Here is a 56,243-nt window from a genome sequence, read left to right on the forward strand (position 1 = left end):
TTCGCGGAGAAAAGGGGGAAAAAGGTGCGGACTCCGGGGTGGGCTTGGCCACCGCGGCGAAGGGGGAAGAAAGGGGGGGGGACCCCCCCCCTCGGGGGGGGACCCCCCCGCCTTCGTGACGAACGGTCTAGCTGAAGGAGTCGCCGCAGGCGCACGAACCCGTGGCGTTCGGGTTGTCGATCGTGAAGCCCTGCTTCTCGATGGTGTCGACGAAGTCGATGGAGGCACCGCCCAGGTACGGGGCGCTCATGCGGTCGGTGACGACCTTCACGCTGCCGAACTCCTTGACGACGTCCCCGTCGAGCGAGCGCTCGTCGAAGAAGAGCTGGTAACGCAGGCCCGAGCAGCCACCGGGCTGAACGGCGACGCGCAGCGCCAGGTCCTCACGGCCTTCCTGGTCGAGCAGGGCCTTGACCTTGGCCGCGGCGGCGTCGGTCAGGATGATGCCGTCGGTGACGGTGGTGGTCTCGTCCGATACGGACATCTACATCGCTCCCGGGTAGTACGGAGACTGCTTGCCGACCGGTTCCAACCGGTGTGGCCGCGAATTCATTCCCATGCTCGCACACGGGGGCCCACAGGGGATGCGTCACATCGACACTATGGCCATCGTCAAACTGACGTGAAGCGGTTATGATAGATAACGTCAATTAGACGAAAAGGCATCGTCTGCAGAACAGAAAGGGTGCGTGACGTGACCACCGCCCAATCCCCCGCGGCCCCCGTAGCCCCCGGTGACCTCGGCGTAGAGCCGACCCCGCTCGCTCTTCTGCTGCTCGGCCGCGAGGCCGACCCGAGGAGCGAGCGCGGCGTGGAGTGCCCGGGCGACCTGCCCTCGCCGTCGGACCCCGGCCTGGTGGAGCGCGCCCGCGCCGCCAAGGAGAAGCTCGGCGACAAGGTCTTCGTGCTCGGCCACCACTACCAGCGCGACGAGGTCATCCAGTTCGCGGACGTCACCGGCGACTCGTTCAAGCTGGCCAAGGACGCCGCCGCCCGGCCGGACGCCGAGTACATCGTCTTCTGCGGCGTGCACTTCATGGCCGAGTCCGCGGACATCCTGACCACCGACGACCAGAAGGTCGTGCTCCCGGACCTGGCCGCGGGCTGCTCGATGGCCGACATGGCCACGGCCGAGCAGGTCGCGGAGTGCTGGGACGTGCTGACCGAGGCCGGGATCGCCGAGCGGGTCGTGCCCGTCTCGTACATGAACTCCTCCGCCGACATCAAGGCGTTCACCGGCAAGCACGGCGGCACGATCTGTACGTCGTCGAACGCCCGGCGGGCCCTGGAGTGGGCCTTCGAGCAGGGGGAGCAGGTCCTCTTCCTGCCCGACCAGCACCTCGGCCGGAACACCGCCGTGCGGGACATGGGGATGTCCCTGGACGACTGCGTCGTCTACAACCCGCACAAGCCGAACGGCGGCCTGACCGCCGAGCAGCTGCGCGCCGCGAAGATGATCCTGTGGCGCGGCCACTGCTCCGTGCACGGCCGCTTCTCGCTGGAGTCGGTCGAGGACGTCCGGGCCCGCATACCCGGCGTGAACGTCCTGGTCCACCCCGAGTGCAAGCACGAGGTCGTGGCGGCGGCGGACCACGTCGGCTCCACCGAGCACATCATCAGGACCCTGGAAGCCGCCCCCGCGGGCTCCAAGTGGGCCATCGGCACCGAGCTGAACCTGGTGCGCCGCCTGGCCGACCGCTTCGCGCCCGAGGGCAAGGAGATCGTCTTCCTCGACAAGACGGTGTGCTTCTGCTCCACCATGAACCGCATCGACCTGCCGCACCTGGTCTGGGCCCTGGAGTCCCTGGCCGACGGCAAGCTCGTCAACCGCATCGAGGTCGACCGCGAGACCGAGCAGTTCGCGAAGCTGGCGCTTGAGCGGATGCTGGCGCTGCCGTAGGCGGTGTGCCGGTCGGTCACGGGGCGGCCGACCGGCGGTCAGTCGCCCCGCGGCCGCACGAGGCCCGACTCGTAGGCGATCACGACGAGTTGGGCCCGGTCGCGGGCGCCCAGCTTCGCCATGGCCCGGTTCACATGGGTCTTGACGGTCAGCGGGCTGACCTCCAGGCGCTCGGCGATCTCGTCGTTCGAGAGGCCCCCCGCGACCTGGACGAGGACCTCGCGCTCGCGCCCGGTCAGCGCGTCGAGGCGCTCGCCGCGGCCGGGCGCGTCACTGTCCGAACCGTCGCTCTGCGCGAGGAACTTGGCGATGAGCCCCTTCGTCGCCGTGGGCGACAGGAGCGCCTCGCCCGCGGCCGCGATCCGGATGGCGCCGAGCAGCTCATCGGGCTCCGCGCCCTTGCCGAGGAACCCGGACGCCCCCGCGCGCAAGGACTGCACCACGTACTCGTCGACCTCGAAGGTCGTCAGCATGACCACACGTACGTGGGAAAGCGCCGGGTCCTCGCTGATCATCCGGGTCGCGGCGAGGCCGTCCGTGCCCGGCATGCGGATGTCCATCAGGACCACGTCCGCCGCCTCGGCCTTCGCGAGGCGCACGGCCTGGGCGCCGTCGGACGCCTCGCCCACGACCTCCATGTCCGGCTCGGAGTCGACGAGGACCTTGAACGCGCTGCGCAGCAACGCCTGGTCGTCCGCGAGCAGCACCCGGATCGTCACGCGGTCCCTCCCCTGGCCGGGCTGTGCTCCCGGCCGCCCTGTTTCACGGTCGTGACCGGCAGGATCGCATGTACCCGGAAACCACCTCCGTAGCGGGGCCCGACGCTGCACCGCCCGCCGAGCGCGCTGACGCGCTCCCGCATGCCGATGAGGCCGTGGCCGCCACCGCGGTCGGGGTCGTCGGCGGGCCGCGCGTTGTCCCCCGCGCCGTCGTCGAGCACCGTGATCTCCAGGTTCGGCCCGACCCGCACCACGCTGACCTCCGCCTTGGCCTGCTCGCCCGCGTGCTTCTGCACGTTCGTCAGCGCTTCCTGGATGATGCGGTACGCCGCCAGGTCCACGGCGGCGGGAGGCGCCTGGCCGCTGTCGCCGCGGGCCACCTCCACGGGCAGGCCCGCGTGCCGGAACGTGTCCACGAGGTCGTCGAGCCGGGCCAGGCCCGGCGCGGGCTCCGTGGGCGCCTCCGGGTCGCCGTTCTGGCGCAGCAGGCCGACGGTCGCGCGCAGCTCGCCGAGCGCGGACCTGCTGGCCTCCCGGACGTGGGCGAGGGCCTCCTTGGCCTGGTCGGGCCGCTTGTCCATGACGTGGGCCGCGACCCCGGCCTGGACGTTGACCAGGGCGATGTGGTGGGCCACGACGTCGTGCAGGTCGCGGGCGATGCGCAGGCGCTCCTCGGCGACCCGGCGCCGCGCCTCCTCCTCACGGGTGCGCTCGGCCCGCTCGGCGCGCTCCCTTATGGCGTCGACGAAGGCGCGGCGGCTGCGCACCGCGTCACCCGCGGCGGCGGCCATGCCGGTCCAGGCGAAGATGCCGAGGTTTTCCTGCCCGTACCAGGGCAGGGGCCCCGCGACCATGGCGACGCCCGTGAGGCCGGCCATGGTGATCAGGCCGATGCGCCAGGTGGTGGGGCGGTTGGTGCGGGCGGCCACGGTGTACAAGGCGATGACGGCGCACATCACGACCGGCGCGCGGGGCCCGGTCGACACCAGCTCCACGATGGAGAACGCGGAGGTGACGGCGAGCACCGTCCACGGGGTGCGGCGCCGGAAGACGAGCGTGACCGCGCCCGCGGCCATGAGCGTGATGCTCAGGGCGCCCGGGGCGTGCACGTTCCAGGTGGAGCCCTGCTCCCCGTAAGGCTCGGCGAAGGAGCCGATGACCATGAAGACGAGGGCGGCGGCCGCGAGGACCGCGTCCACGGCCAACGGGTGCGTCCTGGCCCAGCCGCGGCACCGTTCAAAGTTGGTCACGGCTAAACGGTACGGGGCGCCGTCCGGCGGGGGGAACGGAAAGCGGGTTCAGGGGGGCGGGGGTTGACGTCACCCCCGGGCCCCGGCTTCGTCAACCAGGGATCAGGCCGTCGTCCGAGAGCATGTCCTTGACTTCCGTCAGGGTCGCGTCCGGGGCGGGGAGGATGAGTTCCGAGGGTTCCAGGGCGTCGTCGGGGAGGGGGTCCCCCAGCTCGCGGACCTTGTCCAGGAGGGCGTGCAGCGTGCGGCGGAAGCCCGCCTCGTCGCCGCCCTCCATCTCTTCGAGCAGTTCGTCGTCCAGTTTGTTCAGTTCGGCGAAGTGGCTGTCGGCCAGCTTCACCTGCCCCTCCCCCATGATCCTCACGATCATGACGCCCTCCTCGGACGTGAGCGGTGGCTACTGCTTGTCGAAGCGCGTGACGTCCTTCGACTGCGCCTGGGACTGGCCCTGGCCGCCCTCGATGGCCGGATTCGACGCGCTGGAGCCGCCGGCCAGCTCGGCCTTCATGCGCTGCAGCTCCAGCTCTACATCTGTACCACCGGAGAGCCGGTCCAGCTCGGACTGGATGTCGTCCTTGGCGAGGCCGGAGGGGTCGTCGAGGGCGCCCGACGCGAGCAGCTCGTCGATCGCGCCGGCGCGGGCCTGGAGCTGGGCCGTCTTGTCCTCGGCGCGCTGGATCGCCATGCCGACGTCGCCCATCTCCTCGGAGATGCCGGAGAAGGCCTCGCCGATGCGGGTCTGGGCCTCGGCCGCGGTGTACGTGGCCTTGATGGTCTCCTTGCGCGTGCGGAACGCGTCGACCTTGGCCTGGAGGCGCTGGGCCGCGAGGGTGAGCTTCTCCTCCTCGCCCTGCAAGGTCTGGTGCTGCGTCTCCAGGTCGCTGACCTGCTGCTGGAGCGCGGCGCGGCGCGAGAGCGCCTCGCGGGCCAGGTCCTCGCGGCCGAGCGCGAGCGCCTTGCGGCCCTGGTCCTCCAGGGTGGAGGACTGCTTCTGGAGCTGGTTGAGCTGTAGTTCGAGGCGCTTGCGGGAGGTCGCCACGTCGGCGACGCCGCGGCGCACCTTCTGCAGCAGCTCCAGCTGCTTCTGGTACGAGTAATCGAGGGTTTCGCGCGGGTCCTCGGCCCGGTCAAGGGCCTTGTTCGCCTTCGCGCGGAAGATCATCCCCATACGCTTCATGACACCGCTCATGGGCTTCGCGCGCCCCCTTCTGACGGACTCCAGCTCCAGCTGCTGCAACAGAACCCACGGTACGGGGTCTGTATCCATTACCGCACTGTTCGCGGACGGATGCGCTCATCCCCAAGGACGACTGCCCCGCCCGTCCCTCCGGCGCAAGGAGTAGGTGCGCCCCCGGGGACGGCCCGGGTCGAACCACTCCGTCGCTCCGCCACATCAGCAAGACGCCCGGTGTCGCGGGATCGTTCCCCGGCGGGCGCGGGTCCATGCGCTCACCGGTCTCCCGCTGCTCCCCCGCCGGTCTCCCCCGGTCTCCCGCCGGTGCGCCCCCGGGAAAGCCCGGGCAAAGCCCCGGCAAAGGGGTCCTCCGGCCCCACGCCTCCCGCTTACCCCGTACCCTTGGCTTTTGTGTTCCGTAGCCGATCCAAGGACGAGAAGGCCCCGGCCGCCAAGGCGCCGGTAGCCGAGAGCGCGTCTTCCCAGTCCTCGCCCCGTGACCCCGAGGCCCCCAAGGGCCGCCCCACCCCCAAGCGTGCCGTGGCCCAGTCGCAGCGCCGCAGCGTGATGAACACGCCGACGACGCGCAAGGAGGCCGCCAAGCGGTCGCGCGAAGAGCGCCGCGCGAACATGGAGAAGCAGCGCCAGGCGCTGGCCAGCGGCGACGAGCGGTATCTGCCGCCCAGGGACAAGGGTCCTGTGCGCAAGTACGCCCGCGACTTCGTGGACTCGCGGTTCTGCGTGGCGGAGTTCTTCCTGCCGATGGCCGTGCTCATCCTCGTCCTGAGCCTGGTCCGCGTCGCGCAGTTGCAGAACATCGCGCTGCTGCTGTGGCTCGTCGTGATCGTCCTGATCGTGCTCGACTCGATCGTCACGGGCTTCCGGCTGAAGAAGCGCCTCCGGGAGCGCTTCCCCGACGAGCACAAGAAGGGCGCCGTCGCGTACGCCCTGATGCGTTCGCTCCAGATGCGCCGGCTGCGCCTGCCGAAGCCGCAGGTCAAGCGCGGGGAGCGACCCTGAGCCAGGCCCAGGGCGCAGGCCCTGGAGAGCGTACGGCCGTGTGCCAGGAACTGGTGGCGCGGCAGCTGGACGAGCAGATCGTGGCACGGTTCCCGGTGGGACGGCGGCTGCGGGTGCTCGACGTCGGCATGGGGCACGGGGCGCAGGCGCTCCGCCTTGCCCGTGCCGGACACGAGGTGACCGGCGTCGAGCGGGATGCCGACGGGCTCGCCGCCGCGCGGTCCGCGGCCGCCGCCGAGCCGGAGGGCATCCGCTCGCGGATGCGGATCGTCGAGGGCGACGGGCGCGACACCGGGGTGCACTTCCTGCCCGGGAGCTTCGACGTGGTCCTGTGCCACGGCCGGCTCATGGCCGCCGGGGGCGAGGACGCGGCGGAGCCCGACGCGCTGCTCGCCGGGCTCGGCCGGGTCCTCGCCCCCGGCGGCCTGCTCTCCCTCGTCGTACGGAACGCGGACGCGCTGGCCATGGCGCCGGCGCTGCGGGGCGACTGGGGCGGGGCCCTCGCCGCCTTCGGTGCCGACACCTACGAGGACCCCTCCGGGAAGCGGGCCCGGGCGCACCGGCTCGACTGGGTCTCCGGGGCGCTCGCGGGGATCGCCGCGCCGCTGCGGGCCTGGTACGGGGTGCGGGTCTTCTCCGAAGCCGTGCCCGCCGACGGGGCGGCCCTCGACGCTCTCCTCGCCGCCGAGGAGCGGGCCGGGCGCACCGACCCCTATCGCGCGGTGGCGGCCCTCCTCCACGTCTGCGGCGCCCGCGACTGACCTGCCCCCTGTTCGGCCCCGTACCGCAGGACGGCCACGGAGGCGGGGCCGAGACTCGGGGAGTATGAGAGTTTCGCGCGGGTTCGTAGTGGTGGGGGCGCTCGTCCCGGTCGCCCTGCTGGGCGGGTGTGCCGGGGACGGCGGGGCCTCCCGGGAGAAGGGGGCGACCACGCAGGCCGCCGCTCCCGCCGCGGCCGGTGACCTCCAGGACGACTATCTGAAGGTCATCAAGGACGCGCTCCCCTCCGTCGTGCAGATCGACGCCTCCCGCGGTCTGGGTTCCGGCGTGGTCTACGACGACAAGGGGCACATCGTCACCAACGCCCATGTGGTGGGCCGGGAGAGGACGTTCAAGGTCACCACGGCCACCGGTGAACAGCCCCTCGCGGCCACGCTGGTGTCGGCCTATCCGGAGCAGGACCTCGCCGTCATCAAGCTCGACGAGGTGCCGCGCGGCCTGAAGGCCGCGGACTTCGGCGACTCCGGGAAGGTGGAGGTCGGCCAGATCGTGCTGGCGATGGGCTCACCGCTCGGCCTGTCCTCCAGCGTCACGCAGGGCATCGTCTCGGCGACCGGGCGCACGGTCAGCGAGGGCCGGGCGGGCGGCGGCACCGGCGCCACCATCGGGAACATGGTGCAGACCTCCGCCGCGATCAATCCGGGCAACAGCGGCGGCGCCCTGGTGAACCTCGACGGCGACGTCATCGGCATCCCGACGCTCGCCGCCGCCGACCCGGACATGGGCGGCGGCGCGGCGCCCGGCATCGGCTTCGCGATCCCCGCCTCGATGGTGCGTACGGTGGCCGACCAGATCGTGAGGACCGGCAAGGTCACCGACTCGGGCCGGGCCGCGCTCGGCATCAGCGGGCGCACGGTCCTCGGGGACGACTACCGGCCCGCGGGCGTCGCGGTGGCCGAGGTGAAGAGCGGCGGCGGCGCCGACAAGGCGGGCATCAGGCCCGGCGACATCATCACCGGGCTCGGGGGCGCCGAGATCACCACGGTCACCTCGCTCTCGGAGGCGCTCGCCGGGGACGAGCCGGGTGACAAGAAGCGGGTGACGTACGTACGGGACGGCGCGGAGCGGACCGCCGAGGTCACGCTCGGGGAGATGTGAGCGGACCTCGGGAAAGCGGAGGAGGGAGGCGGGGCCCTTTCGGCCCCGCCTCCCTCCCGCGTTCCTGAGGTCCGCGCGCGTCAGCCCTGCGCGGCGTCCTGCGCGTGCAGGCTCATCGGGCCGTAGATCTCCGACGTGTCCTCGAAGAGCGTCACCTGGTCCGCGCCGCCCTCGGCCAGCTCCTTCCAGTGCTCACCGATCCAGGTCTCCGCGTCTCCCTGAGTGGTGAACTCCTCCGGCTGCACGGCGGGCTGGACCTCCGTCCCGTCCGCCTTCTCGAACCGCCACGTCCATGCCGCCATGTCAGCCTCCCGAGGTCCAGTGGTGTCCCGAAGCCGCTTGAAGCCTAGCCGGGCGCGCGGCGCGCGGGGCGACGCGGGAGGATCTTCCTGTGGAACTGACTCTGCTCGGCACCGGAGCCCCCGAGGGGCTGCCCCGCCCCGGCTGTCCCTGCGCCGCGTGCGCGACCGCGCTCGGCGACCAGGCGCGCGCCGCGACGGCCCTGCTCGTGGACGGGGTGCTGCTGCTCGACCTGACCCCGGGCGCCGCCTTCGCCGCCGCCCGCGCCGGGCACTCGCTCGGCGGGGTGCGCCAGGTGCTGCTCTCGCATCCGCACGACGGGCCGGCCGTGGAGGTGCCGGCCGGGCTTCCGCAGCCGGGCCGGGTGCCGGACGGCCGGGAGCTGGCGCTGCTCACCGGGCACCGGGTGCGGGCCGTCGCGATGGACGCGCCCGGCACCGGCTACGAGGTGACGGGGCCCGACGGTGAGCGGCTGCTGTATCTGCCGCCGGGCTGCGCGCCCGCCGGGGTGGGCGGCGAGAACGGCGGCGGGCAGGCCGTGTACGACATGGTCGTGGCCGACGTCGTGGGCCGCCCGGACGGGCTCGCCCGGCTGCGGGCGGCCGGTGCCGCGGGCCCGACCACGGACGTCGTCGCCGTGCACGTCGGCCACGAGGTGCCGCCGGGCCCCGAGCTGGCCCGCAGGCTCGCGGCGGCCGGGGCGCGGGCGGTGCCGGACGGCACGACCCTGGAGGTCGGCGCGTACGAGGACGTGCCGGACGTGCCGCGCCGCACCCTGGTTCTCGGCGGTGCCCGCTCGGGCAAGTCGGTCGAGGCCGAGCGGCGCCTCGAAGCCTTTCCCGATGTGCTGTACGTGGCCACGGGCGGGCTGCGCGGCGGGGATCAGGAGTGGGCGGAGCGGGTGCGGACGCACCGCGAGCGGCGGCCCGGCTCCTGGCGCACCACGGAGACCTGCGACCTTGTGCCGCTGCTCGCCGAGCCGGGGCCGCCGCTGCTCATCGACTGCCTGTCGCTGTGGCTGACGCAGGCGATGGACGAGGTGAACGCGTGGGACGACGCCGAGTGGGCGGGCGGCGGCGAGCGGGCGCTGCGGAGGCGCGTCGCGGAACTCGCGGACGCGGTGCGGGCCACGCGCCGCCCGGTCGTCGCGGTGTCGAACGAGGTCGGCTCCGGCATCGTCCCCGCGACCGCGTCGGGGCGCCGCTACCGCGACGAACTGGGCCGTCTGAACGCCGCGTTCGCCGCCGAGTGCGAGCACGTGCTGCTGGTGGTGGCGGGGCAGGCGCTGCCGCTGCGCGGCTGAGACGGCTCAGGCGTCGCTGTCGCGGCGGGCGATGACGCGGTAGGTGTTGCCGAAGCCGGTGCGGGTGAGCAGGGGCGCGAGCAACTGGTCCAGGGCGTAGGCGAGCACGATCAGGGGGATTGCCGCCCAGCGGCAGATCCGGCGCGGTACGGCGGCCCTCGGCAGCCCGCGGCCGACGACGAGGACGGCCGCGCCGGTCAGGTCGAGCGGCAGGTGCGGGCTGCGGCGCTCGACGTCGACGAGCGTGAAGCCCAGCTCGTCCAGGGTGCGCCGGAGCCTGCCGATGGGCAGCAGGCGCCCCTGGGGGGTGCGCGCGTGGGCCGGCCACCACGGGCCGAGCAGCCGGGCGGAGCGGCACTCGGGGTCGGCCGCCTCGATCACCAGGTGTCCGCCGGGGCGCAGGACGGTGCGGGCGGCGGCAAGCTCCGCGTCCGGGTCGGGGACGCGCTCCAGGTGGTGGACCATGCTCACCGCGTCGTACCGCTCGGCGATGCGGGGGGCGAGGTCGGGCAGGAGCCCCCGGTGGGCCTCCTCGATGTGCCCGGCCTCGCGGGCCTTCTCGACGGCCTCGCCCGGGTCCGTGCCGTCGTACGCGGTGTACGGCAGGACGTCCTTGGCGGCGGCCGGGAGGCGGCCGTGTCCGGTGCCGACGTCGAGCCAGCTCTCGGGTTCGAGGTGGCGCGCGAGGGCGTGGGCGGTGGCGCGGTGGCGCCGGGTGGAGTGCCGGGCGCGGAGGACGCGCTCGACGGGGTCGTCGGTGGCCTGCTGACGGACGTACGAGACAGGGCGATTCGACACAAACGGAACGTAAGGGATCAGTGGAGGCGGGGCAACGACGTCGCGGGGCCTGTCTCACCGGTGGCGGACCGGCGCGGGGCCGTTCGCGCGCGTGTCACCCCCCGCCGGTACTGTTCGCCGAATGAGCTCGCTGATTCTCGACGACTTCACCGACCTGATCGAGCGGCCCGACGGCGGGGTGCGCCGCGACGCCGAGGAGCGCAGGGAGCGGCAGAGCGTGCCGCCCGGCTCCCTCGGCCGCCTGGACGAGCTGGCCGAGTGGCTGTCGGCGGCCCAGGGGGCCGTGCCGGTCAAGCCGATCGAGCGGCCGCGGGCGCTGCTCTTCGCGGGTGACCACGGCGTCGCCGAGCTGGGCGTCTCGGCGCGGCCCGTGGGCGGTGCCGCGGACCTCGTGCGGTCCGTCCTGTCCGGACAGGCGCCCGCGGCCGTGCTCGCGCGGCGCCTCGACGTGCCCGTGCGCGTGGTCGACCTGGCCCTGGACTGCGACCCGGGCGAGCTGCCCGCCGAGGTCGCGGGGCACCGGGTGCGGCGCGGCTCCGGCCGCATCGACATCGAGGACGCGCTCACCGCGGACGAGGCCGAGCGCGCGGTGCGCGCGGGCATCGCGCTCGCCGACGAGGAGGCCGACTCCGGCACCGACCTGGTGGTGCTCGGCGACGTCAGCGTCGGCGGCACGACGCCGGCGGCGACCCTGATCGCGGCCCTGTGCGGCACCGACGCGTCCGTGGTGACCGGGCGCGGCGGGCAGCCGATCGACGACCTGGCCTGGATGCGCAAGTGCGCGGCGGTCCGGGACTCCCTGCGGCGCGCGCGGCCGGTGCTCGGCGACCAGTTGCAGCTGCTCGCGGCGGTGGGCGGGGCCGACGTCGCGGCCATGACCGGGTTCCTGCTCCAGTCCGCGGTGCGGCGCACGCCCGTGGTCCTGGACGGCGTGGTGTCCGCCGCGGCGGCCCTGGTGGCCCAGCGGGTCGCCTTCCGGGCGCCGGACTGGTGGCTGGCCGGGCACGACAGCGGGGAGCCCGCGCAGGCCAAGGCGCTCGACCGGATGGCGCTCGAACCGCTGCTCAGCCACGGGGTGAAGGTGGGCGAGGGAGTGGGGGCGCTGCTCGCGGTGCCGCTGGTGCGGTCGGCCGCGGCGCTCGCGGCGGAGCTTCCCGTCTCCGAATAGCCGGGGCCCCCTCGGGCGCGGGCCCCCTCGGGCGCGGGCCGTCCCGGACTCGGCCCGCCTCGGACTCGGCCCGTCCCGGGCGCGTGGGCCCCCGGGCGCGGCCCGTGACGGCATATCACATCACACCGCCCCATAAGATCCCTTTTCATGGGAGATGAACGGCCGAAGGAAGAGCAACGCACGACGTCCACCCCGGCCTCCCGGAGAGCCGCGGCGGCCGCCGTCTGGTATCTGCGGGCCGTCGCGTTCGTCAACTTCCTCAGTGCCGTCTGGGTCTCCCTGGGGCAGGACCTCAGACGGCACAACACGGAGAACTACTTCACCCCGTACATGCTCACCGCGGGGTTCGCCTCCGGCGTGTTCACCGCGTTCCTCGCCGTCACGATGCGCCGCCGCAAACGGGCCTCCTGGATCCTCAACACCGTACTGAGCGGTCTGTTCCTGCTGCTCTTCGCGGTGGCGATGTTCTTCCCCGAGATCCGGCAGTACGCGCAGAACTGGGTCTCGCTCGTGCTCACCGCGGGCTTCGTCGCCGCGCTGCTCGTCGGCCGCCGCGAGTTCTACGCCAAGGGCGACCGGTCCAACCCCAAGCTGGCGGCGACCGTCGCCGTCGGCGGGCTGCTCGCGACCTCGCTGCTGGCCGCGCTCCTGGTGACCGTCACCAACCACGCCCACGACGACTACCGCTCGACGTTCCTCGACCGCTGGCGCTACGGCACGATGCGCCTGGTCTCGCTCGCCGCCGACGACTCCCGGTTCGCGGGCATCTCGACCCCCGGCTGGGTCAACGTCACCATCAACGTCCTGAGCACGCTGCTGCTCATCGCCGTCCTGTACGCCGCCTTCCGCTCCCGCCGGGCCGTCGACCCGCTCAGCGAGGACGACGAGGCCCGTCTGCGGACCCTGCTCGCCAAGCACGGCGAGCGCGACTCCCTCGGCTATTTCGCGCTGCGCCGGGAGAAGAGCGTCGTCTGGTCGCCGACCGGCAAGGCCGCGGTCACCTACCGCGTGGTCGGCGGCGTCTCGCTCGCCTCCGGCGACCCCATCGGCGACCCCGAGGCCTGGCCCGGCGCCATCGAGCCGTGGCTCGCCGAAGCCCGCGAGCACGGCTGGACCCCGGCGGTGATGGGCGCGAGCGAGGAAGCGGGCACGATCTACGCCCGGCACGGCCTGGACGCGCTGGAACTGGGCGACGAGGCCATCGTGGAGATCGCCGACTTCACCCTGGAGGGCCGCGCCATGCGCACGGTCCGCCAGGCCTACAACCGCGTCAAGCGCGCCGGGTACCAGGTGCGCGTGCGACGCCACGCGGACATCCCCGAGGACGAGATGGCCCGCCTCCTCGAACGCGCCGACGACTGGCGCGACGGCGCCACCGAGCGCGGCTTCTCCATGGCGCTCGGCCGCCTCGGCGACCCCGCCGACGGCCAGTGCGTGATGCTGGAGTGCACCGACGGCGAGGGCGAGCTGCGGGCGGTGCTCTCCTTCGTCCCCTGGGGGCCGCACGGGCTCTCCCTGGACCTGATGCGCCGCGACCGGGACTCCGACAACGGCCTGATGGAGTACATGGTCATCGAGCTGCTCCAGCGCGCGGCCGAGATCCAGATCACGCAGGTGTCGCTGAACTTCGCGATGTTCAGATCGGTCTTCGAGCGTGGTTCGCGGCTCGGCGCGGGCCCGGTGCTGCGGCTGTGGCGCTCGCTGCTCAGCTTCTTCTCCCGGTGGTGGCAGATCGAGTCGCTGTACCGCGCCAACGCCAAGTACCGGCCCATCTGGGAGCCGCGTTTCCTCCTCTTCGAGAAGAGCGCGGACCTGCCGCGCATCGGTGTCGCGTCCGCCCGCGCCGAGGGCTTTCTGGAAGCGCCGGGCCTGACCAGGGGGGTCCCCCCTGGTCGAGCGAAGCCGAGAACTCGGGGGCGGCTGCACCGCACACATTTGGAGTCCCGAAGATGAGCACCCTGTCCCGGCTGGCCCGTGCCGAGTGGGGCGACCTGTACTCCACCGTGCGCGGCGGGCTCGTCGCCAAGCGCTGGCGCGCGATCCCGATGACGCTCGGCGCCGTCTGCCTGACCGCGGCCTTCCAGTACGTGCAGAACCAGCCCTGGGGCTACCAGTTCGTGCAGAACATCGGCTCCGTGCGGGCCGAGGAGCCGCTGTGGCTCGCGCTGGTCCGCACCCCGCTGTCGCTCTTCGTCCCCGCTCTCGACCTGCCGGTGTGGGGCGCGCTCGCGCAGATCCTGGTGGTGTTCGGCATCGCCGAGATCTGCCTCGGCTGGTGGCGCGCGCTGCTCGTCGGGTACGCGGCCACGCTCGCGGGCACCCTCTACGCGCGCGTGGGCATCGCCCTCGGGCCCGACAGCTGGATCGGCCTTCCCGCATCCGACGCGCAGGTCGTCGACACCGGCCCGTCGGCGGCGGTCGTCGGCCTCGCGGTGTACGTGTGCTGGCGCCACCGGGCGTACGCGACCGGGGTCCTGGTCGTCGCCCTGATGGTGGTCGAGGTCCTGGTCAAGAACAACCTCGCGGGCAAGGAGCACCTCGCGGCCATCGCGGGCGTCCTCGCCGTGTGCGCGGTGACCACGGCGGTACGTCACCTGCGGCGCGGCGCAGCGGGGCGCGGCTCCGGGTCCGGCCTGCCCCCGATGACGTCCTGAAGCCTGCGGCGCTTGGCCGTCCAGCGGCGGTCGTGGCGGAAGGCGCGCAGGCCCGCCCTCGCCCGGGCGCGCGGCCGGTCGCGGTAGAACCGCCGCGCCCAGGCCGAGCCCGGCCGGGCGAGGCGGATCGCGCCGACGAGCGCAACGAACGGCACCACCATGCCGATCAGGGCCGTGCGCAGCTTGCCCTTGAGCATCGCGATGAGCGCGAAGCCGCAGTTCACGGCGATGTTCAGGGCGAAGGCGAAGCGGTTGTGCCGCTCGGTCACGGAGAGTTCGTTCACGCCGAACGGCGTGAAGCCGGTGAGGATCAGAACCACCAGGGCCGCGGTGAGGATCACCACCTCCACGCTCTTGCGGCCCTGCTCGCTCCAGTACACGTCGTCCAGGTGCAGGATCAGCGCGAACTCGTCGAGGACCAGGCCAGCGCCGACGCCGAAGATCACGGCCGCGCACATCGAGCCGAAGTCGTGCCGTCCGGCGGCCACCGCCCAGAAGCCGCCCACCAGCATCAGGAAGATGCCCGGGACGACGTGGTGGACGTGCACGTCCCCGGTGGTGATGTTCCGGAACGGGCCCTTCCCGGCGCGGATGAGGCGGGTGATGGTGCGCGTGACGAGGAAGCAGCCCACGAAGGAGACGAGCGCGAGCAGCAGGGGCAGCTTCCCCGGCTCCACGACGTTCCGGTACCACCAGCCGTCCATGGGCCCATCTTGCGGTTCGCCGCCGCCGCGCGCAGGCCGGGGCACCCCCGGCCGGGCGCCGCCGCGGGCAGGCCGGGGGCGCCCGGCCGGGCCGTGCGGCGGCGGGCCGCCGAGCAGGGCGGCGGCGGACCGCCCCGACCTGCCGGGTAACCTCGCCCAATGCCCAGACCCACCCCCTCCGACGGCCTCCGCTTCGCCTTCGGGACGCTCACCGCGCTGCCCGTGCGCGTGCGCCGGTGGGACCGCGGGGCCGCCCGCGCGGGCATGCTGTGCGCCCCGGTCGCGGGGCTCGTGCTCGGCCTGCTCGCGGGGGGTCTCGGGGCGGCCCTGCTCGCCCTCGGCGCGAGCCCGCCGCTCGCCGCGGTGGCCGCCGTCGCCGTGCCCGCCGCGGGCACCCGGGGGCTGCACCTCGACGGCCTCGCCGACACCGCCGACGGCCTCGGCAGCGGCAAGCCCGCCGCCGACGCGCTGCGGATCATGAAGCAGTCCGACATCGGCCCGTTCGGCGTGATCACGCTGGTCCTTGTCCTGTTCGCGCAGGTCGCCGCCCTCGCCGAGCTGTACGACGAGGGCTGGGCGCACGGCTTCTGCGGGGCCGCGGTGGCCGCCACGGCCGCCCGGCTCGCGCTCACCCTCGCCGCCCGCGCCGAGGTGCCGCCGGCCAGGCCCGAGGGGCTCGGCGCGGCCGTCGCGGGCACGGTGCCCGCGCGCGCGGCCCTTGCCGTGCTCGTGGCCGTCACCGCCGCGGCCGCCGCCGCGGGAGCGGTGACGGGCTCCGGCGCCCCCGCCGACGTCGTCTCCGCCGTGCGGAACGCGGCCGCCGTCCTGCTCGCCTGCGCCGCCGCCGAGGCCCTCCTGCGGCACTGCGTACGGCGGTTCGGCGGCGTCACCGGCGATGTCTTCGGAGGACTCGCCGAGGCCGCCGCCACGGCCGCCCTGCTTGTGCTCGCCCTCGGCCAGCACGCACAGTGAGGCACACCGCATTGCTTGCGGGCGTAGGCTCGCGACGGGCTTACCACCCCAAAGCCCGCGAGAACTCAATGAAACCTCCTATGAAAGAGGGACTTCAGCACCGTGACTGCTCTGACTCTCAGCACCGCCGCCGCGTCCGGCCTGCGTGCCGACGCGATCGTCGTCGGTGTCGCGAAGGGCGCCAAGGGCCCGGTCGTGGCCCCTGGCGCCGAGGCCGTGGACAAGGCGTACGACGGCAAGCTCGCGTCCGTCCTGGAGACCCTCGGCGCCTCCGGCGGCGAAGGTGAGGCGACCAAGCTGCCCGCGCCCTCCGGCTTCAAGGCGCCGGTGATCCTGGCAGTCGGCCTCGGCGCGGTCCCGGAGAAGGGCCAGGCGTACGACGCGGAGGTGCTGCGCCGTGCCGCCGGCGTCGCCGCGCGCGCCCTCGCCGGTTCGAAGAAGGCGGCGTTCGCGCTGCCCCTGGAGAACGCCGACGACGCGGGCGCGATCGCGGAGGGCGCGCTCCTCGGGGCGTACGCCTTCGACGCCTACAAGGGCAACGCCGACAGCGCCAAGGCCAAGAAGGCCGCCAAGGACGCCAAGGGCCCCCTCGCCGAGGCCGCCCTGCTCGGCGGCAAGCCGCGCGACAAGGCCTACAAGGCCGCGGTCGAGCGCGCCGTCGCCGTCGCCGAGGAGCTGAACCGCGCCCGCGACCTGATCAACACCCCGCCGAACGACCTCTACCCGGAGGCCTTCGCCGCGGTCGCCCAGGCCGCGGGCAAGGAGCACGGCATCAAGGTGCAGGTGCTCGACGAGAAGGCGCTCGCCAAGGGCGGCTACGGCGGCATCCTCGGCGTCGGCGCGGGCTCGGCGGCCCCGCCCCGCCTGGTCAAGCTGTCGTACACCTCGTCCAAGGCGAAGAAGCACCTGGCCTTCGTCGGCAAGGGCATCACGTACGACTCGGGCGGCATCTCGCTCAAGCCCGCGGGTCACAACGAGACCATGAAGTGCGACATGAGCGGCGCCGCCGCCGTGTTCGCGGCCGTGGTCGCCGCCGCACGCCTCGGCCTCGAGGTCAACGTCACCGGCTGGCTGGCCCTCGCCGAGAACATGCCGTCCGGCTCGGCCACCCGACCGGGCGACGTCCTGCGCATGTACAGCGGCAAGACGGTGGAGGTCCTGAACACCGACGCCGAGGGCCGCCTGGTCCTCGCCGACGCGCTCACCAAGGCCTCCGAGGACGAGCCCGACGCGATCGTCGACGTGGCGACGCTGACCGGCGCCATGGTCCTGGCCCTGGGCGACCGCACCTTCGGCATCATGGCCAACGACGACGCCTTCCGCACGTCGATCCACGAGATCGCCGGGGAGGTCGGCGAGCCGTCCTGGCCGATGCCGATGCCCGAGCACCTGCGCAAGGGCATGGACTCCCCCACCGCCGACATCGCCAACATGGGCGAGCGCATGGGCGGCGGCCTGGTCGCGGGCCTGTTCCTGAAGGAGTTCGTGGGCGAGGGCATCACCTGGGCCCACCTGGACATCGCGGGCCCGGCCTTCCACGAGGGCGCCCCCTACGGCTACACCCCCAAGGGCGGCACCGGCTCCGCCGTCCGCACCCTGGTGCGTCTCGCGGAGCGCACCGCCGCGGGCGACCTCGGCTGAGCAGCCACCGACGTACGGCCCCGGGGCGCCCTCGCCCACGGGGCCGTACCCGTCCGGGCGCATCCGCGCGCTCGTCCCGCACGCCGATTTCGCTGTCGATGAAATCCGTACGTTTGTACGTGGCTCTGACCTCTCGCTACGGGCGATCAGCCCGGCCCGGCGTCCCGCCTGCCGCCGACAAGTGCGAAGATGGGTTCTCGGCAGGACAGGGCCCCCACCAAAGGGCCGAAGAAGAGCGGCCGTATACCAGCCGACCGACCGGTCGTCCCCGGCAATAGGGGTCCGGCGCACGGCGCACATGCATGGAGGACGTGACGTGGCGAACGACGCCAGCACCGTTTTCGACCTAGTGATCCTCGGCGGTGGTAGCGGCGGTTACGCCGCGGCCCTGCGCGCGTCGCAGCTGGGTCTGGACGTCGCACTGATCGAGAAGAACAAGCTCGGCGGCACCTGCCTGCACAACGGCTGCATCCCGACGAAGGCCCTGCTGCACGCCGGCGAGGTCGCCGACTCGGCGCGCGAGGCCGGCCAGTTCGGTGTCAAGGCCACCTTCGAAGGCATCGACATCAACGCCGTCCACAAGTACAAGGACGACGTCATCGCGGGCCTCTACAAGGGCCTCCAGGGCCTGGTCGCCTCCCGCAAGGTCACGTACATCGAGGGCGAGGGCCGCCTGTCGTCCCCGACCTCCGTGGACGTCGACGGCCGGCGCGTCCAGGGCCGCCACGTGCTGCTCGCGACCGGCTCCGTGCCGAAGTCCCTGCCGGGCCTGGAGATCGACGGCAACCGCGTCATCTCCTCGGACCACGCGCTGACCCTGGACCGCGTGCCGCAGTCCGCGATCATCCTGGGCGGCGGCGTCATCGGCGTCGAGTTCGCCTCGGCGTGGAAGTCCTTCGGCACGGACGTCACGGTCGTCGAGGGCCTCAAGCACCTCGTGCCCGCCGAGGACGAGAACAGCTCCAAGCTGCTTGAGCGCGCCTTCCGCAAGCGCGGGATCAAGTTCAACCTGGGCACCTTCTTCGAGAAGGCCGAGTACACCGAGAACGGCGTGCGGGTCACCCTCGCCGACGGCAAGACCTTCGAGGCCGAGGTGCTGCTCGTCGCCATCGGCCGCGGCCCGGTCTCCCAGGGCCTCGGGTACGAGGAGCAGGGCGTCGCCATGGACCGCGGCTACGTCCTGGTCGACGAATACATGCGCACGAACGTCCCGACGATCTCCGCCGTCGGTGACCTCGTCCCCACCCTCCAGCTCGCGCACGTCGGCTTCGCCGAGGGCATCCTGGTGGCGGAGCGCCTGGCCGGTCTGAAGACCGTGCCGATCGACTACGACGGCGTGCCGCGGGTGACGTACTGCCACCCCGAGGTCGCGTCGGTCGGCATCACCGAGGCGAAGGCCAAGGAGATCTACGGCGCGGACAAGGTCGTCGCCCTCAAGTACAACCTCGCGGGCAACGGCAAGAGCAAGATCCTGAAGACCGCGGGCGAGATCAAGCTCGTCCAGGTCAAGGACGGTGCCGTGGTCGGCGTCCACATGGTCGGCGACCGCATGGGTGAGCAGGTGGGCGAGGCCCAGCTGGTCTACAACTGGGAGGCCCTGCCCGCCGAGGTGGCGCAGCTCATCCACGCCCACCCGACGCAGAACGAGGCGCTCGGCGAGGCCCACCTCGCCCTCGCCGGCAAGCCCCTGCACTCCCACGACTGACCTTCAGTCCACGGACGCGACGACCAGACTTCCGCAATTTCGTAAGGAGCAACAGAAACCATGTCGGTTTCCGTAACCCTTCCGGCGCTCGGCGAGAGCGTCACCGAGGGCACTGTCACCCGTTGGCTGAAGGCCGAAGGCGAGCGCGTCGAGGCCGACGAGCCGCTGCTCGAGGTATCGACCGACAAGGTCGACACCGAGATCCCCTCGCCCGCCGCGGGCATCCTGGCCTCCATCAAGGTCGCCGAGGACGAGACCGTCGAGGTCGGCGCCGAGCTGGCCGTCATCGACGACGGCTCCGGCGCGCCCGCCGAGGCCCCGGCCGCCGAGGAGGCCCCGGCCGCCGAGCCGACCCCGGCGCCTGCCGCCGAGGAGGCCCCGGCCGCCCCGGCTCCGGCTGAGGCGCCCGCCGCCCCGGTCGGCGGCGCCGCCGAGGGCACCGACGTCACGCTGCCCGCGCTCGGCGAGTCCGTCACCGAGGGCACCGTCACCCGCTGGCTGAAGGAGGTCGGCGAGGAGGTCTCGGCCGACGAGCCCCTCCTGGAGGTCTCCACCGACAAGGTCGACACCGAGATCCCCGCGCCGGTCTCCGGCGTGCTGCTCGAGATCACCGTCGGTGAGGACGAGACCGCCGAGGTCGGCGCCAAGCTCGCCGTCATCGGCGCCGCCGGTGCCGCCCCCGCGGCCGCCCCGGCCGCCCCCGCCGAGGCCCCGGCCCCGGCCAAGGCGGAGCCCGCCGCTCCGGCGCAGCCCGCTGCCGCCGCCCCGGCCCCGGCCCCGGCCCCGGCCCCGGCTCAGCCCGCGGCCCCGGCCGCTCCGGCGCAGCCCGCCCAGCCCGCTCAGGCCGCCCCGGCTCCGGCCGCTCCGGCCGCTCCGGCCAAGCCCGCCGCCCCGGCCGCCCCGGCTCCGGCCACCCCGGCCGACGACGGCGCGTACGTCACCCCGCTGGTGCGCAAGCTCGCCGCCGAGAACAGCGTGGACCTGGGCTCGGTCAAGGGCTCCGGTGTCGGTGGCCGCATCCGCAAGCAGGACGTGCTCGCCGCCGCCGAGGCCGCGAAGAGCGCCCCGGCTCCGGCCGCCGCCCCCGCCGCCCCGGCCGCCGCCGCTGCCCCCTCGAAGGCTCCGGTCATCGAGGCGTCCCCGCTGCGCGGCCAGACGGTCAAGATGACCCGCATGCGCAAGGTCATCGGCGACAACATGATGAAGGCGCTGCACGGCCAGGCCCAGCTCTCCAGCGTGGTCGAGGTCGACATCACCAAGCTGATGAAGCTGCGCGCCAAGGCCAAGGACGCCTTCGCCGCCCGCGAGGGCGTCAAGCTGTCCCCGATGCCGTTCTTCGTGAAGGCCGCCGCGCAGGCGCTGAAGGCCCACCCGGTCGTCAACGCCCGGATCAACGAGGACGAGGGCACCATCACCTACTTCGACTCGGAGAACATCGGCATCGCCGTGGACTCCGAGAAGGGCCTGATGACCCCGGTCATCAAGGGTGCCGGTGACCTCAACCTGGCCGGCATCGCCAAGGCGACCGCCGACCTGGCCAACAAGGTCCGCACCAGCAAGATCAGCCCGGACGAGATGTCGGGCGCGACCTTCACCATCTCCAACACCGGCTCGCGCGGCGCGCTGTTCGACACGATCATCGTGCCGCCGAACCAGGTGGGCATCCTGGGCATCGGTGCCACGGTCAAGCGCCCGGTGGTCATCAACCACCCGGACCTCGGCGAGACCATCGCCGTGCGCGACATGACCTACGTGACACTGTCCTACGACCACCGTCTGGTGGACGGCGCGGACGCCGCCCGCTACCTGACCACGGTCAAGGCCATCCTTGAGGCCGGCGAGTTCGAGGTCGAGCTGGGCCTGTAAGGCTCTGGAGACGGACTGTAAGACTCGTCTCATCGGCGGCCGCGCCCCCGCCCGGAGGTTTCCGGACGGGGGCGCGGCCGTATTGTCTAGAGGTCGCCCGCCGCCTCTGCCCGTGGAGCCTCCCTATGACCGCGCCCGTCATTCACTCGCTGCGCGAACAGATTCGCGAGCACATTGTGGAAGGCATCGTCAGCGGTCGCTGGAAGCCGGGCGAGCGGATCGTGGAGCGGCGCATCGCCGTCGAGCTGGAGGTCAGCCAGACACCGGTGCGCGAGGCCCTGCGGGAGCTTGAGTCCCTGCGCCTGATCGAGTCCGCGCCCAACAAGGGCGTGCGCGTGCGCAACCTCTCCGCGGCCGACCTGGAGGAGAGCTACCCCGTCCGGGCCGGCCTTGAGGCCATCGCGGCCGAACTCGCCGCCGAGGGGCTCGCGGAGGACTGCTCGGCCCTCGAACCGCACGTCGCCGCCCTGTACGAGGCGGACCGTGCCAAGGACGGCACCGCGCAGGTGCGGCACACGGTCGCCTTCCACCGCGAGATGGTGCGGGCCGCGGGCAACTCGGTGCTCCTGCACACCTGGGAAGGCCTCGGCATCGAGGTCTTCACGGCCCTCTCCATCCGCTGGCTCGGCACCGTCCAGCAGTCGTACGCGGAGGAGCACGAGGCCCTCGTCCAAGCCTTCCAGCGCCGGGACCCGCGGATCGCGGAGCTGGTGAAGGCCCACGTCCTCGGCTGCGCGCCCCGGCCGGACGGCGACGCTCATCCCGAGTGAGGCGCGCTCAAACGTGGCCTCACCTGCATGAATCCTGCGAATCGAAGGCACCCGGTGTCCCTCACCGTGGCACCCTGTGCCTACTTTTGCCCCGAGAGGGAAGTTTTCCGCTCAACGCTTTGATCGATCATCGATCGTGGGCTTACAGTCATCGACGGGCTCTCACCTGAGCCTCACGCCCTGTCCTGCCAAAGACCTAGGGCACCCCCGACCCTTTCCGTTAAGGGCCCCCGCCTGACCAGGCACGGGAACCCCTCCGACTCAGGAAGGCGGCGTAATGACCGACCCCTCCCGCATCCAGCCGAGCGAGCTCGACCAGCTCCCGGACCGCGACCCCGAGGAGACCGCCGAATGGCAGGCCTCCCTGGACGCCGTGACCAAGGCAGCCGGGCCGCACCGTGCCGCGTACCTGATGCGCCGCACACTGGAGCGCGCCGAGGGCGCGGGCCTGGCGCTGCCCAAGCTTCTTGAGACGGACTACGTCAACAGCATCCCGACCTCCGCCGAGCCCGTCGTCGACGGCGACGAGGCGATGGAGGCCCGCATCACCGCGTGGAACCGGTGGAACGCGGCCGCGATGGTCAGCCGCGGCTCGAAGTACGGCGTCGGCGGCCACATCGCCACCTTCGCCTCGGCAGCCTGGCTGTACGAGACCGGCTTCAACCACTTCTTCCACGGCAAGGAGGGCGACGGTTCCGGCGACCAGCTGTACATCCAGGGCCACGCCTCGCCCGGCATCTACGCCCGCGCCTTCCTGGACGGCCGCCTCGGCGAGCAGCAGCTCGACAACTTCCGCCAGGAGTCGGGCGGCAACGGCCTGCCGTCGTACCCGCACCCGCGCCGCCTGCCCTGGCTGTGGGAGTTCCCGACCGTCTCCATGGGCCTCGGCCCGCTGTCGGCGATCTACCAGGCCCGCTTCAACCGCTACCTGACGAACCGCGGCATCAAGGACGTCTCGTCCTCGCACGTGTGGGCGTTCCTCGGCGACGGCGAGATGGACGAGCCGGAGTCGACGGCGGCCCTCGCGCTCGCCGCCCGTGAGGAGCTGGACAACCTCACCTTCGTCATCAACTGCAACCTCCAGCGCCTCGACGGCCCCGTCCGCGCCAACTTCAAGATCGTGCAGGAGCTGGAGGCCCAGTTCCGCGGCGCCGGCTGGAACGTCGTGAAGTCGCTGTGGGGCAACGCCTGGGACGAGCTGTTCGCGCTCGACACCACCGGTGCCCTGGTGCGCCGCCTGCGCGAGGTCCCGGACGCGCAGGTGCAGACGTACCAGACGCGTGACGCCGCGTACATCCGCGAGGACTTCTTCGGCAAGGACCCGGCGCTCGTCGAGCTGGCCAAGCTGCTGAGCGACGACAAGATCCTGGAGTGCTTCCACCTGTCGCGCGGGGGCCACGAGCCGCGCAAGGTGTACGCCGCGTACAAGGCCGCGCTCGCGCACAAGGGCGCGCCGACCGTCATCCTGGCGCAGACCGTCAAGGGCTTCACCCTCGGTGAGGGCTTCGCGTCCAAGAACGCGAACCACCAGATGAAGAAGCTGTCGACGGACGAGTTCAAGAACATGCGTGACCTTCTTGAGCTGCCCATCTCCGACAGCCAGTTCGTCGACGGCCAGGTGCCCTATGGCCACCCCGGCGCCGACTCGCCCGAGGTCCGCTACCTCCAGGAGCGCCGCGCGGCCCTCGGCGGCCCGGCCCCGGCCCGCCGCACGCACGCGCTTGCCCCGCTGCCCGCGCCCGCCGACAAGGCCTTCGCGGCCTTCGACAAGGGCTCCGGCTCACAGTCGGTCGCGACCACCATGGCGTTCGTCCGCCTCGTCAAGGACCTGGTCCGCGACAAGGAGTCCGGCAAGCGCTGGGTGCCGATCGTCCCGGACGAGGCGCGCACCTTCGGCATGGAGTCGCTGTTCCCGTCGCTCGGCATCTACTCGCCCAAGGGCCAGACGTACGAGCCGGTCGACCGCGACCAGCTGATGTACTACAAGGAAGCCAAGAACGGCCAGATCCTCAACGAGGGCATCACCGAGGCCGGCTCGATGGCGGACTTCATCGCCGCTTCGTCGTCGTACGCGACGCACGGCGAGGCGATGATCCCGTTCTACATCTTCTACTCGATGTTCGGCTGGCAGCGCACCGCCGACCAGATGTGGCAGCTCGGCGACCAGCTCGGCCGCGGCTTCCTCGTCGGCGCGACCGCCGGTCGTACGACGCTGACGGGTGAGGGCCTTCAGCACGCGGACGGCCACTCGCCGCTCATCGCCTCCACCAACCCGGCGGCGCTGACCTACGACCCGGCGTTCGCGTACGAGATCGGTGCCATCGTCAAGGAGGGCCTGCGCCGCATGTACGGCGAGGCCAGGCCGGGCGAGGATCAGGACGTCTTCTACTACCTGACGGTCTACAACGAGCCGATGCCGCAGCCCGCGAAGCCCGCGGGCGTGGACGAGGGCATCATCAAGGGCCTGTACCGCTTCAACACGGCCGAGACCGCGGGCCTGTCCCCCGCGGCCAACGCCGCGCGGATCCAGCTCATCGGCTCGGGCACGGCCATCCACTGGACCCTGAAGGCCCAGCGGATGCTCGCCGAGGAGTGGGGCGTGGCCGCCGACGTGTGGTCCGCGACCTCCTGGACGGAGCTGCGCCGGGACGCCCTGGAGGCGGACGAGGCGCTGCTGCGCGGCGAGGAGCGCGTGCCGTACGTGCGCCAGGCGCTCGCCGGCGCGGAGGGCCCCGTGCTCGCGGTGTCCGACTACATGCGCCAGGTGCCCGACCAGATCGCCCAGTGGGTCGAGCAGGACTACTCCTCGCTCGGCGCGGACGGCTTCGGCCTGTCCGACACGCGTGACGCGGCCCGCCGCCACTTCGGCGTCGACGCGGAGTCGATCGTCGTCGCGGCGCTCGCGCAGCTGGCACGGCGTGGCGCGGTGCCCGCGGCCTCGGTGAAGGAGGCACGGGCCAAGTACGGCCTGTAGGCCTCCGGCTCGGTTCGAGGGGTGCGGGGGTTCTGCCCGGGGTGGGCGGAACCCCCGCACCCCTTTGCGGCTGTGGGCGGCCGGGGCGCGGCATGATGGGGGCATGCGTGCTGCCCGGCTGATCAAGATGGTGCTGCTGTTGCAGGCGCGGGCCTCCATGACCGCCGCCGAGCTGGCGGCCGAGCTGGAGGTGTCGGAGCGGACCATCACCCGGGACGCGCAGGCCCTTTCGGAGGCGGGCGTCCCGGTGTACGCGGACCGTGGCCGTGCGGGCGGCTACCGGCTCGTCGGGGGCTATCGGACCCGGCTCACCGGGCTCGCCCGCAGCGAGGCGGAGGCCTTGTTCCTGTCGGGCGTGCCGGGCGCGCTGCGCGAGATGGGCCTGGACGACGCCGCGTCCGCGGCCCGCCTGAAGGTGTCCGCGGCCCTCCTGCCCTCCCTGAGCGACGCCCCGCAGAACGCGGCCCAGCGCTTCCACCTCGACGCCCCCGGCTGGTTCAGGGAGACCCCGGCCCCGGAGCTGCTGCCCGCCGTGGCCGACGCGGTGTGGGACGACCGCCGCGTCAGCGCGCGCTACCGCCGCCAGGACACCGAGGTGGAGCGGGAGCTGGAGCCGTACGGCCTGGTCCTGAAGGCGGGCGTCTGGTACCTGTGCGCCCGCGTCCCGGACACCGGCTCGTTCCGGGTGTACCGCATCGACCGCTTCACCGCGGTCTCCTCCGCCGCGTCCGGCGACCGCTTCGTACGGGACGAGGAGTTCGACCTGCCCGGCTTCTGGGAGGAGCGGGCCGCGCAGTTCGCGCGGGCCATCCTGCGGGACGAGGCCGTGCTCAGGCTGTCCCCGGACGGGGCCCGGCAGCTGCCGTACGTCACGGACCGCGCGGCCGCCCGCGAGGCGCTCGACGGCGCCGAACCCGACGAGCGGGGCCGGGTGACCGTCACCCTGCCCGTCGAGTCCCCCGTCGTCGCGTACACCCAACTGCTCGCCCTGGGCCCGGAGGTGGAGGTCCTGGAGCCGCCGGAGCTGCGCGAGCGGCTCGCGGCCACGGCGGCCCGGATGGCCGCGCTCTACCGCTGACGGACCGCCGCCGCCGGACTATCGGTAGCCGGTCACGTCCGCGGTCGGGCTCTCCTGGTCGACCTCCGTGAGGTACCGCCAGGCGTCCGGCGCGGAGCCGTCCACGTCCGTGAAGCCGTACTCCGCGGCGAGTCCGCCGCTGGACAGCGACGCGCCGTTCCAGCGAGCCACGTCGGGGTCGGCGGCGAGCGCGGCGAGGGCGCGGCCCACGTACGTGGGGGTCTCGGAGATGGCGAAGTGCGGGTTCTGCTTCGTGCCGTCGAGCCAGTGCTCCTCGGAGACCTTGAAGTACGTGTCGAGCATGGCCTCCGAGCGCAGCCAGCCCGGGGTGAGGCAGACCGCCGTGCAGCCGTACTCCTGGAGTTCCTCGGCGAGCGCGCGGGCCATCCGCAGCGGGGCCGCCTTGGCGAGGTCGTAGTAGTAGGGCTTGCGGTAGCGCTCGTTGTACGCGGCGGTGCCGTCGGTGACCTCGACGACCAGGCCGCCCTGGTGGCGGATGAGCAGCGGCAGCGCGAAGCGGCTGGTGACGATGTGGGTCTCGACGCCGAGGCGCAGGACGCGCAGGCCCTTGTCGAGGTCGTGCTCCCACATCTTCTTGTCCCACTCGACGTGGACGTCACCGCCCCAGACGTCGTTGACGAGGATGTCGAGGCGGTGCTGCTCCTCGTCGATCCGGTCCACGAGCGCCCGGACCTGCTCGGGGTCGAGGTGGTCGGTGGGGACCGCGATGCCCCGGCCCCCCGCCGCGGTCACGAGGTCCGCCGTCTCCTCGATGGTCTCGCTGTCGCGGCCGACCTCGCTGACGTGCTCGCGGGTTGTGCGGCCCGTCACGTACACGGTGGCTCCGGCCCGGCCGAGTTCCACGGCCATGGCGCGCCCGGCGCCGCGCGTGGCCCCGGCGACGAGGGCGATCCTTCCGGTCAGCGGGGGCAGGGCAGCGGTGGCTGTCTGTGCGTTCTCCATGGGGCGAGCCTTCCACCGAAAGCCGACACCTCCTGTCGGGCTTTCCACGGGCATGTGCACACATAACGACACAGCCGCATTCCGGCGCACTCCGCGTGCGGCCCCACCCGCCAGGGCAGATGCTTGTCCCGTGATGGACGAGACGGAGTTCTGGGAGATCGTGGACAGCACCCGGGAGGCCGCCGACGGCGACCCGGAGGACCACGCCGAGCTGCTGGTCGAGCGGCTGCTGCGGGCCGACCCGGACGCCGTGCTCGACTTCGCGCGGCACTTCGAGGCCCGCTACAACCGCGCCTATCGCTGGGACCTGTGGGGTGCCGCGTGGGTGCTGCTCGACGGCGTGAGCGACGACGCCTTCGACTACTTCCGGTGCTGGCTCATCGGGCAGGGCCGCGAGGTCTTCGAGGGCGCCCTGCACGACCCGGACTCCCTCGCCGACCTCCTCGACGACTTCGACGAGGAGCTGGACGGCGACGGCGAGGAGCTGGGCTACGCGGCCGACGAGGCCTACGAGCAGCTCACCGGCGTCGTGGCGCCGGACCTCGGCATCACTCCCGCCCCGCCGGAGCCGGCGGGCAGCCCGATCGACTTCGAGGACGACGCGGTGCTCGCGCAGCGGTACCCGAGGCTGTGGGAGCGGTTCGCCGCCCGCTGAGCCGCGCGGCCCCGCCCCCTTCAGCGCTCCCAGGCGAACACCAGGAGCGCCACGTCGTCCCGTACGCCGCCGGAGAAGCGCACCAGATCCCGCCAGATCGCGTCCGTCAGGGCCGCCGGGTCGTCCTGCTCGGCCTCGAAGAGCGCGGGAAGGCGCTCCGCCAGCGGATAGAAGGCCCCGGAGGCGTCCCTGGCCTCCGTCACGCCGTCGGTCACGGTCAGCAGCCAGTCGCCGGGCCGCAGCTCCACCACGGTCTCCCGGGGCGGCGCGACCCCGGCGATGCCGAGGCCGAGCGGGGGCCCCGGGGACACCTGAAGCTCGGTGACGGTGCCGCCGCGCAGCAGCAGGGGCGGCGGATGGCCGCAGGAGACCAGGCGCAGCTCGTCGGCCTCGGCCCCGAACTGCATGAGCACGGCGGTGGCGAAGAGTTCGCCGGGCTCGCCGCGCTCCGCTCCCGCGGTGCCTTCGACGGACTCGATGGGCTCGGCGTCGGTGACCAGGCGCCGGTCGAGGCGGGCGGCCACGCCCTCCAGGTCGCGCTCGTCGATGGCCGCCTCCCGGAAGGCGCCGATCAGCGCGGCCACGGTCCCGACGGCCGCGAGGCCGTGTCCCTGTACGTCGCCGACCATGGCGCGCACGCCGCGGGGCCCCCTGCGGACGTCGAAGAGGTCGCCGCCGACCAGGGTGCCGCGCTGCGCCGCCCGGTACAGGCCCGCGCAGCGCACCGGGCCCACCCGCTCCGGCAGCGGCGGGAGCACCGCGAACTGCGCGGCCTCCGCCACCGTCCGCACGGTGACGAGCTGGGCGTCCCTGCGGCTGCGGACGGCGGCGAAGAGCACGCTGAGCACGGCCACGAAGGCCACGGTCGCGGTGTCGCTCTCGCCGGGGTGGCCGAGGTCGTAGCGCGGGAGGTTGAGCATCAGGAGCACGAGGCCGCCCAGGAGCGCGGTGGCGGCGGGCCCGTAGGCGAGGGCGGCGAGCGGCGGCACGGCCGCGAGCAGGAAGCTCAGGTCGAGCGTCTTGGGCGTGAGGACCTGGATGACCACGGTCAGGACCAGGAGCACGGGCGCGGGCCAGCGCATCCAGGGCGGGGTGGGCGCGCTGCGCGGCCAGCCGGAGCCCTGCGCGCTCTGCCGCCCTACCGCGGGCCTGGGCATGCGTGCTCCTTCCCGGCGACGGGGGTCGTCCTCACGCTCCTACGAGCGCGGGCCGCCCGCACGCCGGGCCGGTCAGGTCGGGTGTCGCCCCGGGCGGCCGCGGCCGCCCGGGCAGGTCACAGGGCGCGGCCCATCAGCACGTCGTCGACGTACTGCCCGTCCAGGAGGAACTCGCCGGGGAGCACGCCCTCGGTCACGAAGCCCTCGGACTCGTACAGCGTGCGGGCGGGCGCGTTGTGGCCGAGCACGCGCAGGGTGAGGCGGCGCGCGCCCTGGCGGCGGGCCTCCGCCACGACCGCCCTGATCAGCTCGCGGCCCACGCCCTTGCCGCGCGCCCGCTCGGCGACGACGAAGCCGAGGATCTGGCGTACGTGCGCGTTGACGGCGAGCGGGGTGGGGAAGCCGAGCCGGATGTACCCGACGACCTCGCCGTCCACCTCGGCGACCAAGTGGTCGCGGGGGCCGAACCGCTCGGAGAAGAACGGCTCGTGCGGGGGCGCGGGGCGGGGCTGCACGGAGTGCACGGTGGACCAGTTCTCCCGGTCCAGGCGGGCCAGCACGTCGTCGTCGCCCGCGCGGGCCGCGCGTATGTACGTCTGCTGCATGAGCGTCACTGTACGGCGCGGGTACGACGCGCCACCCGCCCTTTTCGCGGCAGGATGGGCCCATGGAGCCTACGCGTCCGCAGCCTTCGGACTCTTCGGAACAGCCCTCCCGCGTCGCCGTCGCCGGCGCCTCCGGCCTCATCGGATCGGCCCTGACGCGTTCGCTGGCCGCCGACGGACACGAGGTGGTGCGGCTCGTCCGGCGCGCCCCGCGCACGGCGCGGGAGGTGCGCTGGGACCCCGAGGCGGGCCGCGTGGACACGGCGGGGCTCGCGGGCTGTACCGCCGTGGTCAATCTGGCGGGCGCCGGGATCGGCGACCGGCGCTGGACCGAGGCGTACAAGCGGAAGATGTACGACAGCAGGGTGCGGGGCACGAAGGCCCTGGCCACCGCCGTGGCCTCGCTCGACGAGCCGCCCCGGGTGTTCGTGAACGGCAGCGCGATCGGCTACTACGGGGACACCGGTGACCGCGCGGTCGACGAGAGCGCCCCCGCGGGAGAGGGCTTCCTGCCGTCGATGTGCGTGGACTGGGAGGCGGCGGCCGGGCCCGCCCAGGAGGCGGGCATCCGCACGGCCTTCGCCCGCACCGGCCTGGTGGTGGCGCGCTCGGGCGGCGCGTGGGGGCGGATGTTCCCGCTGTTCAAGGCCGGCCTCGGCGGGCGGCTCGGGAACGGGCGGCAGTACTGGAGCTTCGTCGCCCTGCGCGACGAGGTGGCCGCCCTGCGGCATCTGCTCGCCCGCGACGAGCTGTCCGGCCCCTTCAACCTGACGGCGCCCGAGCCGGTGACCAACCGCGAGGTGACGGCCGCGATGGGCCGGGTGCTGCGCCGGCCGACGTTGTTCCCGGCCCCGGCGCCGGTCCTGCGCGTGGTGCTCGGGGAGATGGCCGGTGACGTCCTGGGCAGTCAGCGGGTGCTGCCCGCGCGCCTGTTGGCGTCCGGGTTCACCTTCGCGCACCCGACGGTCGACGACGCGGTGCGGGCGGCGCTGAAGTGACGCCCGGGGCGCGGGGGCGGACGGCCTTGGGCGTCGGCGCGGGCGTGCCGGCGGCGCCCCTGGGGTACGGGCCGGGCGGTCGCGGCGCCCGCGCGTGACCGGTCGCGGTCGTTTCGCCGTCCGCGTGCGACCGCCGTGCGACCATGCCCGGTCGATGCGCGACTGGCACCGCCTCGCGGGGCTCCTACCCTCAAGCGGAACTCGGGGATTCCGCCGCCCGGTGTCGGGCATAAGCGTCCCCAGCAGCCGCGCAACCTCCGGGAGGAGCACGTGCCAGAGCCTGCGCACCATGCGGATGTCGTCATCGTGGGAGCCGGGGTCTCGGGACTGTCGGCCGCACACCAGCTGAACAGGGCCGGAGTAACGACCGTCGTCCTGGAGGCCGCCCCTTACGCCGGGGGCCGCATGTCGACCGAGAAGGTGGACGGATTCCGGCTCGACAGGATCGGGCAGCTGCTCAGCACGTCGTATCCGGAACTACGTCACACGCCGGGGCTCGACGCGCTCGCCCTGCGCCCCTTCGCGCCCGGGCTGCTCGTCCACAGCGAAGGGCAGCACCACCGCGCGGCCGAGTTCCTCGGCGGCCAAGGCCCCAGGCGCGCGAGGGGCGCACTCCATGCGGCGCGCGCCCTGGCGAGCGCCCCCCGGGTCCCGCGCCCGGCCCGCACGGCGGCGAGGGCGTCGCTGGGGACGCCGTCCGGGGCCCCGCCCGGCCGTGCGCTCAGGACGGCACGGCAGCCCGCGCGCAGCACCCCGCTGGGGAGCGCACTCGATCAGGCCCGCCTCGGCGCCGCCCTGTCCCGGCTGGCCGCAACGCCGGTGCGGCGGCTGCTCGCGCGCCCCGAACTCCCGGCCGCCCGGGCCCTGTCCGCGCGCGGCCTGCCCGCCCGCACCATCGAGGGCTTCCTGCGCCCGCTGCTGTCCGCGCTGCTCTGCGACCCCGACCTGACGACGTCCAGCCGGTGCGCGGACCTCGCCCTGCACGCGTTCGCGCGCGGCCGCCTGTGTCTGCCCGAGGGCGGCGCCGACACGCTGCCCGAGCTGCTGGCGGCCGCGCTGCCGCCGGGGACGGTGCGCACGGGCGTCCGCGTCACGGCGGTGGCGGCGAACCGGGTCACGACCGCCGAGCACGGCGAGCTGACCTGCCGCGGCGTCCTGCTCGCCACCGACGCGCGCGCCGCCGCCGAGCTGCTGCCCGGCCTGCGCGTGCCGTCCTTCCACCCGGTGACCGTCCTGCACCACGAGGCCCCCGAGCCGCCGCTCGCCGAGCCCGCGCTGCTCCTGGACGCCGACCGGCGCGGCCCGGTCGCGCACACGGCCGTCGTCAGCCACGTCGACCCCACGCGCGCGCCCGCGGGCCGCTTCCTGGTCTCGTCGACCGTCCTGGGTCCGCCGCCGGACGACCTCGACCGCACCGTGCTCGCCCACCTCGCCGAGCTGTACGGCACGCCGACGGACCGGTGGGAGCTGCTCGCGGCACACCGCACCCGCGATGCGGTGCCCGCGATGCCGCCGCCGCACGACCTGCGCCGCCCGGTACGGCTCCTGTCGGGCCTGTACGTGTGCGGCGACCACCGCGACACGAGCACGGTGCAGGGCGCCCTGCACTCGGGCCGCCGCGCGGCCCTGGCCGTCCTGGCCGACCTCGGCGTCGCGCCCACGCACACCGAGGAACGGCTGCCGAGCGCCGCGTAGGAGGGAAGGGGGGCGCCCCGCCGGAGGCGCCCCCGTGGTCAGCCGAGCGCCGCGACCTTGTCGCGGTACCCGCGTACGGGAGCCGCGTCCCGGTAGGGCTCCAGGCGCCGCTCGAAGTCGCGCACGTACTCCACCGCGCGCACCGAGCGCATCTCGCCCGCGGCCTGGGCCGCCTCGGCGCCCAGCTGGCAGGCCTGCTCCAGCTCGCCGAGGCCGAGGCGCGAGGTGGCCAGGACGACGCGGCAGAAGAGCCGGGAGCGGGCGTACCCGGGGGCCCGCAGCTGGAGGGAGCGCTCGGCGTGCTGGGCGGCCGCGCGGTACTGCTGGAGGTCGCGGTTGCAGTGCGCGAACTCGTCGGCGAGCTGGGCCTCGTCGAAGAAGCGCGCCCAGTACGGCACCTCGTCACCCGGCCGGGCGGCTTCCAGGGCGCGCTCGGCGCGCACCATGGAGGCCGTGCACGCCCGCACCTCGCCGAGCACGCCGTGGCCGCGCGCCTCCACGCCGTGCAGCAGGGCCTGCACCACCGGCGGCGCGGAGGACCCGACGCCCTGCTGGGCGACCCGGGCCAGCTGCACGGCCTCGCGGCCGTGGCCCAGGTAGACGGCCTGACGGCTCATCGTGACCAGGACGTAGGAGCCGTACGCGCGATCGCCCGCCGCCTGGGACAGGCGCAGGGCCTGCACGAAGTACCGCTGGGCGAGGCCGTGCGCCGCGATGTCGTACGACGTCCAGCCGGCGAGCCGGGTGAGGTCGGCGGCGGCCGCGAACAGGCGGCGCCCGGCCTGCTCGTTGTAGGTGCCGCGGAGCATCGGCTCGGCCTCGTGCTCCAGGTAGCGCACGAGGGCCTGGCGGGCGTGGCCGCCGCCGTAGGCGTGGTCGAGCGCGCGGAACAGCTCGCCGACGGAGCGCAGCGCCGCGATGTCGCCGCCGGACACGCGGTGCCCGGGGCCGCGGTCGGTGTCGCGGCGCTGGCGCGGCACCCCGGGGCGGCCCTGCGGGGGCACGCGCGGGGTCTGCGGCGGCTCGCCGCCGCGGGCGACGCGCTCGTCGGCCCGGCCGATGAGCCAGTCCCGGCTCGGCACGACAAGGCCGGCCGGGGTGAACGCGATCTTGCGCAGCTCGGCGTGGCTGCCGGAGTCCTTGCGCCACAGGCCGCCGACGATGTCGATGGCCTCCTCGGGCGACGCCGCGAACTCAAGTCCGGCGTAGACCGGCGCGCAGGCGTCCAGGCCGAGGTCCTGCGCGGACAGGCGGCGGCCGAGGCGGCGGGTGAAGACCTCGGCGATCAGCGCGGGCGTCGTACCGCGCGGCTGCTGGCCGCGCAGCCAGCGTGTCACCGATGTTTTGTCGTACCTGAGGTCGAGCCCGTGTTCGAGCCCTAGCTGATCGACGCGACGGGCCAGGCCCGCATTGGAGAATCCGGCTTCCGCGATGAGTGCGGCGAGCTGGCGGTTGGGGGTGCGCTGCGGGGGTCGTTCCGTCATCAGCTGTGCGGTCTCCTGCCCTTTGGGCCTGCCTTGAGCAGCCCATTTGGCCTCGTGAACGGCGTGAATGTAACGGCCTGTACCGCCCTCATCGCGACCTTCAAGCCGCATTCATCCGATCGTGTGAGGATTGGCCGGAGGGCTGACGGCAGGACACGAGCCGTACAGTGGCTGGGGCGCGATCCGTGCACGGTGAAGGTTTCCGTGCGCGGTGAGGTTTCGGTGCACGGTGAGGTTAGGGAGGCACGCGCCGTGGGCGAGTTGCGATTCATCCGGCTGGGCTTCGGCCCGGACTACGTCGAGTACCAGGAGGCCTGGGACGAGCAGCGCCGCGTGCACGCGGCCCGGTTCGCGGACGAGGGCCCCGACACCTGCCTGCTGCTCGAGCACCCGCCGGTGTACACGGCGGGCCGCCGCACCGCCGACAACGAGCGCCCGCTGGACGGCACGCCCGTCGTGGACGTGGACCGCGGCGGCAAGATCACCTGGCACGGCCCGGGCCAGCTCGTCGGCTACCCGATCCAGAAGCTGCCCCGTCCGGTGGACGTCGTAGCACACGTACGGCGCCTGGAAGAGGCTCTTATCCGAACGTGTGCGGAGTTCGGGCTCGCCACCACGCGCGTGGAGGGCCGCAGCGGCGTGTGGGTCCTCGGCGACCCGGTGGAGCGGCGGGCCGCCCTCGGGGGGCTCGACCTGGACTTCGACCCGCGTCTGACGGACGACGAGTTCGACCCGCGTCTCAACGGCCCGGAGTACGCGCCCTCCAACGCGGGCCAGCGCCGCGAGGACCGCAAGGTCGCCGCGATCGGCATCCGCGTCGCCAAGGGCGTCACGATGCACGGCTTCGCGCTGAACGTGAACCCGGACAACACCTGGTTCGACAAGATCGTCCCGTGCGGCATCCGCGACGCGGGCGTGACGTCGATCGCGAACGAACTGGGGCGCGACATCACGATCGCCGACGTGCTGCCGGTGGTGGAGAAGCACCTCAAGGACATCCTGGAGAACGCGGATCTCCAGCCGCGGGTCGTCGAGCGGCAGCCCGCACAGACCCCGGCGCCCGCCGCTGCGGCACCGGCCGCCGGGCGGGTCGCCGAGACAGCCCTCTCCTAGCCGCCGCGCGGCCGCGGGGGGCGTACGGGAATGCACCCCCATGGCCACAGGTTGGCCGTGAGTAAGTCCCATGAGTCAACGGGCGTACCCTGGGGTGCGCCGACGAATCGAAGTTACGCCAGCTAGCAGGGAGCCGATGTGTCCGCAGTCGCACCCGACGGACGCAAGATGCTGCGCCTGGAGGTCCGGAACGCCCAGACCCCCATCGAGCGCAAGCCCGAGTGGATCAAGACCCGGGCGAAAATGGGCCCCGAGTACACGCAGATGCAGAAGCTCGTGAAGAGCGAGGGCCTGCACACGGTCTGCCAGGAGGCGGGCTGTCCCAACATCTACGAGTGCTGGGAGGACCGCGAGGCGACGTTCCTCATCGGCGGTGACCAGTGCACGCGGCGCTGTGACTTCTGCCAGATCGACACCGGCAAGCCGCAGGCCCTCGACCGCGACGAGCCCCGTCGCGTCGGCGAGTCCGTCGTCACGATGGACCTGAACTACGCCACGATCACCGGCGTCGCCCGCGACGACCTGGAGGACGGCGGCGCCTGGCTGTACGCGGAGACCGTGCGCCAGATCCACGCCATGACCGCGGAGCGCGAGGCCGGCCACACCAAGGTCGAGCTGCTGATCCCCGACTTCAACGCGGAGCCGGACCAGCTCGCCGAGGTCTTCTCGTCCCGCCCCGAGGTGCTCGCGCACAACGTGGAGACGGTGCCGCGCATCTTCAAGCGCATCCGCCCCGGCTTCCGCTACGAGCGCTCCCTGAAGGTCATCACCGAGGCGCGCGAGGCGGGCCTGGTCACCAAGTCGAACCTGATCCTCGGCATGGGCGAGACCCGCGAGGAGATCAGCGAGGCGCTCCAGCAGCTGCACGACGCGGGGTGCGAGCTGATCACGATCACGCAGTACCTGCGCCCGTCGGTGCGCCACCACCCGGTGGAGCGCTGGGTCAAGCCGCAGGAGTTCGTCGAGCTGAAGGAGGAGGCCGAGGAGATCGGTTTCTCCGGCGTCATGTCGGGCCCGCTCGTCCGCTCCTCGTACCGCGCGGGGCGGCTCTACCAGATGGCGATCGAGCGCCGCGGCGCGTACGTCGCCTCGCAGGCGGTCTGACGCACGGACGGATGCCCGGCGACCGGCTCGGGCAGGGCGCGTGTGAATCCGCGCACAAGCAGCTACCGCTCGGTAGTGGCCGAGAAGTCGCGGCCCGTACGGTCTCCGCAGGTAGGGGCGACCGTATGGGCCGCGTCAGCGTTCGGGCCCTTCGCGTCAAGGCTTCATCGGCGTTTGACCGCCCGGTCACGCCCTGGTAACACCAATCAGTGACGCTGGAACTACCGCACGTAGAGCCTTACCCAGAGCCCTGGCGGCGGTCCCAGCCACTGGCCCCCACCGCACGACGCAGTGCCAGCGAGAGCCACTCGTAGCGTTCCCCCGTTCACCATTCGCTTCTCGGATCTCGGAGGGCATCACATGCAGGCCGCGCCCGTACGCGCCACCGCCATTCCGTCCGTCACCGACGCGCTGCGCGCCGTCGAGTCGGTGCTCCTGCGCGGTGGCCAGCGCACCGCACGCCGTAACGCCTGGACCTCCGTCCTGGAGGACCGGCGCCGCGCGAAGGACCGGTTCGAGGCCCAGCGCGTACTGGAAGAGGCGGGAACAACCCGCACGTCGTAGCAGCCCGCGGGGACACGTAGACTCAGGGCATGGCGAGGAAGGAAACCACCGCGGCGGACGCCGCGGCGAACCCGGGGCGACTCAAGCAGATTGCCCTCACGTACAAGATGACCCGGCGGACCGACTCCAAGATCGGTCTCATCATCGCGGCTGTGGGAATCGTCACCTTCGGTGTCTTCCTCGCGATCGGCTTCTGGATCGACCACCCCGTTTATCTCGGCATCCTGGGCTTCGTGCTCGCCTTCCTCGCGATGGCGATCGTCTTCGGGCGCCGCGCCGAGCGGGCGGCCTTCGGCCAGATGGAGGGCCAGCCCGGCGCGGCCGCCGCGGTGCTCGACAAGATCGGCCGCGGCTGGACGACGACCCCCGCGGTCGCGATGAACCGCAGCCAGGACGTGGTGCACCGCACCGTCGGCAAGGCGGGCATCGTCCTCGTCGCCGAGGGCAACCCGAACCGCGTGAAGCCGCTGCTGGCCGCCGAGAAGAAGAAGATGGCCCGCATCGTCGCGGACGTCCCCGTGCACGACGTCATCGTCGGCACGGGCGAGGGCCAGGTCGAGCTGAAGAAGCTGCGCACGACGCTTCTGAAGCTCCCCCGCGTCCTCCAGGGCCCCCAGGTGACGGCGACCAACGACCGTCTGAAGGCCATGGGCGACCTGATGAGCAATATGCCCCTGCCTAAGGGGCCGATGCCGAAGAACGTGCGCATGCCGCGTGGTCCGAAGATGCGGTAGCGCGTCGTCCACCTCTATGTACGCCGATGGGGCGGCCGGAACCTGCTGGGTTCCGGCCGCCCCATCGGCGTATGCCGGTCGGCCTCGTCGCCGGGGGTCCGGGGGCCGGCCGCGGGGCGCCGCGGGGTCGGCCCGGGAGGGCTGGCGGGTCCGGGTTCGACCCCGCGAGGGCTAGCTCCGGACCTGCACCGCGCGGGACAGGCGGTCGTGGAGGCCGCGGCCGTCGCGGTCCCAGATGATGGCGGGGATGCCGAGGCACAGCAGCACGCTGCGCACCGCCACGCGGCCGATGCCGAGGCGCCCGCCGTCCTCGGCGATGACGCGGAGGCCGAAGAGGCGCTTGCCCGGTGTGCAGCCGACCGTGCCGACGGTGAGCACGCTCATCACCAGGAGCAGGCCGAGCGCCCAGTTGCCCGCCGCCTGCGCGTCGCCCCGGGCGAACAGGCCGTACCCGATCAGCATGACCAGGGCCCAGTCGACGGCGATGGCCCCGAGCCTGCGCCCCGGCCGCGCGACGGAACCGGGGCCCTCCTCGGGCAGGCCGAGCCGCTCTCCCCGGTATCCGAAGTCGACGCCCGCGTCCTCCGCCGCCGCGCGGGGGCCGGAGAGCCACGATCCGATTGCTTGCCTGTTGTCCACCCGTCCACGGTACTGCGCCCGATCCCCTACGGGTCCTGGCGGGGTCCTGGTGACGGGCGCCCGCGGGGCCCGGGTCGGGCCGCGGCACCCCCGCCCGGTTAACTTCGGCGAAACAAACGGGTCACGCTTGAGAAATGCCCCCTCCCTATGGTCGGGTCCAGCGTGTGCCACCGCACTGGCCGCACGAACGAGCTGCAACCCCGCTCCTCCTTGGGCGGGAGTAGGAGGAGCTGGATGTTCCAGAACGCCGACGACGCCAAGAAGTTCCTCGCGGACGAGGACGTGAAGTTCGTAGACGTCCGCTTCTGCGACCTGCCGGGTGTGATGCAGCACTTCACGGTGCCGGCGGAGGCGTTCGACCCCGACGAGGAGCTGGCCTTCGACGGCTCGTCCATCCGCGGCTTCCAGGCCATCCACGAGTCCGACATGGCGCTGCGCGCCGACCTGTCGACGGCCCGGGTCGACCCCTTCCGCCGGGACAAGACCCTCAACGTCAACTTCTTCATCCACGACCCGATCACGGGCGAGCAGTACTCCCGCGACCCGCGCAACGTGGCCAAGAAGGCCGAGGCCTACCTCGCCTCCACCGGCATCGCGGACACCGCGTACTTCGGCCCCGAGGCCGAGTTCTACGTCTTCGACTCGGTCCGCTTCGAGACCTCCGCCAACCGCTCGATCTACGAGATCGACTCCGAGGCGGGCGCCTGGAACACCGGCGCGATCGAGAACAACCGCGGCTACAAGGTCCGCTACAAGGGCGGTTACTTCCCGGCCCCGCCGGTCGACCACTTCGCCGACCTGCGTGCGGAGATCTCCCTCGAGCTGGACAAGCAGGGCCTGAAGGTCGAGCGCCAGCACCACGAGGTGGGCACGGCTGGCCAGGCCGAGATCAACTACAAGTTCAACACGCTGCTCGCCGCGGCCGACGACCTGATGCTCTTCAAGTACATCGTGAAGAACGTCGCCTGGCGCAACGGCAAGACCGCGACCTTCATGCCGAAGCCGATCTTCGGCGACAACGGCTCGGGCATGCACGTCCACCAGTCCCTCTGGACCGGCGGCGAGCCCCTCTTCTACGACGAGCAGGGCTACGCGGGCCTCTCGGACACCGCCCGCTACTACATCGGCGGCATCCTCAAGCACGCCCCGTCGCTGCTGGCCTTCACGAACCCGACCGTCAACTCCTACCACCGCCTGGTCCCCGGCTTCGAGGCCCCGGTCAACCTGGTCTACTCGCAGCGCAACCGCTCCGCCGCGATGCGCATCCCGATCACGGGCTCCAACCCGAAGGCCAAGCGCGTCGAGTTCCGCGCCCCCGACCCGTCCTCGAACCCCTACCTCGCCTTCTCGGCGCTGTTGCTGGCCGGCCTCGACGGCGTCAAGAACAAGATCGAGCCGGCCGAGCCGATCGACAAGGACCTCTACGAACTCGCCCCCGAGGAGCACGCGGGCGTCCCCCAGGTCCCCACCTCCCTCCCCGCGGTCCTCGACGCCCTGGAGGCGGACAACGAGTACCTCCAGGCCGGCGGCGTCTTCACCTCCGACCTGATCGAGACCTGGATCGACTACAAGCGCACCAACGAGATCGCCCCGATCCAGCTGCGCCCGCACCCGCACGAGTTCGAGCTGTACTTCGACATCTAAAGAGCGAGGTCGGGTGAGCTGGGGCTAGACCCTGGAAACCTGCTGTGACCTGGGGAAACACTTCTCAACGTTTCCTATCGGTTCCGGTTGATTCCCGCCCTCTTGTGCAATCCACGTGCAAGGTGATCACCGTACGCTGATTGTTCGAGGGAGCCGCCCGGGACGGCTGGACGGCCTGAGAACCCGTCGGCAAGAAGCGCCCCGCTCCCGTGACACCACGGAGCGGGGCGCTTCACGTCCGGTCCGGCAGACATCCCCAGGGCGCCGGACCGGGGCTCTCAGGCGGGCGTCTCCTCTTCGAACCGGATCCGCCCGTCACTGCCCACAGGATGCTCGGCCAGCGGGACGGCGCCGGTCATGCGGCGGCACGTCGGGCAGAGATGGACCACGCGTCCGCCCGCCGATGCCACGTGCTCCAGGGCGACGGCGACGGGTGCGCGCGTCTCGCACGAGCACAGGCGGCAGACCCTGGACATGGCGGTCACCGCCTCAGACCGTTGCGCACCCGACTGCCGCCGTGGCGACAGTTGTGACCGCAGCGGATCACAAAGACCGGGGGCTCACCGCGGGCGCGCTTCCCGGCAGCGTAGACCGGGACGTTGTCCCCCGGGCACAGGTCGCACTCGCCTAGCTGGCATTCGGGGGAGAGCGCTTCGGTCGCGGCCCTCTTCGTCGCGGTCATGACGTACGGCCCCGCCCCGCCCCTCCTCGCACTTCGGTGAGATGCAGACGCAGCACGTCGTCTTCTTCTGCGGGGCGCACCTTCTCGGGGTCGGCGTCCCACTCGCGACCGCCGCCAGGCGGCCGGAGCTGAAGGTATGGACCCTCGTGGCCCATCACGCGCCCGAGGCGCATCCGCTTCGTATCGACAACTAGGGGGTGCTCCTTGTCGTCGCCGTGCGCGCTTCCCTCAGGCGCGTAGTCGTGCGTAGATTCAGTCACCGTCGGCGCTCCTCAGCAGCGTTGGCCGCGCCCCCGGGCCGCTCGCGCGCGGTCGCGGGGGTCTGATCACTTCATGCTGCTGCAGCGCATCGACGCCGAGTTTCACGACCTGTGAAACAACGTCAGGTCATGCCGAGCCACGAGGCGAACCCCGACAGCGAGGCCTTGCTGTACCGCTCCAGGTGGATCAGGGCTTGAACGATCTCGCGTACTTGGGGATGGTTACGGGCTTGCTCCGGCGATGCGCGCCGAGCTGCTTGGAGCGCGGCGAACGCCTTCTCCCGGTTGCCGTAGTCCAGCCACCCCTTCGCAGCGTCGATGTACCAGCGGCCTGCCCGTACGGGGGCCACGTCGGCGGGTAGCCGTGTCCGGCGCGTCCTGCGTACGACCTCCGGGCCGTCATACATCTCCACGGCCACCCCGAGCCGATGCATAGCGACGTTGGTCGGCCCGAACTCCAGGCCATAGTGATTGGCGTCGCGGCCAAGGCGCCGAGCGGCCTCCGCCGCGGCGTCCAGGTGCGCGTGTGCGGTCGGGGCGTTGCCTGCCCGCGCGGCGAACATGGCGGAGCGCAGGTGAACGGCGCCGTGCACACTGAGAGTGGGCGCGTCCATGGCGGCGATGTTCTCGCCCAGGTCATGCCGGACGCGGTCAAGCAGCCGTATCCCGCGGTCGTACGCAGCGGCCTGAAGGAACAGCGTCGAACGCTGCCACTGCGTACGACCGATGCGCAGCGGGTCGGCGGACTCCCGCGCCGCCCAGTTCACCCGGTCCATCGCCTGAGAGCGGAGATCAAATAGCCCGACGGCGTAGGCGATAGCGGTCACGCCGGAGTACGCCTCCCCGAGCAGCCCGAACAAGCGCTCCCGCTCCGTCCCGCTGGCTGCGTGACAGGCGGCCGACAGTTCGTCGAGCAAGGGCGGCAGCATGCAGCCGAGCTTCGCGTACCGGCCCTTGCGACCCAGGGCGGAGGCTGACGCCACGTCGACGGCCAGCGCGTCGAAGGGGCGGACAGGCAGCTCATCGTCAGGCAGATCCCAGCTCAGCATGGACGTCTGGATGTCCGGGATAGTTGCGTGCACCCGGCCCCGCCGGGGGTCCTCGTACGGCTGGCCTGTGAGCTGTTCCAGCCGGACCCCTAAGGCGCGGGCGGCACCTGCGGTGAGCGCGGGCGTGGCTGGCTTGTGCCCGCGCTCAACCTGAGCGACAAGCGATTTTGAGCATGGGATGCGCTGGGCCAGCTGAAGCTGCGTCAGGCCGCGCGCCTTACGCGCCTCCGCGATGCGAGGCCCGATGCGCTCACCCTCGTTGCCACTGGCGTAGGGCATCCTGAAACCCTTCTGACTTCGACACTCAGAAGGTACTCCCGCAGGCCTCGGGGGAAAGGCCATCGGCCCCCGTATCCCACGATGGTGGCCGATGCCGCTCTCGCGGTGCTGATCAGTCGGAGCGCGCACGGTCGCGGCAGAATTCCGGTGAAGGCCGTCACCCGTGAGGTGGCGGCCTTCGTCGTCGGGGAGCCGTCGGCCGCCGGTCCAGGGGCTGCTTTTCAGGTCGTTGGGGGAAGGGTCAGGGTGGCGGTGGCGCCGCCCTGGGGGGTGGTGTTTTTCAGGGTGAGGTGGGCGCCGATTACCTGGGACTGGCCGGAGGCGATGGTGAGGCCCAGGCCGTGGCCGTGGCCGCGTTCGGGGGTGGCTGTGTGGAAGCGCTGGGGGCCGTGGCGGAGCAGGTCCGGGGGGAAGCCGGGGCCGTGGTCCCGGACGGTGACGGTCGTGGCGTCGACGGTGACCTCCACCGGGGCGCCGCCGTGGCGGTGGGCGTTGAGGACCAGGTTGGTGACGACGCGGTCGAGCCGGCGCGGGTCGGTCTCGGCCACGGGGTGGCCGACGACGGTGACGGTGACGTGTTCCGCGAGGCCCGCCCTGCGCACGGACTCCGTCACCAGTTCGCCGAGCGGTACGGGCTGCGTGTCGGCCCGCTCCGCGCCCGCGTCGAGGCGGGAGATCTCCAGGAGGTCGTCCACCAGGCCGCGCAGCACCCGCACCCGGTCGCGGACCAGTTCGGTGGCCTCGCTCTCGGGCAGCAGCGAGGCCGAGGTGACCAGGCCGGTCAGCGGTGTACGCAGTTCGTGGGCGACGTCCGCGGTGAAGCGCTGCTCGCCGCGCAGCCGCTCCTGGAGCGCGTCCGCCATGTGGTCCACGGCCGAGGAGATCTCGCTGATCTCGTCATGGCCACGGCCTTCCGTGCGGGCGTCGAGGTCGCCGTGCCGGATGCGGCGGGCCGTTCCCGCGACGCGCCGCAGGCGCCGTACGACCAGTTCGGCGGCGAAGAGGGTGAGGGGGACGACGACGGCGAGCGTGGCGATGGCCGCGTAACGGATGTGCCGGTCGAGGGCTTCGAGGCTGAGCTGCTCGCCGAGCATGCTGGTACTGACGGCGATCACGGTTCCGTCGACGCGTTCGGCCGCCCACATGCTGGGCCCTTGGAGCGGCTTGCGGGTGTCGTACCAGGTCACGATGGTGGAGGTCGAGGAGTCCAGCCGGTCACGCAGCGGGTCGGGCACCTCGTCGCCGAGGACGTAGTTCGAGCGCTCCCGGGGGTCGCGGCGCGTGGGCCGCTCGCCCCGGAAGTCGGCCTTGGCCAGGTCCAGTTCGCGCATCGCCGCGGCGCGGCCGATGCCAAGACCGCGCTCCTCGGTGCGCTGGTGCACCAGCACCCCGATGCCGACGGCCATCGCGCAGGCCGCGGCGGCGACCCCGGCGGCGATCTTCCAGCGCAGCGAGCGGGGGTCGGCGAAACGCAGCAGCGCGCGGCCCTCACGGCCGGTGTCACGTCCCACGTCAGCGCCGGAACTTGTAGCCGAAACCGCGCGCGGTCTCGATGTGGTCGGCACCGATCTTCTTGCGGAGCCGCTGCACGGCCAGGTCGACGACCCGGCTGTCGCCCTCCCAGCCGTAGTCCCACACGGTGCGCAGCAGCCGCTGCCGTTCCAGGACGATCCCGGGCGCGGCCACGAATTCGAGGAGGAGGCGCAGTTCGGTGGGGGTGAGCGCGACGAGGCGCCCGTCGGTGCGCACCTCCAGGCCCCGGGTGTCGACGGTGAGGTTGCGGAAGGTGAGCACCGCGCCGTCGTCGGCCGTCTCGGAAGTGGCCGCGGAGAAGGTGGCCCGGCGCAGCAGCGTGCGGATGCGCGCCACGAGCACCGTGGTGTCGACGGGTTTGACGACGTAGTCGTCAGCGCCTGCCTCCAGTCCGGCCACGACGTCCAGCGCGTCGCCGCGGGCGGACATCATCAGGATCGGGGCCTGGCTCGTCTCCCTGATTCTGCGGCACAGGCCGATCCCGTCGAGGAACGGCAGCATGATGTCGAGCAGCAGCAGGTCGTGTTGCCCGCCCCGGAACATCTCGAGGCCCGTCAGGCCGTCCGGCGCCGCGGACACCTGGTAGCCGTAGCGCTCCAGGGCCATGCCGACGGACCTGCGGATCGTTTCGTCGTCCTCGACCAGCAGGACGCGGACGCTGGCTGAGCCGCCGCCACGGTTGTGTCCCATCACGTCACCCTAGATCGTGTCTGCGATGTCGCTCGACCGGTCGCGTCGGCGGAGGGCCCGGCGTGCGCGGACGCGGTCCTCGTGCGCGCTCCCCTCGTCACAGGCGGAAGGACGCCGCGACCGGCAGGTGGTCGCTCCCGGTGCGCGGCAGGGTCCGGGCCGACACCGGCGTGACCCCTCGCGCGAGGATCTGGTCGAGCCGGACCATCGGGAACGAGGCGGGCCAGCTGAATCCGAAGCCCTGCCCCGCCTCCTCCTGCGCCGACCGCAGCCACGAAGTCAGCGGCCGCAGCGCGCGGTCGTCGGTGGTGCCGTTGAGGTCGCCCGCCACGACGACCCGGGGCAGTCGCTCCTCCCGTACGAAACCGGCGAGTCGCGCCCCCGCCTCGTTGCGCTTCTCGGTGGCGAATCCGCTGCTCGGGTGCACGCGGATGGACGCGAGATGGGCGACGTACACGGCGAGCGGGCCCTTGGGCGTCTCGACGGTGGCCCGCAGGGCGCGGGTCCACGGCATGACGGCGAGGGGCTCCACGTCGCGGAGCGGGCGCTTGCTCCACAGGCCGACGGATTCCCGTACCGCGTGGTACGGATAGGCGCCGGCCAGCGTCCGCTCGTACGCGGGGGCGCTGCGCGCGGTCAGCTCCTGGAGGGCGATGACGTCGGCACCCGACGCGGCGAGGTCGCGGGCGGTGCGCTCCGGGTCGGGGTTGTCGTCGTGGACGTTGTGGCTGACCACGGACAGGTCTCCGCCCGTGGCGCTCTTGTCGAGGAACGTACCGGCGAACAGGCAGCACCAGACGACGGCCGTCAGCGCGACGGCGGCGCAGGCGACGACGGACCGGCGCAGCAGGGCTGCCGCCAGCAGGACGGGCACGCTCACGCCGAGCCAGGGCAGGAAGGTCTCAAGGAGGCTGCCCGCGTTCCCGAGGGCGTTGGGCACGAGCGAGTGCCCGAGCATGAGCAGCGCGACGAGCGCGGCGAGCGCGGTGACGAGCCGGCCGGACCGGGCGGGGCCGAGCCAACGGGGCCATGCGGGACGCCCGCTCCCGGGTCGGGAGCCGGCGCGATCGGGCAACTCGGGCTGGCTCGCGGCGGGCGCGTCCGCGTGGTCGGCGGTGCGGACGGGCGGCTTGGCCTGGTGAGTGGTGCCTTCCAGCAGCTCCGCCCGGCGTGCGGTGCCGTCGGGCAGCTCGGGACCGAGCACGGCGGGCACCTTTCCCTGGCTATCGGGGCGGACGGGCGGCTTGGCCTGGTGAGTGGTGCCTTCGGGCAGCTCCGCCCGGCGCGTGGTGCCTTCGGGAAGCTCGGTCCGGCGAACGGTGCGCTCAGGCGGCTCGGCCCGGTCGACCGCGCCGGCAGGCGACTCGGGACCCAGCACGGCGGGCAGCTCCGCCCGGCCATCGGCGCGGACGGGCGGTTCCGCCCGGTGAGTGGTGCCTTCAGCCGATTCCGCCCGGCGTGTGGTGCCCTCGGGCAGCTCGGCCCGGTCGACCGCGCCGGCAGGCGACTCGGGGTCCAGCACGGCGGGCAGCTCCGCCCCGTGTGTGGTGCCGCCGGGTGGCTCCGGGTCGCGTGCGGCCCGTGGCTGTGCCCGGTCGTCTGCGTGTTCCGGCAGTGAGGTCATGTCCGCACCCGCTCACCGTCGCGCAGCGCGGCGGGAAGGCGCGTCCGTACGGCCTCGATCAGCGCGCCGCTCTTCTCCAGGGCGGCGGCCAGACCCTCCGCGGGAGTGGTGCGGGCGCGCTGGCCGAGGACGACGCCGAGCACGAGGTGCCGCCGCGCGCCGGAGGTCACTTCCGCGGCCCACATGAGGTTGCCGCCCGCGGGCGTGCTCGACCCGGTCTTGAGCCCGATGACCCCGGGCTCGTCGAGGAGGCGGTTGGTGTTGGTGACGGTGCCGGGCACCCCCGGCACCTTCGTGCCGCGCAGCGCCACCACCTCCCGCAGCACGGGCTCCTTCATCGCCTGCCGGGCGAGCGCGAGCTGGTCGTCGGCGGTGCTCTTGGTGCTGGCCTCGAAGCCGCTGGCGCCCGTGTACGTCGTACGGCTCATGCCGAGCCGCGCGGCGGCGCGGTTCATCTTCGCGACGAACGCCTTCTCACTCCCGGCGTCCCAGCGGGCCAGCAACCGGGCGACGTTGTTGCCGGAAGGCAGCAGCAACAGTTCGAGGAGCTGGCGCTGGGTGTGCTGCCGGCCTTCGCGGAGCGGGGCCGTCGACTCGCTGAGCGAGTGGGACTCCTCGGCGGCGGCCGCGTCGACCGTGATCCGCGGCCCCTGCTCGCCGCGCGCGAGCGGATGCTCCTTGAGGATCACGTACGCGGTCATGACCTTGGTGACGCTCGCGATCGGCACCGGCTCGTGGCCGCCCGCACGGCCGAGGCCGCCGATGCCCTCCACCGCGACGCTCGTCTGACCCTCCCGGGGCCACGGCAGGTCCAGCCGCTCGGCGACCGCGGCCGTCTCGTACGGCCGCGGGGCCCCGCCGCCCCCGCCCCCGGCGTGCCCGAACCACCCTCCGACCCCGACGACGGCCAGCAGCCCGGCGGCCCCGCACACCGCCCCGACGCCCCGCACCCGACGACCCCTCACCGCAAGCACCTCTCCGCAGCCCGGCACGTGCGGTGATCCCCGCACGCCACCCAGCCTTGGCGGAGCGCGCATCCAACCGGTCAGGGTCGTGCATCCACCGGCCCGCGAACATGTGTCATCCAGGTATCAGCCGCCCGCCGGGTGCCTGTTCCTGTTCCTGTTCCTGTTCCTGATCACGGCCATGGTGGTGTTCGGCCTGTCCCCCGCTGCTCGCCGTGAAGGCCGTCGCCGCGCCATCAGCCGCGCGCGCCCTCCGCGCTCTCCGCGGCCCGCGACCGGGGGCCGGCCACGGTGCTGCGCCCCGCACGGGTGATGACCGCGTGGGCCGTCTCCGCCGCGACGAGGCCGAGGGTGATGAAGGCCGCGCCGACGGGGCCGAGCCAGTGGGGGCCCGCCCAGGCCATGCCCGCCTGGCCGACCAGGGGGGCCGCCGAGACGCCTACGTAGACCATCGCCGAGGCCAGGCCCGTGAGGAGAGGGGCCGCCGTGGGCAGGGCGGTGATCAGGCGGTGGGTCTGGGGAGCCAGGAGGCCCCAGCCGCAGACGCCCCAGATGAGCAACGCCACGACGGTGGAGGCGAGATGGGCGCTCGTCCAGGGCAGGAGGGCGAAGTCGAGTGCCGCCACGACGATCGCGGTGTTGATGACGCGGCGGCCGCCGAAGCGGTCGGTCAGGCCGCCCGAGCCGAGCGTTCCCGCCGTGGCGGCCAGGCCCCAGACGAAGAGCAGCACGGCCAGGGTGGTGCCGCTGCCGCCCGTCGCGCGGTCGAGGCTCTCGCTGATGAAGGAGTAGACCGTGTAGAGGCCGGTGTAGACGAGGAGCGTGGTGAGGAGGGTGAGGCCGATGCGGCGGTCCGCCAGCGGGGCGAGGCGCGTGCGCAGCGGGACCGCCGGGGGCGTGGGGATCGTGGGGAGCAGCAGCGCGATGGCCGCGGCGGCCAGGACCCCGAGGGTCGATACGAACACCATGGTGAGGCGCCAGTTGCCGGTGGCGCTGCCGATCGCCGTGCCGATGGGCGAGCCGAGCGCGGTCGCCGCGCTGAGGCCCGTCATCACGGTGGCGATGGCGCGGCCGCGGCGCTCGGGCGGGGCGAGGGCCGCGGCCGCCGCGACGGCCGCCGGGGTGACCATCGCCCCGCCGAACCCGGCGAGCGCCCGCCCGGCCAGGGCCACGCCGAAGTGGGGGACGAAGGCGGTCAGGAGGTTGCCCGCGGTGAAGACGGCGAACCCGGCGAGGAACAGCGGGCGCCGGGACCTGCGCGCGGTGAGCGCGGCCATGACCGGGCCGAGGACGGCGTACGTGAAGGCGTAGGCCGTGAGCAGCCATCCCGCGGTGCCCACGGAGACGCCGAGCGAGTCGGCCGCGTCCGGCAGGATGCCGGCGATGACGAAGCTGTCCGTGCCGATGGCGAACATTCCGGCGGCGAGGACGAGGAGTGGTCGGTACACGGGCGATTCCTCCGGTTCTGGGGGGTGGTGGGGTGGGTGTGGTGCTTGCCCGAGCGGCGTGCGTGCGAGCAGCGTGCGTACGAGCGGCGTGCGTACGAGCGGCGTGCGTACGAGCACCATCGTCGTAACAATTACTGTTACGACACAGGGGTGAAAAAAGGCCGGTCCGCCGGGACCGGCCCGTCCGGGAAGGTCAGGCGACCGTCTCCTTGAGGACGTCGGCGACGGTGACTGCGGCCAGTTCGGCCTTCATCGCCTCTTCCGCGCGGCCGTACGCGCCGCGAAGGACCGGCGGGATGCCGCGTCCCACCGGGCACTTCTGATTGGGGGCTGAGGGGTGGAGGGCGAGCAGCGGGTCCGGCTCCACCGCGAGGTAGACGTCCCGGAGGGTGATCGACTCGGGCTCGCGGGCCAGCCGCCACCCCGCGCCCTGGCCGCGCTGCGACACCACGAGGCCCGCGTCGCGCAGGCTGCCGAGGGTGCGGCGGATGACGACGGGGTTGGTGTTGACGCTGTCGGCGATCTGATCGGACGTCACGATGCCGTCGGGCCGCTTCGGGCAGACCAGGGCCATCCACGTCAGCGCGTGCGTGGCTACGGTCATGCGACTGTTGGCGCTCACGTCGCCCCTTTCCGTGGCCCGGCGCTCTGTCGCAACTGATTCTGTTACGACATGGGGGTGGCTGTCCAGCCCTGCTCGTCGAGGTCGAGGAGCGCCGTGAGCTTTCCGGGGGCCAGGGCCCGATAGCTCTCCGCGAGGAGTTCGGCGACCTCCGTCCAGTCGGGGGCGGGCGCGTCCAGGTGCAGGCCGACCACGTTCGCGCCCCAGCCGAGGCGGAAGAAGGGCGGGCCCGCGTTCGTCAGGGCCTCCAGCTCCTCTCCCCGGGCGCGGAAGGTGAGGGTCGTGGTGGGCGCGGCGGCGTGGGCGTGGGTGGCGGCGGGGCGCGCGGGGTCGGTGACGTAGACGTGGGCGAAGGTGCGGCCCCGGACGCGCCAGCGGGTGCCGGTCCAGGCCTGTTCCTCGTACGCGTCGGGGAGGCGGCCGCAGATCGCGCGGAGGCGCGTGAGCGTGTCGAGGGGGACCTCGGCGTCGGGGGGCGTGGTCATCCGGGGAGTGTAGGCGGCGGGTCCGACGGTCGCAGGAAGGTGACGGTGGGGTGGTCGTGGGGAGCGGCGGGTGGGGTGACCCGGGCGCGGACGCCGTAGACCTCCGCGATGAGGGGTTCGGTGACGACCTCCGTCGGTGTGCCGTGCGCGTACGCCCTGCCCTCCTTCAGGACCAGGATCTCGTCGCAGAACATCGCCGCCAGGTTGAGGTCGTGCAGGGCGATCACCGTGGTGACGGGGAGGGTCGCCACCAGGGTCAGCAGGTCCAGCTGGTGGTGGATGTCCAGGTGGTTGGTGGGCTCGTCGAGGAGGAGTTCGTGGGGGGACTGGGCCAGGGCCCGGGCGATGTGGGTGCGCTGGCGTTCGCCGCCGGAGAGGGTGTGCCAAGGCTGGTCCGCGCGGTCGGTCAGGCCCGTGCGGGCCAGGGCGTCGGCCACCGCGCGGTCGTCGTCGGCCGTAGCCGGCGCCCAGGCGCGGCGGTGCGGGACGCGGCCGAGGCGTACGACGTCCCGGACCGTCAGGTCGACCTGGGTGTCGGCCTGTTGCTCCACCAGGGCGAGGCGGCGGGCCACCGCGCGGCGGCCGAGGTCGCGCAGCGGCTCGTCGTCGAGGGTGACCACTCCGGAGGTCGGGGCCAGGACGCCCGCGAGGAGGCGCAGGAGCGTGGACTTGCCCGAGCCGTTGGGGCCCAGGAGGCCGACCACCGTGCCCGGCCGGGGGGCGAGGGTGACGCCGTCGACGACGAGGCGCCCGCCCGCGGCCCGGGAGACCCGACCGGCCCGCAGGCCCGCGCCCGCCGACCGCTCCGGCGCAGGGCCCGCCGGGAACCCCTCCGGTGGGGCCGTCTGCCGCTCCCCCGCGCTCACGCGCCCCTCCCCGGCGATACGGGGGACCCGCTCAGCGCGCTCGAACCCTGACCTCCACCCGCCGAAGGCTCCTCCGGAGGGCCTGCTGGCCAACTCGCCGGGGCCCCCGCGGAAGGGCCCGCCGACAGACGCCCCGGGAGCCGCACCGAAGCACCCTCCGAACGCTCCGCCCGGGACTCCCCCGCCCACACGGAGACCCGCCGGGCACTCACACCCGCACCTCCGCCCACCACAAACCCTTCCGAAGAACTAGCTGGACAACCCGCCGAAGTCCCTGCCGAACAGCCTGCCGGAAGGCCCTCCGGGAACCCTGCCGGAGCCTCACCGGAAGCCCCACCGGACCACCCGCCGAAAACCGGCGGGACGCCCCACGGGAACCCAACGAGAAACCCCTGGGAAGCCCCACGGGAACCCAACGGGAAGCCTCCGGCAAGCCCCCAGGAAGCCCCACAGGAACCCAAAGGGAAGCCCCCAGGAAGCCCCACAGGAACCCAAAGGGAAGCCTCCGGGAAGCCCGCGGGGAACCCCACAGGAAGCCCCACCCGCTTCACCCGCCCCTCCTCGTCCGATAGAGCACCAGCACGAACGCGGGCACGCCGATCAAGGACGTGACCACGCCGACCGGTACCTCCTGGGGGTCCAGGAGGGTGCGGGCCAGGGTGTCCACCCAGATGAGGAAGACCGCGCCGGTCAGGGCCGTCACCGGCAGCAGGCGGGCGTGGCGTGGGCCGGTCAGCGCGCGGGCCGCGTGCGGCAGGGTCAGACCGACGAAGCCGATCGCCCCGGCGGCGCTGACCAGGGCCGCCGTGAGCAGGGCCGTGGTGCACAGGAGGAGCAGCCGGACCCGGGTGACGTGCACGCCGAGGGCGGCTGCCGCGTCCTGGCCGAAGGCGAACGCGTCGAGCGTGTGGGCCTGGGACAGGCAGATCGCCAGGGCCACGGCGAGGACCGCCGCGCACAGCGCCACGTCCGTCCAGTCGGCCCCGCTCAACGAGCCGAGCAGCCAGAACAGGACGCCGCGCGTCGTCTCCGCGTCCGCGGCCGTCAGGATGACGAAGGAGGTGAGGGAGGAGAAGAGCTGCATGGCCGCGACCCCGGACAGGACGACGCGGTCCGTCGTGGCGCCCAGGGCCTGGCTGAGGAGCAGCACGAAGCCGAACGCGCACAGGGCACCGGCGAAGGCCCCGCCGGAGACCGACACCGCTCCCCCGCCCACCCCGAGGACGACCACCGCCACCGCGCCCGTCGACGCCCCGGAGGACACGCCGAGGACGAAGGGGTCGGCGAGCGGGTTGCGCAGGAGCGACTGGAGGACCGCGCCGCACACCGCGAGGCCCGCCCCGCACACGCCCGCGAGCAGGGTGCGGGGCATGCGCAGGTTCCAGACGATGCCGTCGCGCAGCGGGGTGAGCCGGGCCTCGCCCCAGCCGAGGTGGGCGGCCACCGCGGCCCAGACGTCCGGTACGGAGATGTCGGCGGGGCCGATGGTGACGGCGAGGGCCACCGACAGCGGGAGGGCCACCAGGCCCGCCGCCCACAGGAGCGCCGCGCGCCAGGCGCCGCGCACCCGCTCGGCTACGGCCGTGCTCACCGCGCCAGGCCGAACTCGCGCAGCCCGGCCGCGACTTGTTCGATGCCGTCGACCGTGCGGATCGTGGGGTTCAGGGCCTGGCCGCTGAGGAGCACGTACCGCTTCTTCTTCACGGCCGTGAGGTTCTTGGTGACGGGGTTGGACTCCAGGAACTTGATCTTCTGGCGGGCGCTCTCGGCGGACTGGGCCCTGCGGGTGAGGTCGCCGATGACGAGGACGTCCGGGTCGCGGTCGGCCACGGTCTCCCAGTTGACCTGGGGCCACTCGGCGCGCGTGTCGGCGAAGGCGTTGCGGACGCCGAGGGCGCGGGTGATGACGCCGGGCGCGCCGCAGCAGCCCGCGATGTAGGGCGCCTTGGAGTCGGAGAACCAGTACAGGACGGACGCGTCGGACGACTTGAGGGTGCGCTTCGCCTTGGTGACGCGGGACTTGAGGTCCGCGACGAGGCGCTCGCCGCGCCCCTCCACGTGGAAGATCCGGGCCAGGTCGCGGATCTCGCCGTAGACGGTGTCCATGGTGAGCGTCTTGGTGCGGGTGCCGTCGCCGTCGCCGCTGTTGTCCTTGCCCGCGCAGTCGGTGGGCGAGACGTAGACGGGGACGCCCAGCTCGGTGAACTTGGCGCGGTCGGCGACGCCGCCCTTGCCGACGGTGTAGAGGAACGACGCGCTGACGAAGTCCGGCTCCTTGGAGAGGACCTTCTCCAGGGACGGATAGCGGTCGGCGAGGCGCTCGACCTTCGCGTTCTGCTTCTTCAGCCCTGGCAGGACCGGGTCGGTCCAGGTGCCGGTCCCCGCCATGCGGTCGGCGAGGCCGAGGGAGAGCAGGATCTCCGTGGAGCCCTGGTCGAGGGAGACCGCCCGCTCGGGCGGGGAGGTGACCTCGACCTTCTTGCCGCAGGCGGTGACCGTCACCGGGTAGCCGGCGGCCTTGGCCCCCTCGTCCCGCCGCTCGGCCGAGCCGCCGCCGCAGGCGGTGAGCAGGAGCAGGCCGCCTGCCGCGAGCAGCGCCGTGAGGCGCGCCCCGGGTGTGGTGCGGGCACCGGGGACGGTGCGGGGACGGGCGGCCGCGCGGAGTGCGCGAGGGGCGGATGAGGGCACAGGTCTTCCCGGGTCTCATGGCTCATGCGCGGAGCCTGGTCTGCGAAACCCCGCCGCCCGGCGCGCGGACGGCGGTGCCAGCAGGTCTTCGGACTCGGGTTCGTCCGGGCGGGGCCGCCTTCCCGGATGTCCGGTGACATCCAGTGGCCGCTGGTCCCCCCGTCCCCCTCACCGCTGCGCGTCAGTTCCGGATTCCCACCGGATTCCCTGGCCCGGGTGCGGGCACGACTGGCGTGCGCAAGCTATCACCCCGGCGCGGGCCGGCAGGGCGTCACCCCTGCTCGGGGTGCGGCTCGCCGCGGTAGGTGCCGAAGGACCACTTGTTGCCCTCCGGGTCCGCGACGGCGAACTCGCGGCTGCCGTACGGCTGGTCCTCGATCTCGCGGATGACCTGCACGCCCGCCTCCTTGAGGCGTTGGTGGAGGGCGTCGACGTGGTCCGTGACGACGTACGCGCCGAACGTGCCCGGCCGCAGGCACCACTCGGCCGACTCCGGGTCGTACGAGCCGAGCATGACGCCGCCGCCCTCGGGCCAGTCGAGCTGGGCGTGCGCCACGCGGCCGGCGTCCTCGTACACGGCGGTGCGCAGGAAGCCGACGGTGGTGACGAGGAAGTCGATGAGGGCGGGCGCGTCGTGGGCCTGGAAGGTGGGCCAGACATCGGGGGCGCGCAGCTTCGGCGAGGTGTGACCGTTCTGTACTGCTTCGGTGGTGTTCATGCCCTCAGCCTTCGCCGTCGCGGTGCCCTCCGGCTTGGATATTCCGGCACTCTTCGGCCAGCCAGGCGCTCGGGCTCGCGTCCGTGTACTGGCGGAAGTCGCGTACCAGGTGGGAGTGGTCGTAGTAGCCGCAGTCGGCGGCGACGCGGGCGAGGTCGGCGGGGGCGCCCGCGACGACCGCGCGCACGATTCGCGCCTTCGCGTGCTGGAAGCGCATCAGGCGGGCGGCCTGCTTGGGCGTCACGCCGGTCTCGGCGCGGAACAGGGCGGTCAGGCGGCGCTCGCTGAGCGCGACGTGCGCGGCCAGGCCCCGCACGGTGCCCGCGCCCCGGTGCCGGGCGAGCCAGGCCCAGGCCTCGGCGACCTCGGGGCGCACCGGGGCGAGGCGCCCGGCGTCGGCGGCGCGGCGCGCCAAGTAGGCGTTGAGGCAGGCGAACCGCTCGTCCCAGCCGTCGGCCGCGCACAGCCGCTCGCGCACGTCGGCGGCGATCCGGCCGAGGACGTCCGTGCCGTCGGCGACGAGCACGCCGGTCAGTTCGGCGGCCGGGAGGCCGAGGAGCGAGCGGGCCGCGAGCGGGTGCACGGCGAGCTGGATGCCCGCCTGGTGCTCGGGCTGCACGACGTACGCCGGGCTCTGGTGCAGGCCGCCCACGACGATGCCGGTGCGCACCGCGCCGGGCCCGGTGGCCTGCCGCGCGGTGCGGCCGGTGACCACGGGCCCGTCGAGCGAGAAGATCAGCGTCAGATACGGGGACGACAGGCCGCGGTGCAGGCCCGGCGCCTCACCGCGCGTGCGGTAGCCCACGGCGGACACGACCTTGCCGCCCTGCTCCGGCGGGAGCGGGGCCCGGACGAACTCGCGGAGGGCGGTGTCCATGCGTCCATTGTGACCGTACGAGGGGATCGGGCGCGGGCCGGGTGAGGGCCCGGGGGCGGGCCCGTATCTACCCGCTCCGCCGCGTCCCATGCCCGCCACGCACGGTGACATCGATCATGGGAATCGCCTCCGCGCGCTCGTAGCATGTCCCGCCGCTCCGCACGGGGCGGCGCATCCCTCCCGAGGAACGGACACCATGGCTGTACGAGCACGAGGCGGAGCACACGGCAGGGGCAGGCGCGCGGCGCTCGGGCTCGTGGGGGCGGTCGCGGCGGCGGTGTTCGCGGGCGGCGCGCTGGGGCCGGGCGCGCACACCGCCGACGCGAGCCGGGCGGGCGCGCCGGGCCGCGCCGCCGCGGACCGGCTCGCGCACTGGCCGAAGCCGGTGGCCGCCGAACTCGGCAAGGTCATCGCCGAGAACGAGCACAAGGGCGCGTACGCCGTCTTCGACGCGGACAACACGACGTACCGCAACGACCTGGAGGAGGCGCTGCTCCCGTTCCTGGAGATGAAGGGCGTCCTGACCCGGAAGTCGATGGACCCGTCGCTGAAGGTCATCCCGTTCAAGGACACGGCCACGCACAAGGAGAGCCTCTACAGCTACTACAACCGCCTGTGCGAGGTCGACGACCAGGTCTGCTACCCGTGGGCCGCGCAGATCTTCTCCGGCTTCACCCTGAAGACGCTCAAGAGGTACGTCGACGAGCTGCTCGCGTACGACAAGCCGATCCCGGCGACGTACTACGAGAACGGCAGGGTGACGCGGACCGAGGTCCACCGCCCCGCGTTCTCCCCCGGCATGCGGGAGCTGTACAAGGCGCTGCGCGCGCACGGGATCGAGGTGTACGTCGTGAGCGCCGCGAGCGAGGACCTGGTGCGGATGGTCCTCGCCGACCCGAAGTACGGGTACGGGGTGAAGCCGCGGAACGTCATCGGCGTCGGCCTCCAGTTGAAGGACCCGCGGACCGGCCGCGTCACCAGCGCCCGTAAGGAGATCGCCGAGGGCCGCTTCGGGCCCAAGGACCGGGCGCGGCTCGCCCGCTACGAGCTGACGCCGCGCCTGTGGGCGCCGCTGACCTGGTACCAGGGCAAGCCCGCGGCGATCTCCACGTACATCGACGAGTGGAAGAAGCCCGTCCTCGTGGCCGGGGACACGCCGGTGAGCGACGGGCCGATGCTCTTCCACTCGGCGGACGTGGCGAACGGCGGCGTGCGCGTGTGGGTCGACCGCAAGGACAGCTACATGAAGCAGCTCGACGCGATGAAGCGGAAGAACGCCGCGCGGCAGCGGGAGTTGGGGCAGCCCGTCACCGCGGACAAGCGGTGGCTCACGGTGACGCCGGAGCAGCTCGGCTAGGGCCTGGGCGTGCCGCCCGTCCCGTCCAGGCGGCGGAACGCCGCCTCGGTGCCTCACACCGGGGGCCGCGGGTGCCGGGCCCCTTCAGTACGCCGTGGTCGCGGGGAGGGCCCCGGCCTCGATGGCGCTGGTCAGGACCTTGTGGTCGGTCGCGTTCTGGGCGGCGTAGCGCACGGCGAAGGCGGCGACGGCCCGGTCGAAGGTGTCGGCGGAGCCCAGGTAGGCGGCGATGGCCACGCGGTCGCCGGAGCGGGCGTGGGCGCGGGCGAGGGCGGTGCCGCAGAGCCGTGCGTGGACGAGGAGTTCGGCGGGTTCGAGCGCGGCGATGTCCACGGAGGCCTTCGTGTCGCGCAGCCGGCGCCAGTAGTAGGCACGGCCCCGCGGGCCCGTCATCGAGCCGAGGAAGACGTCGTCCGCGGCCTGGAGCAGGCGCTGGCCCGCGACGACGCGCCGGCCCGGGTGGAGGGTGGGGCCGGCGGGCAGGTGCTCCTCCAGGACGGACGGCACGGCGTCCTTGATCTGGAGGAACAGCGGGTCCCCGGCGTCACGGCCGGTGAGCAGCACGACGAAACAGCGGGTGCCGACGCCGCCGACGCCGTCGACCTTGCGGGCGGCGTCGACGAAGCGGTAGCGGTCGAGCAGGAGGCGGCGCTCATCGGCGAGCGTCGAGCGGTAGTCGCCGAAGATCTTGCGCAGGGCCGCCATCTCGGGGGCTCCCACCGGTTCGAGCAGGGGCGGGTCATGGACGATGCGGCGGCGGCCGTCGACGACTTCGGTGAGCTTGCCGAGGGGCTTGAGGCGGGTGCGGTGGCCCGCGCGGTCCGGGTGGGCCGCGGCGTGCTCGCGGTGGCGCGCGGAGCCGGTGAGGCGC

Annotated in this window: 52 protein-coding genes and 1 riboswitch (1 of these 53 running past the window's edge); of the genes, 24 read left to right on the top strand and 28 right to left on the bottom strand. The window is 73.1% G+C overall.

The window, feature by feature from the left end; all coding sequences use genetic code 11:
• Positions 1-127: 127 nt before the first annotated feature.
• Positions 128-484, bottom strand: coding sequence for an iron-sulfur cluster insertion protein ErpA (gene erpA, locus AC07GB_RS17115; protein ID WP_144003018.1), 357 nt, complete (start codon positions 482-484; stop codon positions 128-130).
• Between the two features lie 201 nt (positions 485-685).
• Here erpA and nadA point away from each other — a divergent pair, with 201 nt between their 5' ends.
• Entirely contained in the window at positions 686-1,900 is a 1,215-nt protein-coding gene (nadA, locus tag AC07GB_RS17120; RefSeq protein WP_478846104.1) for a quinolinate synthase NadA, read from the top strand.
• Between the two features lie 38 nt (positions 1,901-1,938).
• Here nadA and AC07GB_RS17125 read toward each other — a convergent pair whose 3' ends face one another.
• From AC07GB_RS17125 to AC07GB_RS17140, 4 genes are all read right to left on the bottom strand, one after another.
• A complete protein-coding gene (locus AC07GB_RS17125) occupies positions 1,939-2,619 on the bottom strand; it encodes a response regulator (RefSeq protein ID WP_478846106.1) in 681 nt (226 codons plus the stop codon).
• Positions 2,616-3,869 carry a sensor histidine kinase gene (locus AC07GB_RS17130; protein ID WP_478846108.1) on the bottom strand — a complete coding sequence of 418 codons (1,254 nt, stop codon included), beginning with the start codon at positions 3,867-3,869 and terminating at the stop codon, positions 2,616-2,618. The genes AC07GB_RS17125 and AC07GB_RS17130 overlap by 4 nt, the downstream gene beginning before the upstream one ends.
• A gap of 91 nt (positions 3,870-3,960) precedes the next feature.
• Positions 3,961-4,239 (bottom strand): PspA-associated protein PspAA, encoded by a 279-nt coding sequence (gene pspAA, locus AC07GB_RS17135; protein ID WP_478846110.1) that lies wholly within the window; start codon positions 4,237-4,239, stop codon positions 3,961-3,963.
• A gap of 27 nt (positions 4,240-4,266) precedes the next feature.
• A complete protein-coding gene (locus tag AC07GB_RS17140; RefSeq protein ID WP_478846482.1) occupies positions 4,267-5,058 on the bottom strand; it encodes a PspA/IM30 family protein in 792 nt (263 codons plus the stop codon).
• A gap of 387 nt (positions 5,059-5,445) precedes the next feature.
• On the opposite strand from AC07GB_RS17140, the gene AC07GB_RS17145 reads away from it, so the two are divergent.
• From AC07GB_RS17145 to AC07GB_RS17155, 3 genes are all read left to right on the top strand, one after another.
• Positions 5,446-6,063: a DUF3043 domain-containing protein gene (locus tag AC07GB_RS17145; RefSeq protein WP_478846112.1), complete on the top strand. Its 618-nt coding sequence runs from the start codon at positions 5,446-5,448 to the stop codon at positions 6,061-6,063.
• Positions 6,064-6,116: 53 nt separating this feature from the next.
• Entirely contained in the window at positions 6,117-6,824 is a 708-nt protein-coding gene (locus AC07GB_RS17150) for a class I SAM-dependent methyltransferase (RefSeq protein ID WP_478846484.1), read from the top strand.
• A gap of 64 nt (positions 6,825-6,888) precedes the next feature.
• Positions 6,889-7,941, top strand: a complete 1,053-nt coding sequence (locus tag AC07GB_RS17155) for a S1C family serine protease (protein WP_478846114.1) — start codon at positions 6,889-6,891, stop codon at positions 7,939-7,941.
• An 80-nt stretch (positions 7,942-8,021) separates the two neighbouring features.
• Here AC07GB_RS17155 and AC07GB_RS17160 read toward each other — a convergent pair whose 3' ends face one another.
• Entirely contained in the window at positions 8,022-8,243 is a 222-nt protein-coding gene (locus AC07GB_RS17160) for a hypothetical protein (protein WP_478846116.1), read from the bottom strand.
• Between the two features lie 89 nt (positions 8,244-8,332).
• On the opposite strand from AC07GB_RS17160, the gene AC07GB_RS17165 reads away from it, so the two are divergent.
• Positions 8,333-9,544 (top strand): bifunctional adenosylcobinamide kinase/adenosylcobinamide-phosphate guanylyltransferase, encoded by a 1,212-nt coding sequence (locus tag AC07GB_RS17165; protein ID WP_478846118.1) that lies wholly within the window; start codon positions 8,333-8,335, stop codon positions 9,542-9,544.
• Between the two features lie 6 nt (positions 9,545-9,550).
• Here the strand turns inward: AC07GB_RS17165 and AC07GB_RS17170 are convergent, their stop codons facing one another.
• On the bottom strand, positions 9,551-10,342 hold the full coding sequence (locus tag AC07GB_RS17170; protein WP_478846119.1) for a class I SAM-dependent methyltransferase: 792 nt from the start codon (positions 10,340-10,342) through the stop codon (positions 9,551-9,553).
• A 121-nt stretch (positions 10,343-10,463) separates the two neighbouring features.
• On the opposite strand from AC07GB_RS17170, the gene cobT reads away from it, so the two are divergent.
• The 3 genes from cobT (at position 10,464) to AC07GB_RS17185 (ending at position 14,164) form a co-directional block, all read left to right on the top strand.
• Positions 10,464-11,510 carry a nicotinate-nucleotide--dimethylbenzimidazole phosphoribosyltransferase gene (gene cobT / locus AC07GB_RS17175; RefSeq protein ID WP_478846120.1) on the top strand — a complete coding sequence of 349 codons (1,047 nt, stop codon included), beginning with the start codon at positions 10,464-10,466 and terminating at the stop codon, positions 11,508-11,510.
• Positions 11,511-11,657: 147 nt separating this feature from the next.
• Positions 11,658-13,463, top strand: a complete 1,806-nt coding sequence (locus tag AC07GB_RS17180) for a phosphatidylglycerol lysyltransferase domain-containing protein (protein WP_478846122.1) — start codon at positions 11,658-11,660, stop codon at positions 13,461-13,463.
• Positions 13,460-14,164 (top strand): hypothetical protein, encoded by a 705-nt coding sequence (locus AC07GB_RS17185; RefSeq protein ID WP_478846124.1) that lies wholly within the window; start codon positions 13,460-13,462, stop codon positions 14,162-14,164. The genes AC07GB_RS17180 and AC07GB_RS17185 overlap by 4 nt, the downstream gene beginning before the upstream one ends.
• On the opposite strand, the gene AC07GB_RS17190 is transcribed toward AC07GB_RS17185, so the two are convergent.
• The gene (locus AC07GB_RS17190; RefSeq protein ID WP_478846126.1) at positions 14,101-14,868 is read right to left on the bottom strand and encodes a hypothetical protein; all 768 of its coding nucleotides are present in this window, start codon (positions 14,866-14,868) and stop codon (positions 14,101-14,103) included. The genes AC07GB_RS17185 and AC07GB_RS17190 overlap by 64 nt on opposite strands.
• 159 nt (positions 14,869-15,027) lie before the next feature.
• Between AC07GB_RS17190 and AC07GB_RS17195 the strand changes: the two genes are divergently transcribed.
• From AC07GB_RS17195 to AC07GB_RS17225, 7 genes are all read left to right on the top strand, one after another.
• A complete protein-coding gene (locus AC07GB_RS17195; protein WP_478846128.1) occupies positions 15,028-15,840 on the top strand; it encodes an adenosylcobinamide-GDP ribazoletransferase in 813 nt (270 codons plus the stop codon).
• A gap of 102 nt (positions 15,841-15,942) precedes the next feature.
• Positions 15,943-17,481, top strand: coding sequence for a leucyl aminopeptidase (locus AC07GB_RS17200; protein WP_478846130.1), 1,539 nt, complete (start codon positions 15,943-15,945; stop codon positions 17,479-17,481).
• Positions 17,482-17,797: 316 nt separating this feature from the next.
• A complete protein-coding gene (gene lpdA / locus AC07GB_RS17205; protein ID WP_478846132.1) occupies positions 17,798-19,186 on the top strand; it encodes a dihydrolipoyl dehydrogenase in 1,389 nt (462 codons plus the stop codon).
• Between the two features lie 60 nt (positions 19,187-19,246).
• On the top strand, positions 19,247-21,052 hold the full coding sequence (gene sucB / locus AC07GB_RS17210; RefSeq protein WP_478846134.1) for a 2-oxoglutarate dehydrogenase, E2 component, dihydrolipoamide succinyltransferase: 1,806 nt from the start codon (positions 19,247-19,249) through the stop codon (positions 21,050-21,052).
• A 125-nt stretch (positions 21,053-21,177) separates the two neighbouring features.
• On the top strand, positions 21,178-21,822 hold the full coding sequence (locus AC07GB_RS17215) for a GntR family transcriptional regulator (protein ID WP_478846136.1): 645 nt from the start codon (positions 21,178-21,180) through the stop codon (positions 21,820-21,822).
• 277 nt (positions 21,823-22,099) lie between these two features.
• Positions 22,100-24,796 (top strand): pyruvate dehydrogenase (acetyl-transferring), homodimeric type, encoded by a 2,697-nt coding sequence (gene aceE, locus AC07GB_RS17220; RefSeq protein WP_478846138.1) that lies wholly within the window; start codon positions 22,100-22,102, stop codon positions 24,794-24,796.
• 103 nt (positions 24,797-24,899) lie between these two features.
• On the top strand, positions 24,900-25,874 hold the full coding sequence (locus AC07GB_RS17225; protein ID WP_478846140.1) for a helix-turn-helix transcriptional regulator: 975 nt from the start codon (positions 24,900-24,902) through the stop codon (positions 25,872-25,874).
• 18 nt (positions 25,875-25,892) lie between these two features.
• On the opposite strand, the gene AC07GB_RS17230 is transcribed toward AC07GB_RS17225, so the two are convergent.
• Complete coding sequence (locus tag AC07GB_RS17230; protein ID WP_478846142.1) at positions 25,893-26,837, bottom strand: SDR family oxidoreductase; 945 nt, start codon at positions 26,835-26,837, stop codon at positions 25,893-25,895.
• Positions 26,838-26,970: 133 nt separating this feature from the next.
• Here AC07GB_RS17230 and AC07GB_RS17235 point away from each other — a divergent pair, with 133 nt between their 5' ends.
• Complete coding sequence (locus AC07GB_RS17235; RefSeq protein ID WP_478846486.1) at positions 26,971-27,492, top strand: DUF4240 domain-containing protein; 522 nt, start codon at positions 26,971-26,973, stop codon at positions 27,490-27,492.
• Positions 27,493-27,512: 20 nt separating this feature from the next.
• On the opposite strand, the gene AC07GB_RS17240 is transcribed toward AC07GB_RS17235, so the two are convergent.
• Positions 27,513-28,649, bottom strand: coding sequence for a PP2C family protein-serine/threonine phosphatase (locus AC07GB_RS17240; RefSeq protein ID WP_478846144.1), 1,137 nt, complete (start codon positions 28,647-28,649; stop codon positions 27,513-27,515).
• A gap of 116 nt (positions 28,650-28,765) precedes the next feature.
• Positions 28,766-29,254, bottom strand: coding sequence for an N-acetyltransferase family protein (locus AC07GB_RS17245; RefSeq protein WP_478846146.1), 489 nt, complete (start codon positions 29,252-29,254; stop codon positions 28,766-28,768).
• A gap of 62 nt (positions 29,255-29,316) precedes the next feature.
• Between AC07GB_RS17245 and AC07GB_RS17250 the strand changes: the two genes are divergently transcribed.
• Together AC07GB_RS17250 and AC07GB_RS17255 are read left to right on the top strand one after the other, a co-directional pair.
• Complete coding sequence (locus AC07GB_RS17250; RefSeq protein ID WP_478846148.1) at positions 29,317-30,252, top strand: TIGR01777 family oxidoreductase; 936 nt, start codon at positions 29,317-29,319, stop codon at positions 30,250-30,252.
• A 270-nt stretch (positions 30,253-30,522) separates the two neighbouring features.
• Positions 30,523-31,947 carry an NAD(P)/FAD-dependent oxidoreductase gene (locus tag AC07GB_RS17255; protein ID WP_478846150.1) on the top strand — a complete coding sequence of 475 codons (1,425 nt, stop codon included), beginning with the start codon at positions 30,523-30,525 and terminating at the stop codon, positions 31,945-31,947.
• A gap of 38 nt (positions 31,948-31,985) precedes the next feature.
• On the opposite strand, the gene AC07GB_RS17260 is transcribed toward AC07GB_RS17255, so the two are convergent.
• A complete protein-coding gene (locus AC07GB_RS17260; protein WP_478846152.1) occupies positions 31,986-33,431 on the bottom strand; it encodes a regulator in 1,446 nt (481 codons plus the stop codon).
• A 252-nt stretch (positions 33,432-33,683) separates the two neighbouring features.
• On the opposite strand from AC07GB_RS17260, the gene lipB reads away from it, so the two are divergent.
• From lipB to AC07GB_RS17280, 4 genes are all read left to right on the top strand, one after another.
• A complete protein-coding gene (lipB, locus tag AC07GB_RS17265; protein WP_478846154.1) occupies positions 33,684-34,544 on the top strand; it encodes a lipoyl(octanoyl) transferase LipB in 861 nt (286 codons plus the stop codon).
• Positions 34,545-34,682: 138 nt separating this feature from the next.
• A complete protein-coding gene (gene lipA, locus AC07GB_RS17270; RefSeq protein WP_478846156.1) occupies positions 34,683-35,648 on the top strand; it encodes a lipoyl synthase in 966 nt (321 codons plus the stop codon).
• 360 nt (positions 35,649-36,008) lie between these two features.
• Positions 36,009-36,212 (top strand): SCO2195 family GlnR-regulated protein, encoded by a 204-nt coding sequence (locus AC07GB_RS17275; protein ID WP_478846158.1) that lies wholly within the window; start codon positions 36,009-36,011, stop codon positions 36,210-36,212.
• A 29-nt stretch (positions 36,213-36,241) separates the two neighbouring features.
• Positions 36,242-36,946: a DUF4191 domain-containing protein gene (locus AC07GB_RS17280; RefSeq protein ID WP_478846160.1), complete on the top strand. Its 705-nt coding sequence runs from the start codon at positions 36,242-36,244 to the stop codon at positions 36,944-36,946.
• 171 nt (positions 36,947-37,117) lie between these two features.
• On the opposite strand, the gene AC07GB_RS17285 is transcribed toward AC07GB_RS17280, so the two are convergent.
• On the bottom strand, positions 37,118-37,585 hold the full coding sequence (locus AC07GB_RS17285; RefSeq protein WP_478846162.1) for an RDD family protein: 468 nt from the start codon (positions 37,583-37,585) through the stop codon (positions 37,118-37,120).
• Positions 37,586-37,819: 234 nt separating this feature from the next.
• Between AC07GB_RS17285 and glnA the strand changes: the two genes are divergently transcribed.
• Positions 37,820-39,229 (top strand): type I glutamate--ammonia ligase, encoded by a 1,410-nt coding sequence (gene glnA / locus AC07GB_RS17290; protein WP_138959336.1) that lies wholly within the window; start codon positions 37,820-37,822, stop codon positions 39,227-39,229.
• A gap of 278 nt (positions 39,230-39,507) precedes the next feature.
• On the opposite strand, the gene AC07GB_RS17295 is transcribed toward glnA, so the two are convergent.
• The 14 genes from AC07GB_RS17295 to AC07GB_RS17360 all read right to left on the bottom strand — a co-directional run bounded on the left by AC07GB_RS17295 (position 39,508) and on the right by AC07GB_RS17360 (position 54,015).
• Positions 39,508-39,705: a hypothetical protein gene (locus tag AC07GB_RS17295; RefSeq protein WP_478846164.1), complete on the bottom strand. Its 198-nt coding sequence runs from the start codon at positions 39,703-39,705 to the stop codon at positions 39,508-39,510.
• A gap of 588 nt (positions 39,706-40,293) precedes the next feature.
• The gene (locus tag AC07GB_RS17300) at positions 40,294-41,499 is read right to left on the bottom strand and encodes a helix-turn-helix domain-containing protein (RefSeq protein WP_478846166.1); all 1,206 of its coding nucleotides are present in this window, start codon (positions 41,497-41,499) and stop codon (positions 40,294-40,296) included.
• A gap of 221 nt (positions 41,500-41,720) precedes the next feature.
• Positions 41,721-43,010, bottom strand: coding sequence for an ATP-binding protein (locus AC07GB_RS17305; protein WP_478846168.1), 1,290 nt, complete (start codon positions 43,008-43,010; stop codon positions 41,721-41,723).
• Between the two features lies 1 nt (position 43,011).
• Complete coding sequence (gene cseB / locus AC07GB_RS17310) at positions 43,012-43,722, bottom strand: two-component system response regulator CseB (protein WP_478846170.1); 711 nt, start codon at positions 43,720-43,722, stop codon at positions 43,012-43,014.
• Positions 43,723-43,819: 97 nt separating this feature from the next.
• Complete coding sequence (locus AC07GB_RS17315; protein ID WP_478846488.1) at positions 43,820-44,797, bottom strand: endonuclease/exonuclease/phosphatase family protein; 978 nt, start codon at positions 44,795-44,797, stop codon at positions 43,820-43,822.
• Positions 44,798-45,342: 545 nt separating this feature from the next.
• Positions 45,343-46,311, bottom strand: coding sequence for a D-alanyl-D-alanine carboxypeptidase family protein (locus AC07GB_RS17320; RefSeq protein WP_478846172.1), 969 nt, complete (start codon positions 46,309-46,311; stop codon positions 45,343-45,345).
• A gap of 236 nt (positions 46,312-46,547) precedes the next feature.
• Positions 46,548-47,759 (bottom strand): MFS transporter, encoded by a 1,212-nt coding sequence (locus AC07GB_RS17325; RefSeq protein ID WP_478846174.1) that lies wholly within the window; start codon positions 47,757-47,759, stop codon positions 46,548-46,550.
• A 193-nt stretch (positions 47,760-47,952) separates the two neighbouring features.
• Complete coding sequence (locus AC07GB_RS17330) at positions 47,953-48,381, bottom strand: Rrf2 family transcriptional regulator (RefSeq protein WP_478846176.1); 429 nt, start codon at positions 48,379-48,381, stop codon at positions 47,953-47,955.
• A gap of 44 nt (positions 48,382-48,425) precedes the next feature.
• On the bottom strand, positions 48,426-48,866 hold the full coding sequence (locus AC07GB_RS17335) for an MmcQ/YjbR family DNA-binding protein (RefSeq protein ID WP_478846178.1): 441 nt from the start codon (positions 48,864-48,866) through the stop codon (positions 48,426-48,428).
• Complete coding sequence (locus AC07GB_RS17340; RefSeq protein ID WP_478846490.1) at positions 48,863-49,651, bottom strand: ABC transporter ATP-binding protein; 789 nt, start codon at positions 49,649-49,651, stop codon at positions 48,863-48,865. Before AC07GB_RS17340 ends, AC07GB_RS17335 begins: the two co-directional genes overlap by 4 nt.
• A gap of 628 nt (positions 49,652-50,279) precedes the next feature.
• The gene (locus AC07GB_RS17345) at positions 50,280-51,323 is read right to left on the bottom strand and encodes a FecCD family ABC transporter permease (protein ID WP_478846180.1); all 1,044 of its coding nucleotides are present in this window, start codon (positions 51,321-51,323) and stop codon (positions 50,280-50,282) included.
• Positions 51,320-52,327 (bottom strand): ABC transporter substrate-binding protein, encoded by a 1,008-nt coding sequence (locus AC07GB_RS17350; protein WP_478846492.1) that lies wholly within the window; start codon positions 52,325-52,327, stop codon positions 51,320-51,322. Before AC07GB_RS17350 ends, AC07GB_RS17345 begins: the two co-directional genes overlap by 4 nt.
• Before the next feature lie 155 nt (positions 52,328-52,482).
• Positions 52,483-52,668, bottom strand: a riboswitch (cobalamin riboswitch).
• A gap of 23 nt (positions 52,669-52,691) precedes the next feature.
• On the bottom strand, positions 52,692-53,138 hold the full coding sequence (locus AC07GB_RS17355) for a VOC family protein (protein ID WP_478846182.1): 447 nt from the start codon (positions 53,136-53,138) through the stop codon (positions 52,692-52,694).
• Between the two features lie 4 nt (positions 53,139-53,142).
• On the bottom strand, positions 53,143-54,015 hold the full coding sequence (locus tag AC07GB_RS17360) for an AraC family transcriptional regulator (RefSeq protein ID WP_478846184.1): 873 nt from the start codon (positions 54,013-54,015) through the stop codon (positions 53,143-53,145).
• A gap of 196 nt (positions 54,016-54,211) precedes the next feature.
• Here AC07GB_RS17360 and AC07GB_RS17365 point away from each other — a divergent pair, with 196 nt between their 5' ends.
• Complete coding sequence (locus AC07GB_RS17365; protein ID WP_478846186.1) at positions 54,212-55,372, top strand: HAD family hydrolase; 1,161 nt, start codon at positions 54,212-54,214, stop codon at positions 55,370-55,372.
• An 84-nt stretch (positions 55,373-55,456) separates the two neighbouring features.
• Here the strand turns inward: AC07GB_RS17365 and AC07GB_RS17370 are convergent, their stop codons facing one another.
• Positions 55,457-56,243, bottom strand: partial view of a DUF2252 domain-containing protein gene (locus AC07GB_RS17370; RefSeq protein ID WP_478846188.1) — the 3' portion only. 554 nt of this gene lie beyond the right edge of the window; the window shows 787 of its 1,341 coding nt (coding positions 555-1,341); its start codon lies beyond the right edge, outside the window; it ends in the stop codon at positions 55,457-55,459.

The sequence above is a fragment of the Streptomyces sp. NPDC045778 genome, from assembly GCF_056431945.1.

Bases quoted from the DNA above. Each gene is read 5' to 3' on its own strand.
- AC07GB_RS17295 (WP_478846164.1), bottom strand. From the start codon at position 39,705: ATGTCCAGGGTCTGCCGCCTGTGCTCGTGCGAGACGCGCGCACCCGTC.
- sucB (WP_478846134.1), top strand. From the start codon at position 19,247: ATGTCGGTTTCCGTAACCCTTCCGGCGCTCGGCGAGAGCGTCACCGAG.
- cseB (WP_478846170.1), bottom strand. From the start codon at position 43,722: ATGGGACACAACCGTGGCGGCGGCTCAGCCAGCGTCCGCGTCCTGCTG.
- AC07GB_RS17190 (WP_478846126.1), bottom strand. From the start codon at position 14,868: ATGGACGGCTGGTGGTACCGGAACGTCGTGGAGCCGGGGAAGCTGCCC.
- AC07GB_RS17260 (WP_478846152.1), bottom strand. From the start codon at position 33,431: ATGACGGAACGACCCCCGCAGCGCACCCCCAACCGCCAGCTCGCCGCA.
- aceE (WP_478846138.1), top strand. From the start codon at position 22,100: ATGACCGACCCCTCCCGCATCCAGCCGAGCGAGCTCGACCAGCTCCCG.
- AC07GB_RS17335 (WP_478846178.1), bottom strand. From the start codon at position 48,866: ATGACCACGCCCCCCGACGCCGAGGTCCCCCTCGACACGCTCACGCGC.
- AC07GB_RS17160 (WP_478846116.1), bottom strand. From the start codon at position 8,243: ATGGCGGCATGGACGTGGCGGTTCGAGAAGGCGGACGGGACGGAGGTC.
- AC07GB_RS17225 (WP_478846140.1), top strand. From the start codon at position 24,900: ATGCGTGCTGCCCGGCTGATCAAGATGGTGCTGCTGTTGCAGGCGCGG.
- AC07GB_RS17360 (WP_478846184.1), bottom strand. From the start codon at position 54,015: ATGGACACCGCCCTCCGCGAGTTCGTCCGGGCCCCGCTCCCGCCGGAG.
- AC07GB_RS17275 (WP_478846158.1), top strand. From the start codon at position 36,009: ATGCAGGCCGCGCCCGTACGCGCCACCGCCATTCCGTCCGTCACCGAC.
- AC07GB_RS17250 (WP_478846148.1), top strand. From the start codon at position 29,317: ATGGAGCCTACGCGTCCGCAGCCTTCGGACTCTTCGGAACAGCCCTCC.
- cobT (WP_478846120.1), top strand. From the start codon at position 10,464: ATGAGCTCGCTGATTCTCGACGACTTCACCGACCTGATCGAGCGGCCC.
- AC07GB_RS17230 (WP_478846142.1), bottom strand. From the start codon at position 26,837: ATGGAGAACGCACAGACAGCCACCGCTGCCCTGCCCCCGCTGACCGGA.
- pspAA (WP_478846110.1), bottom strand. From the start codon at position 4,239: ATGATCGTGAGGATCATGGGGGAGGGGCAGGTGAAGCTGGCCGACAGC.
- AC07GB_RS17240 (WP_478846144.1), bottom strand. From the start codon at position 28,649: ATGCCCAGGCCCGCGGTAGGGCGGCAGAGCGCGCAGGGCTCCGGCTGG.
- glnA (WP_138959336.1), top strand. From the start codon at position 37,820: ATGTTCCAGAACGCCGACGACGCCAAGAAGTTCCTCGCGGACGAGGAC.
- AC07GB_RS17215 (WP_478846136.1), top strand. From the start codon at position 21,178: ATGACCGCGCCCGTCATTCACTCGCTGCGCGAACAGATTCGCGAGCAC.
- AC07GB_RS17185 (WP_478846124.1), top strand. From the start codon at position 13,460: ATGAGCACCCTGTCCCGGCTGGCCCGTGCCGAGTGGGGCGACCTGTAC.
- AC07GB_RS17180 (WP_478846122.1), top strand. From the start codon at position 11,658: ATGGGAGATGAACGGCCGAAGGAAGAGCAACGCACGACGTCCACCCCG.
- AC07GB_RS17245 (WP_478846146.1), bottom strand. From the start codon at position 29,254: ATGCAGCAGACGTACATACGCGCGGCCCGCGCGGGCGACGACGACGTG.
- AC07GB_RS17280 (WP_478846160.1), top strand. From the start codon at position 36,242: ATGGCGAGGAAGGAAACCACCGCGGCGGACGCCGCGGCGAACCCGGGG.
- erpA (WP_144003018.1), bottom strand. From the start codon at position 484: ATGTCCGTATCGGACGAGACCACCACCGTCACCGACGGCATCATCCTG.
- AC07GB_RS17155 (WP_478846114.1), top strand. From the start codon at position 6,889: ATGAGAGTTTCGCGCGGGTTCGTAGTGGTGGGGGCGCTCGTCCCGGTC.
- AC07GB_RS17140 (WP_478846482.1), bottom strand. From the start codon at position 5,058: ATGAGCGGTGTCATGAAGCGTATGGGGATGATCTTCCGCGCGAAGGCG.
- AC07GB_RS17235 (WP_478846486.1), top strand. From the start codon at position 26,971: ATGGACGAGACGGAGTTCTGGGAGATCGTGGACAGCACCCGGGAGGCC.
- AC07GB_RS17365 (WP_478846186.1), top strand. From the start codon at position 54,212: ATGGCTGTACGAGCACGAGGCGGAGCACACGGCAGGGGCAGGCGCGCG.
- AC07GB_RS17300 (WP_478846166.1), bottom strand. From the start codon at position 41,499: ATGCCCTACGCCAGTGGCAACGAGGGTGAGCGCATCGGGCCTCGCATC.
- AC07GB_RS17195 (WP_478846128.1), top strand. From the start codon at position 15,028: ATGCCCAGACCCACCCCCTCCGACGGCCTCCGCTTCGCCTTCGGGACG.
- AC07GB_RS17355 (WP_478846182.1), bottom strand. From the start codon at position 53,138: ATGAACACCACCGAAGCAGTACAGAACGGTCACACCTCGCCGAAGCTG.